We start from the raw sequence: 56303 nt of genomic DNA on the forward strand, positions 1-56303 counted from the left end.
CCGTCCGACGGGTGACACCACCGGCTACCTGGCAAACCCGAAGGAGGTGTGAGATGGGAAGTGGATGGCATGAATGGCCGCTGGTGATCTTCACCGTTTTCGGGCAGTGCGTGGCCGGCGCGTTAATCGTGATGGGCTTCGTCTGGCTTAAGGAAAATGATGACAAGGCCAGAATGCGCATCGTGCGCAGCCTGTTTTTTCTCTGGCTGGTAATGGGTATTGGGTTTATGGCTTCGGTGCTGCATCTTGGCTCCCCGCTGCGTGCCTTCAACTCGCTTAACCGCGTGGGCGCGTCAGCGCTGAGTAATGAGATCGCGGCGGGTTCGATCTTCTTTGCCGTGGGCGGTTTCTGGTGGCTGGTGTCGGTTATCGGTAAAATGCCTCCAGCTTTGGGCAAAATCTGGCTGGTTGTCAGCCAGCTTCTGGGTATCGTTTTTGTCTGGGCGATCACCCGGGTCTATCAGATAGAGACTGTCCCGACCTGGTATACGGGTTACACCACGCTGAGCTTCTTCCTGACGATGGTCCTTGCTGGTCCTCTGCTGGCCGCGCTGCTGCTACGCGTCGCAAACGTGACATTCAAAGGTACTCTTGCCGCGTCTGTCAGCGTACTGGCAATTATCGTCTGCGTGGCGGTCGTCGTGTTGCAAAGCAATACGCTGGGGACGATACAGAGTTCCATCCAGCAGGCCAGCGCCCTCCTGCCAGATTATGGCTCGCTTCAGGTGTGGCGCATCGCGTTGCTGGCGGCGGGTTTAGGCTGCTGGATCTGCCCGCTTATTCGTCGTCAGGAGCCAAAAACGCTCGGCCTGTTTGCAGGTGTCGTTCTGGTGGCGCTGGGTGAACTGATTGGCCGTGGGCTATTTTATGGTCTGCATATGACCGCAGGGTTAGCAATTGCAGGTTAACATAGGTGCGCGGGGCTACCCGCGCGCAAGTAAGGAAAGTTGTAATGAATGATGTCTCACACCGCGAATCGTTCGCGTTCAGCGCCCGGGTACTGGGCGCGCTGTTTTATTTCGCCCCAGACAGCGAGAAGACCGCGCCGCTGGTGAGTGCCCTGACCGCAGGTGACTGGGTTCAGGACTGGCCGCTGGCGGAGGAAAACCTGCTGCCTGTCGCCAGTATGTTTAAGACCCCATCGGATGAAGCATTGAAAGACGCCTGGCAGCGTCTGTTTATTGGCCCGTATGCCCTGCCCGCCCCCCCGTGGGGCTCGGTCTGGCTTGATCGCGAGTCAGTGCTGTTTGGCGATTCGACCCTCGCGTTGCGTCAGTGGATGCGTGAAAACCATATCGCCTTTGAGATGCAGCAGAATGAGCCTGAAGATCATTTCGGAACGTTGCTGATGCTGGCGGCATGGCTTGCCGAGAACGGTCGCGAAACAGAACGCGACCAGCTTCTGGCCTGGCATCTGCTGCCATGGAGCACGCGTTTCCTGACCGTATTCGTTGAAAACGCGGCTCATCCTTTCTACGCGGCGCTGGGTAAACTGGCTCAATTGACCCTGTCGGAATGGCAGTCCACTTTGCTGATCCCGATTGCCGAAAAAACGCTGTACCGATAACAGCTCCTGGCTTGTACATCCGTTGTGTAAGCCAGGTTCGGACATTTTTTCTGCAACGCAACTTCACAACTGCTATACTGTATATAATTACAGTATATGGGGGTGCGCAATGGCTGTTGAAACAAAATTTGTTGTCGTAAGAAAAGGTGAAGAGAAAATGACTTTTGCCAGTAAGAAAGAGGCTGACGCTCACGACAAACTGCTCGATATGGCAGAAGCGTTCACTGACTGGCTGTTGCAAAGCGGAATGCAGATGGATGAAACGCAGGCGGAGAACCTTGGTCTGTATCTCGCCGAGCAGAAAGAGTCCGTGCAGCATATCCTGCGTACCAGCAAGCTTCCCGAGCTCAATGCTGCAACGGATAAAACAGCATCAGATGCGGATAGCAGCAAAAAAATCCGGGCCGTCAAAGCCGCCTGATCGTCAGAACGACTCATCACCTGTCATGCCGCCGCGGGCCGGAAACGGCTCGCGGCTTCATCATGCATTATTTCGATCTTCTCGAAAACAATGCGATTGAACATTTTAATCTGTTCTGGCGTAAAATTTGGTTACAGCATTTCCTCTCGTCAGACGTATGTTAAAAACACGTGAATCACACGTTCGGCGCCTCTGAATGGTGTGGTAAATTATCACATAACTCTTGCAACTCGTTGATCATCCTGGCTACATGGAAGCCATCACAAACAGAATGATGGACCTGAACGGCGAAAGGCAACAAGACTTTTTCATCCTGGTTATAGTATTTTCCAAACGTGAACATGGGCGCAAAAAAATTCCGCATGTTAGCGACGTTGACGTTAAAACTGCTAACACTGACCCACGGAATATCAGATATGAAAAATATATTCTCCCGGGACTCTTCTTTGGGCCAGTAGGCAAGATTATCACCATAGCGAGAAACGTCTTCTGCATAAACGTTCTGAAAGTGATGAATATTCCCGTCGAAGTGACTCCATAATGATGAAAACGTCTCCGTCTCTTTATGGAAAAGGGTATAGCTGGGATGCACCTCATTCCATATTACAAGCTCATTATCCTTCATGGCCATACGGAATTCCGGATGCCGGTTTACGACGTGAGATATAAGGGAAATAATCGCAGGATAAAATTTCCAGCCAACCTCTTTGATATGCTTTAGCAGCACGGTAATGTCCAGCTGAACCGTTTGGTTAAATGTAGATTGAGCAAAGCCCTGAAATACTTCAAAGTGTTCCTTTCTTGCCCAACGTGATAAGTCAACTACCGTATATTCTGGCGTTATTTTTGTCATTTCAGAGCCTTAGTTGAGCTGCGCTATATAAAATAGTAGCGTATCACAAACGCAGGGGCTGTATAGACCGTAGCGCAGAGGCACTCTAAATTTTCAGCGTATCAATCACCGCTCTCAGCGCCGGGGATACGTTGCGGTGTGGATAATAGAGGTACAGTCCGTCCATCCGCAGGCTGTAGCGCTGAAAGACGCGTATAAGCGTGCCACGCTCCAGATCGTCAGCCACCAGCTCAACCGGGACATAGGCCAGCCCGAGTCCCAGCCGGGCCGCTTCGGCCTCCATGTAGCTGTCGGAAAAGGCCCATTGCCCCTCCGGGCGGTGAGTCACTCGCTTCCCATCCTGCACAAGCTCCCATTGATAGTGGTTACCGTCGGCGAACTGGTAGGCAATGCAGGGATGAGCATCCAGATCGGCGGGCGTCTGCGGAAAACCATAGCGCCGAAAATGCGCCGGAGCGGCAACCACAGCCATCTCCATATCGGGCGTGATGCGCACGGCAATCATCCGGCCCCAGCCGGACGCCAGCGTCGAATGAAAATATTCACCAAACTGTCCGCCGTGCTGCTATGCGCATCATTAAGTTGAGTTAAAACAATGAATTAGTAAGAAACACGAAATCCTGACGCCCGCGTTTCGATGGTGACAACCTGAGATAAGACCTTCGCCGAGAGCGATAAAGTCGACCACCGCAAGGTGACGTTCGAGAACCGATACGGGATCACCCTGGCTGGCGATCTGTACCTTCCCAGGAACAGCGGCGACCAGATGCTGGCTTCTCTTCTCGTCGTTGTGAATTACATCTATGTCTACACTGAATCAAATCCCATCCCGCTCCAGCGAGCATGCATACTGGGCCGGTATTTATGCCCGCCAGTCTGCTCGCGTCATCAGCAATAAAGCATTATATTAACAAGGTTATTTTCTTTAATTACAAAACCTCGCACTCCTCCCGTTGAAATAATAATTAAGCAATATCCTGGTCAGCCAGCGACATCGCTTTGTTAGCTTGAGCGTTCAGGCAAAGCTCAAACCGGAGGTATTCTTTGCTGATTAAATTAAAGAAAGAACGAACGCATCAGGAGGATCGTCGTCTTGCCCTCTGGCTGGCGACCTCCGCGGGACTGCTGAATGCCATTGCGCTGGGCGCGTTCGGCTTTTTTCCCTCGCATATGACGGGCAATACCTCGCAGCTATCCAGCGAAGTTTCCTCCACCGATCTCAGCGATATTCTTTTCTTCGGCGCCATTATTCTTTCGTTTGTCTCAGGCGCCATCGCTGCGCGGATTATTGTTATCTGGGGGATTATCCATAACATCAGGCTGGTATTCAGCCAGGTTCTGTTTGTTGAAGGGCTATTACTGGCAGGGGTATCCCTGTACGAAATGTATTTTCACTCCTTTGCCACGAATCAGGAGATAATTATTTTCCTGTGCGGGTTGATGGGAATTCATAATTCCACCTCCACTCAGCTATCCGGTGGACGGGTAAGATCCACACACATCACCGGCACGCTGACCGATGCGGGCATTTCGCTGGCCTCCGTTATGGTCGCCATGCTGCGCCGGGATTATTCCAAAGATACGGCCGCGCAAAAGAGTCAGCTCAAAACCCATTTAACTACCCTTTTCTCCTTTATCAGCGGAGGTATCGCGGGGCTGATCCTGTTCAGAGAGTTTGGATTCCACGCGATGCTGGCGCTGGGCCTGATGCTGGTGGTCGTCGCCGCCTTCTCTATCGTCCGCATCTCGTGGCGGGTACGAAAAGTGCGCGCCGCGCTTAGTCGACAGGTTTAATCAGCATGCCTTACGTGACATTGTCACGTAAGGCATGCTTCTTTAAGACTATTCTGCCTGCCCACTGACAGCCCTTATGCCATAAGGCTTCACCCAGGTTGTCACTAATTTCATAGGGTTACTGTTTTACCCCCTTCGCTGGAACCCTTCCGTTTCGCTTGCTATAGGTGAAGTACCCCTGCCGAAACATGGCATAACAACAGGCAACCGGTGGTTGCTATAACGCATGCGCACAGGGAGACACACCGCAATGCACCCATTACTTAAACGTTCGCTGCTTTTTGTCGGCGCGATTATCGTGGTTCTCGCTCTCCTCACCTGGGGAATTGGACTGGAGACGATTAAGGCGCGCCAGGTTGACCTGATCTACCTCGGGCAACAGCACCTGATTCTGGTCTTTTCATCAATGTTCTTTGCCCTGCTGGTGGGCATTCCAAGCGGTATTCTGCTGAGCCGTCCGGCCGCGCGTGGTATCGCCGAATATGTGATGCAAATCTTTAACGTGGGTAACACCCTGCCGCCGCTGGCCGTTCTGGCGCTGGCGATGGTGGTGATTGGCATCGGTGATAAACCGGCCATTATCGCCCTCTTTCTGGCCTCTCTGCTGCCGATTGTGCGTAACACCTATGCCGGGCTGTGCTCTGTTCCCGCGTCGTTGCTGGAAGCGGCAAACGGTATCGGCATGACCAAATGGCAGCGCCTGCGTCAGGTTGAGATCCCTAACGCGTGGCCGGTGATGCTTTCTGGTATTCGCATTGCCACTGCGATTAACGTCGGTACCGCACCGCTGGCATTCCTGATTGGCGCCAGCAGCTACGGCGAGCTGATTTTCCCTGGGATCTACCTGAATGACTTCCCGACGCTGATCCTGGGCGCGGCGGCCACCGCCCTGTTCGCCCTGATTCTGGATACGCTGCTGGCGGCACTGGGTCGACTACTGAGCCCGCATCTCGCGCGATAATTATAACAAGGAGCTTCTATGAGACTGTTTTCCGGCCTGACGGCGCTATGCGCCGCCGCGCTCTTCACCAGCCAGGCGCTCGCCGCGCCGCTGATCCTGGCAACCAAGAGCTTTACCGAGCAGCACATTCTCTCGGCCATGACCGTGCAGTATCTGCAAAAGAAAGGGTTTCAGGTGCAGCCGCAGACCAATATTGCAACGGTGATTTCCCGTAACGCGATGATCAACAGGCAGATTGATATGACCTGGGAGTACACCGGCACGTCGCTGATCATCTTCAACCACATCAACAAACGCATGTCGCCACAGGAGTCATACGAGACGGTGAAACGCCTCGACGCGAAGCACGGTCTGGTGTGGCTTAAACCTGCCGATATGAACAATACCTATGCCTTTGCCATGCAGCGCAAGCGCGCCGAGGCTGAACATATCAATACCATGTCTGAGATGGTGGCAAAGATTGAGCAGATCCGTAAAACCGATCCGGATAACAACTGGCTGCTGGGCCTTGACCTGGAATTTGCCGGACGCAGCGACGGGATGAAACCGTTGCAGGCGGCCTACAAGATGGAGCTGGACCGCCCGCAGATCCGCCAGATGGATCCGGGCCTGGTCTATAACGCGGTGCGCGACGGGTTTGTCGATGCGGGGCTGATCTACACCACCGACGGGCGCGTAAAGGGCTTCGATCTTAAAGTGCTGGAAGACGATAAAGGCTTCTTCCCGAGTTATGCCGTGACGCCAGTTGTTCGAAAAGACACGCTGGAGGCTAACCCGGGGCTGGAGGAGGCGCTGAACACCCTCTCAGCCCAGCTCAATAACGACGTTATCACCGACCTGAATAAGAAGGTGGATATCGACCATCAGTCACCGCAGCAGGTCGCCCGTGATTTCCTGCGTAGCAAACAGTTGCTGTAGGAGGCGCTATGGAGACGATTCACTATATTCTCGACAACTGGGACTATCTCTTAACCCTGACGTTGCAACACCTGTGGCTGGTGGCGCTCGCCGTCGGCCTGGCGATTGTGATTGGCGTGCCGCTGGGCATTTTAATTGTCCGCCATAAATGGCTGGCAACGCCGGTGCTGGGGATTGCCACCATTGTGCTCACCATCCCGTCAATTGCGCTTTTCGGCCTGATGATCCCGCTCTTTTCGCTGATCGGTCAGGGCATTGGCGCCCTGCCCGCGATTACGGCGGTGTTCCTCTATTCGCTGCTGCCGATTGTGCGTAACACCCATACGGCGCTCGACAGCCTGCCCCCCGGCCTGCGTGAAGCGGGACGCGGCATCGGCATGACCTTCTGGCAGCGTCTGCGCTGGGTGGAGATCCCGATGGCGCTGCCGGTGATTTTTGGCGGTATCCGCACCGCCGTGGTGATGAACATTGGCGTCATGGCGATTGCCGCCGTGATTGGCGCGGGCGGTCTGGGCCTGCTGCTGCTTAACGGTATTGGCGGGAGTGATATTCGTATGTTGATTGCGGGCGCGCTGATGATTTGTCTTTTAGCGATTGTGCTCGACTGGTTGCTGCACCGTTTGCAGGTGGTACTGACTCCGAAGGGGATTCGATAATGATAAAACTGGAAAACCTCACCAAACAATTTTCACAGAAACACGGCCAGACGTTTAAGGCCGTCGACAACGTCAACCTGAACGTGCCTGAAGGGGAAATGTGCGTGCTGCTCGGCCCGTCCGGCTGCGGGAAAACCACTACCCTGAAGATGATCAACCGTCTCATTACGCCAAGTAGCGGGACAATCCTGATTAACGGCGAAGACACCAGCGGAATGGACACCGTGACCCTGCGCCGCAACATTGGCTACGTGATCCAGCAGATTGGCCTGTTCCCGAACATGACCATCGAAGAGAACATTACCGTCGTGCCGCGCATGCTGGGCTGGGACAAGGCACGCTGTAAATCCCGTGCCGAAGAGCTGATGGATATGGTGGCAATGGATCCGCATAAATTCCTTCACCGCTATCCGCGTGAAATGTCCGGCGGCCAGCAGCAGCGCATCGGCGTCATCCGCGCGCTGGCAGCCGATCCTCCGGTCCTGCTGATGGATGAACCGTTCGGTGCAGTCGACCCGATCAACCGTGAGGTGATCCAGAACCAATTCCTTGAGATGCAGCGCAAGCTGAAAAAGACCGTGATGCTGGTGAGCCACGATATTGACGAAGCGCTGAAGCTGGGCGACCGTATTGCCGTCTTCCGTCAGGGGCGTATCGTGCAGTGCGCCAGCCCGGACGAGCTGCTGGCGAAACCCGCGAATGAGTTTGTTGGCTCGTTTGTTGGTCAGGACCGGACGTTGAAACGCCTGCTGCTGGTATCGGCGGGCGACGTCACCGACCAGCAGCCTACCATTACGGTACGCGAATCGACGCCGCTGCCGGAGGCCTTCGCCACCATGGATGACAACGATATTCGCGCCATTACCGTGGTTGATGAGCACGGCAAACCGCTCGGCTTTGTGAAGCGCCGCGAAGCGCGTAACGCCAGCGGCAGCTGCGGGGATATTCTGCATCCGTTCCGTATGACCGGTAAGGCCGAGGATAACCTGCGCGTGGTGCTTTCTCGCCTGTATGAGAGCAACACCAGCTGGATGCCGATTGTGGACGAGGACGGACGCTATAACGGCGAAATATCTCAGGATTATATTGCGGAGTATTTGAGCTCAGGGCGTACGCGCCGGGCGTTGAATATTCATAGCGAGAGTTAAGCATTCAGGCCGGGTACTGCCCGGCCTTTTTCCGCACGCATACCTTTTGCTAACCTCCCGATTTACCGCCACAATATTGTATCGTCCCCGTTAAATCACGACTTCATGCAACGTCTTCACGCTTACCCCGACATCCGCGCGATGTTTCGTCGTCTCCGGATTGCTACCGTCACCGGCGTGCTGGCGGCGCTGGCCGTTGCGGTGTTCCGCCACAGTATGTATCTGTTGGAGTGGCTATTTCTCAGCAACGAAAGCGGAAGTCTGGTGGTCGCCAGCGGCAGCGCCATCGGCCGTGAAGGCGCCATGATCCTGCTCGCCGCCCTCGCCGCCTCCTTTTTTGCACAACGTTGTACGCCAAAATCCGAATGGAAACTGTGGATCGCCTGCGGTGCCGCCGCCGGGGTGGCCAGCGCCTATCATGCGCCGCTGGCGGGCAGCCTGTTTATCGCAGAGATCCTGTTTGGCACGCTGATGCTGGCCTCCCTCGGCCCGGTGGTGATTGCCGCTGTAGTGGCCCTGCTGACCACGCGCCTGTTAAGTCCCGGCGCGAATACGCTATATGATGTCCATCTCAGCGAGATGCTTACGGCGGTGGATTATTTCCTGATCGTTGGCGTGGGTCTGCTGGCTGGCGTTTGCGGCCCGCTGCTGATGTGGCTGATGGCGGCCAGCCACAGGCTGTTTCTGCGTCTCAAACTCTCACCGCCGTGGCAGCTGGCGCTGGATGGTCTGATCGTCGGGCTGCTGTCGCTGCTGACGCCGAAAGTATGGGGGAATGGCTATAGCGTGGTTCAGGCGTTTTTGCAGTCGCCGCCGCTGCTGTCGGTGATTGCTGGCGTTTTTATCTGCAAGCTGCTGGCGGTACTGGCAAGCAGCGGATCCGGCGCACCGGGAGGCGTGTTTACGCCAACCTTGTTCGTTGGTATGGCAACGGGAATGCTGTTTGCGCAGATCTTTACGCTGTGGTTTCCTGGCTCTGAGACGGCGATCCTGCTTGGGCTGGCGGGAATGGCGACGCTGCTCGCCGCCACAACGCATGCGCCAATCATGTCGGCCTTGATGGTCTGTGAGATGACCGGGCAGTATTTTTTACTTCCCGGTTTGCTGGTTGCCTGTGTTGTGGCGTCGGTATTGTCGAGAACGCTACGCCACGACTCGATCTACGGCCAGCATACCGCCGAAAGCCGAGAGATCGATATAGTGCGCTAATTCGCGCTGCTCTGCGCGGGGCAGATAAGGCAGTTCGCCCACCAGCGGGCCAGGCAGCTTTTTGCTCAGCACGTCGATGATTTCAGCGTAGTGCGCAAGGCCCGGGTTAATACGATTCGCCACCCAACCAATCAGCGGCAGGCCGTCATTAGCGATAGCCTGCGCCGTCAGCAAGGCATGGTTGATGCACCCTTCCTGGATGCCCACGACCATAATCACCGGCAATTGCTCCTGCACCACCCATTCGGAAAGGGGACGTAAATCGTTCATCAGGCTGCGCCAGCCACCGGTCCCTTCAACGACAACGTGGTCAACCTTTTCACTCAGATTTGCCAGGCCATCAGAAAGCAGGCTGTAGTTGATAAGCCCACTGTGAGCGACGCTGCTTTCCTCTTCGCTTAACGCGATAGGATTGACGGCATCATAAGGCAGTTCCAGAGACGAGACGCTTTGCAGAACCAGGGCGTCCTTATTGCGCAGCCCTTCTGGCGTCTCTTTACTGCCTTTTGCAACCGGCTTGTATCCTGCAACGCGTTTACCGCTTGCCGCCAGGGCCTGGAGTAACGCGCGGGATACGACTGTCTTCCCGACAGACGTATCCGTACCAGTAATAAAGAAACGCTTAAGCATGACTCATTCCACCTCTTGGGTATGCTTCAAAATATAAACCAGGTAAATAATTCAGTGGGGAAAGTCTACGGGATGCGTGCGCTACCGGGCTTGAGATAGCGCAATTTTTCGTACATCTCTGGAAAAGAGTTAGCCCTGTAGCAAACGAATCAGTAACGAGCCGTTGTACATCGCATCTTTTACCAGCGCGGCGCCGGCCATCGTGCCCTGGTTGGAAAATTGCGTACTTTCGACCACGATGTTTTTACTGTACGCGGGAAGCGCCTGCTGATTGATGCAGGCGGAAATCGCCGGAAAGAGGATATCCGCCGCCTGGCTGAGCGGGGAGCCGATCAGTATTTTTTGCGGGTTAAACAGGTTCACCATAATGGCCAGAATGCGCCCGACATTATTGCCCACGCCGGTAATAATGTCCTTCGCCAGCAGATCGCCCTGCCTTGCCGCTGCGCACAGTGCCTCGACGCTCAACGGTTGACCGTGCAGCGTGGAGCTCATCGACTGGCTGAGCCGCACTTGCGCCAGCTCCAGCACGCTTTCGACGCTGGCAATCGTCTCCAGACAGCCATGGTTACCGCAGTAGCAGCGTTTTCCGTACGGATCGACCTGCGTATGGCCGATCTCCACCAGGCTACTGCTGCCAGCATGCAACAGACGCCCGTCGGTAATCACACCAGCGCCAACGTTATGATCAATCACCACCTGAATCACGTCGCGCGCGCCCCGGGAAGCGCCAAACAACGCCTCCGCCATCGTCCAGGCGCTGATATCATGCTGAATGTAGACCGGTACACCGGTGTGGTTTTCCAGCACGTCGCCCAGCGGCATCTCTTTGACGTTTTCATAAAACGGCATGCGGTGCACAATGCCATTTTCGGTATCAATAATTCCCGGCAGGGTGATCGCAATCGCCGTTAAACGTTCAAGACGCTGCTGGTGACGAATAAAGAACTGGTCGATGTGGGTCAGAATGGCATCGAGAAGTGGTTGCTCTGCATTAAGCGGGAGTTCCAGCCGGTCTTCCACCACCAGCTTGCTGCTGAGGTCGCGCAGCGCGAGGAATATTTCCCCGCGGCTAATCCGCAGCGACAGGTAGTGCCAGGCTTCCGTTTCCACCACCAGCCCCACCGCCGGACGGCCACGACTGCCCGGCTCCTGAATTTCTGTCTCCTGAACCAGATGGGCTTCCAGCATTTCGCGGACAATCTTGGTAATACTGGCGGGTGCCAGTTGTGCCAGGCGCGAAAGATCGATACGCGAAACCGGACCAAGCTGATCAATCAGGCGATAAACGGCGCCCGCGTTGGTCTGCTTGATCTGATCGATATGCCCTGGCTGACTATCAGCAACCACCTCGTACTCCCTTATTTTCGAGCTTCGAAATAAACTGAGGGCTATGGTGAAGCACTTCAATGGCTGACGTCAAATTTTTACTTAGCCATGTGATTTACTGCACATTTTCGCCCACTTTTCCCTATAAATAACGCCCGCGAGAAGCGGTAATTAATTGTTCTTTGAAACGCTGTGCCGCATGGCTCTGTTCATGATGTTTAGACCACACCAGCCACATCTCTGAGACTGCATCCTGCTCGGCTATCTTCACCCAGCGCATTTCCGGCAATTGTACCCGTTTAAACGAGGCCGGGAGAATCGACACGCCAAGCCCTGCGGCAACGAGACCAATGATCGTCATGGCTTCCCCCACCTCCTGCGCGATAGTCGGGACAAGGCCATATCGCCGCATCAAACCAAGAATATCGTCATACAACCCGGTTCCCACCTGTGGGTCAAAAAAGACAAATGGCTCTTTCGCCAGTTCAGCCAGCGTGACGCTGTGCTGCGCGGCGAGCGGATGATCCCGGGGGATCATCGCCATCAGCGGTTCGCGCAGGATCACCTGCCACGCCAGGGTATCAGGCAACTGCGTGTTACGCATCAGCCCCAGATCGAGCGATCCTTCGTTAAGCGGCGATATCTGCTCGCGAGTATTTATTTCGCGCGTCTGAATATGCACATCCGGAAAGTTACGGCGAAACGAGGATAGCGTTTGTGAAACAGCGCTGATAAAGGGGGCCGATGAGGTAAACCCGATGCGCAGCTCTCCCGTCTCCCCGAGATAAAGCCGTTCCGCTCTGGCGGCGGCGTCCTCCACCATACTCAGGATCTGTCGGCTATCGGCAAGAAACTGTTTTCCCGCCGCCGTCAGGCTCACGCTGCGGTTGGTTCGCGCCAGCAGACGCGCCCCGACCTGCTGCTCCAGGATCTGTATCTGCTGGCTTAGCGGTGGCTGAGAGATATTCAGCCTTGCCGCCGCACGACCAAAATGCAGCTCTTCGGCGACGGCGACAAAATAGCGTAGATGGCGCAGCTCGATATTCATATTTTTAAAGTATCATTTGAGATTATTAATATATTAGACAGAATATTTACATTTTCCTACCCTAATCTTGTGGTCATACCCGTCACCAGAAACCACGGGGATGTTTAAGCAAGGATTATGTGTGAGCCGTACAACGACCGTTGATATCGCGCCGGCCAGCGACATTGATGATTTACCCGCAGCACCGCAGCCGGTTCAGTTTATTAAACGTGGTACCCCCCAGTTTATGCGCGTCACGCTGGCGCTCTTCTCAGCGGGTCTCGCCACTTTCGCCCTGCTCTACTGCGTTCAGCCGATCCTGCCGGTCCTGTCGCATGAATTTGGCGTGTCGCCAGCCAGCAGCAGTATTTCGCTCTCCATTTCAACCGGGATGCTGGCGATCGGTCTGCTGTTCACCGGGCCACTTTCGGATGCCATCGGACGTAAGCAGGTCATGGTAACGGCGTTAATGCTGGCCTCCGTGTGTACCTTGCTGTCCACCATGATGACCAGCTGGCACGGCATTCTGGTCATGCGCGCGCTGATTGGGTTATCCCTGAGCGGCGTTGCGGCGGTCGGGATGACCTATCTCAGCGAGGAGATCCACCCGAGCTTCGTGGCCTTCTCCATGGGGCTGTACATTAGCGGGAACTCTATCGGCGGGATGAGCGGACGGCTGCTCAGCGGTGTGTTTACCGATTTCTTTAACTGGCGCATTGCGCTGGCCGTTATCGGCTGCTTCGCCCTCGCTTCGGCGCTGATGTTCTGGAAAATCCTGCCGGAATCGCGCCATTTCCGCCCGACCTCCCTGCGTCCGAAAACGTTATTTATCAACTTTCGTCTGCACTGGCGCGATCAAGGGCTGCCCCGTTTGTTCCTGACCGGTTTCCTGCTGATGGGCTCGTTCGTGACGCTGTTCAACTACATTGGCTATCGTCTGATGCTTTCACCGTGGCATCTTAGCCAGGCATTGGTGGGTTTGCTCTCTGTGGCGTATCTTACCGGGACATGGAGTTCGCCAAAAGCGGGCGCCATGACCGCGCGCTTCGGCCGTGGTCCGGTGATGCTGGTATCCACCGCCGTGATGCTGTTCGGACTGCTGATGACGCTTTTCTCTTCCCTGTGGCTGATTTTTGCCGGAATGCTGCTCTTCTCTGCGGGCTTCTTTGCCGCGCATTCCGTTGCCAGCAGCTGGATTGGCCCACGCGCGCGCCGCGCTAAAGGTCAGGCTTCGTCACTGTATCTGTTCAGTTACTATCTTGGTTCCAGCATAGCCGGTACGCTCGGCGGGGTGTTCTGGCATAACTACGGCTGGAACGGCGTGGGCGGATTTATCGCGCTGATGCTGTGCGCGGCACTGCTGGTGGGCGCGAGCCTGCATAAACGATTGCATTAACATTCAGCCCTCTTCGTGTTTAAATCGAGCCGATGCTAATTTTTGTCATCGGCTGATTCAGACACGAGGACTTCATGAAAAACAATAACTATCAACAACTCACCCGCACCTTCCAGCGCCTCTCCCGCTTCTCTCACCTCTCCTCCATCGCCAGCTGGGACATGTTCACCATGATGCCGCCAGGCGGCAGCGCCGCGCGCGGTGAAGCGCTGGCGGAGATGAGCGTCCTGCAACATCAGATCCTGACCGATAAAAAAGTGGGTGAATGGCTGGCGGCGGCGGCAGACGAAGATCTGAACGACGTTGAGCTGGCCAACCTGCGTGAAATGACGCGCCACTACCAGCAGGCAACTATACTGCCGGAATCGCTGGTGGAGGCCAAATCGCTGGCGGGCAGCAGGTGTGAACACGCGTGGCGCACTCAGCGTCCGGCCAACGACTGGCAGGGCTTTTCAGCCAACCTGAAAGAGGTGGTGAAACTCAGTCGTGAAGAAGCCCGCCTGCGCGCTGAAGCTAAAGGCTGCACGCCTTACGACGCGCTGCTGGATATCTTTGAACCCGACATGACCAGCGCTCGCCTGGATGTGCTGTTCGGCGATCTGAAGTCCTGGCTACCGGAGTTGCTGGCAAAGGTTGTGGAAAAACAGGCTCAACGATCGTTCGTTCCGCCACAGGGTCCCTTCCCGACCGCCACGCAGCGCGAGCTGGGCCTGGAAGCGATGAAAATGCTTGGCTTCGATTTTAACGGCGGTCGTCTGGACGTTAGCGCCCACCCGTTCTGCGGCGGCGTGCCGGAAGATGTGCGTATCACCACGCGTTACGATGAAGATGAACTGCTCAGCGCGCTTTTCGGCGTGATCCACGAAACCGGACATGCCCGCTACGAGCAAAACCTTCCGCGATCATGGGCCGGTCAGCCCGTTGCGCTGGCGCGCTCTACGGCGATCCATGAATCCCAGAGCTTGTTCTTTGAAATGCAGCTAGGCCGCAGCGACGCTTTCCTGAAGCATCTGCTTCCGGCGGTTCATGCCCGTTTCGGCAGCCAGGCGGCATTCAGCGAAGAGAATTTCATTGCCTGGAACCAGCGCGTGAAGCCGGGCTACATCCGCGTTGATGCGGATGAAGTGAGCTATCCAGCGCATGTGGTGCTGCGCTATGAGATCGAGCGCGCGCTAATCAATGGCGAAATTGAAGTCGATGATATTCCCGCGTTATGGGATGAGAAAATGCAGGCCTGGCTTGGGTTATCCACCAAAGATAACTACCGCAACGGCTGTATGCAGGATATCCACTGGACCGACGGCGGTTTTGGCTACTTCCCGTCTTACACGCTGGGAGCAATGTATGCGGCACAGCTGTTCCATGCCGCCAAAACTGCGCTGCCCGGGTTGCAGGCATGCATCGCCGGGGGCGATTTCTCGGCGCTGTTTGACTGGCTGCGTCAGAATATCTGGCAGCACGGCAGCCGTTTCAGCACATCGCAGCTCATCACCCAGGCCACGGGTGAAGATCTGAATATCCGCTACTTCCGCGAACACCTGACATCCCGCTACCTGTAACCGAATGCGCCGGGGATCTGCCCCGGCGTTGTACATATGGTTACACGCCGATACCAATCACTCACGGAAACCCCGAATTTACAGGGATATAGTTATTTCAACGGCCCCGCAGTGGGGTTAAATGAAAAACCAAATTCGAGGGTATGAAAATGAAAAAAGTATTAGCTCTGGTTGTTGCCGCTGCTATGGGTCTGTCTTCCGCTGCATTCGCGGCTGAAACTACCGCCACCGCAGCGCCTGCGGCTTCCACCGCTGCTCCGGCCAAAACGGTTCACCATAAAAAACATCACAAAGCGGCTAAACCAGCGGCAGAACAGAAAGCGCAGGCCGCTAAAAAGCACCACAAAAAAGCGGCAAAACCAGCGGTAGAGCAGAAAGCACAGGCGGCTAAAAAGCATCACAAAAAAGCAGCAAAACACGAAGCGGCTAAACCTGCTGCACAGCCAGCAGCGTAAGAGTACAAGCTTAACCGTGCCCTTCGGGGCACGTTGGTAAACCGGCGCTGAATGGGTTTGCGGTCAGCGCCGTTTTTTTATCCGGAGGGCGTATGCTGCGGCGCTATCGGTTTGAGTTCATTCTTATCCTGCTAATTTTATGCGCGCTCATCGCCAGCCACTTTTATCTTTCCTGAATGTAGCACGCTGATTTTACTCCCACTTTCTCGCCGTCGCGTCTATAGTATTTTTATAGGGATCACTTTTAATAATCATAATTACCCCCCACCAGAGTGTGATATGCGTAAATCTGTTGTGTTGTTACTGGGAACGTTTAGCCTTTTTGCTGGCTTTTCACATGCGGATGATGGCGACGATGACGCCATTAGCGCCAAAGAGGTAAAGACGCTGTTTTTTGGTCATGACGATCGTACGCGTGTCACCGATCCTACCGAATCGCCCTGGGATGCCATCGGGCAACTGGAAACCGCCAGCGGCAATTTATGTACTGCAACCCTCATTACGCCACGCCTTGCGCTGACGGCGGGTCATTGCCTGTTAATGCCGCCTGAAGGCAAACCGGATAAAGCGATCGCCCTGCGCTTTGTGTCGCAAAAAGGAATATGGCGCTACGAAATTCACGGTATTGAGGGGCGGGTGGATCCGTCGCTTGGCAAACGCCTGAAACCGGATGGTGATGGCTGGATTGTGCCGCCCGGGGCGGCCTCCTGGGATTTCGGGCTGATCGTATTACGTTATCCGCCGTCCGGGATCACCCCGCTGCCGCTCTTTGATGGCGATAAAGCCGCGCTCACCGCCGCCCTGAAAGCCGCCGATCGAAAAGTAACGCAGTCAGGCTACCCTGTTGATCACCTCGATTCGCTGTACACCCATACGGACTGCGTGGTGACGGGTTGGGCGCAAAACAGCGTGCTGTCGCATCAGTGCGATACGCTACCGGGTGATAGCGGATCGCCGCTGATGTTAAAAACCGATAACGGCTGGCAGCTGATTGGCGTTCAAAGTTCTGCGCCAGCGGCGAAAGACCGCTGGCGCGCCGATAACCGGGCGTTGTCGGTGACCGGTTTTCGCGACCGGCTGGAAGCCCTGGCGCAGCAGTAGGTCACTCAGGCCAGTTTAATCATGATCATGCCGGCGAGCAGTAATACCAGCCCTATCCAGCCTTTATTGTTTAAACGCTGCCCGAACATAATCCAGCCTGCCGCCAGGGTGGCGGCAATACCGAAGCCACCCCACAGCGCATAGGCCACGGACAGATCGATGCCTTTCACCGCCTGCGACAGGGCGCTAAACGCCCCCAGAACCGCGGCAATCGATAACAGGCCGTAGGCTTTGCGACGAAAACCGTCGGAGAACTTCAGAAAGACGTTCGCAATAATTTCCAGAACGATGGCGAAAGCCAGCCAGGCCGCGTGGATCCATTCAAACTGCTGCATGGGTCTGCTCCTTCTGCTGTTTTGCCGGTTTGCGTGTACCCGATTTAATCAGCACGATACCCGCGACCAGGGTCGTCAGCCCGGCAATTTTCATTGTCGTCAGGGTTTCATCAAATAACATGACGCTAAACAGCGTAATTAATAAAATACCAACACCTTCCCACAATGCGTATGCCACGCCCAGCGCGATTTTTTTAACCGCGAAAGAGAGGAAAATATAGGAAAGCGTAATCATGACCAGCATCAAAATAAAACCGGTGCTGCCATCACTCACGCTCGCCCATTTCATCGACAAGGTGCCGGTAATTTCAGCGACGATCGCCAGAGCTAATAAAATCCAGTAAAACATGTTTTTTCTCCTGCTTGAGAATATAATCCATCGAGGCTCACTGCGGACAGCAAACCAAAAAATTGGGAATTAAATCAGTTAGCTAAGCGCATAGCGCCAGCTCAGGCAGAAGACGTGACTATAGCGCGGAACGCCAGTGTTGCTCACCAGAAAGCAGGCAGAGGGAGGTTGAAAACAGAGCAGAGTTGTTTGAAAAATACGTCCTGAACAAATTGTCCATAAAATTACAATTATCCGCGGTGTTGCTTCTCGTCTTTGCGGATGAAAATTGTCCTCGGTAGTTGAACACGCCTGATTTGTATCATAAGCCAGGAATTTACTCAAAGCCTTTTCATTTCTTTACCCAGTCTGTTTGATTTTGGTTAGTTTTTTTAATCCGCTTTCCCCTCTATTATAAATAAAAAACTGTTCAGGAACGTCCATGGCCAAACCTATTATCACCCTCAACGGGCTTAAGATCGTCATCATGCTGGGCATGCTGGTGATCATTCTGACCGGCGTTCGTTTTGCGGCCGATATCATCGTGCCTTTTATCCTGGCGCTTTTTATCGCGGTGATCCTCAATCCACTGGTGCAGCGAATGGTGCGGCTGCGCATCCCGCGTGTGCTGGCGATAAGCCTGCTTATCAGTATTATTATCGTTGCGATGGTGCTGTTAGTCGCCTATCTGGGAACCTCCCTGAACGAGCTGGCGCGGACGCTACCGACATACCGCTCTTCCCTGGCGACCCCGCTGCTGCAAATTGAACCCTGGCTGCAACGCGCGGGTATCGAAGTCTCGGTTGAGGAACTGCTTAAATACATCGATCCGAATGCCGCCATGACGATTGTCACCAGCCTGCTGGCACAACTCTCCAACGCCATGACCTCAATTTTCCTGCTGTTCCTGACGGTTGTGTTTATGCTGCTGGAAGTTCCACAGCTGCCTGCAAAGCTCCAGCACATCATGGTGCGTCCGGTAGAGGGAATGGGCGCCATTCAGCGCGCGCTCGACAGCGTTTCACGCTATCTGGTGCTGAAAACGGCCATCAGCCTGGTGACGGGATTAGTGGTCTGGGGGATGCTCGCCGCGCTGGATGTGCGTTTTGCCTTCGTCTGGGGGCTGCTGGCCTTTGCGCTCAACTATATTCCTAACATCGGCTCCGTGCTGGCGGCGATCCCCCCTATCCTTCAGGTGCTGGTTTTCAGCGGTTTGTATGATGCCCTGATTCTGCTGGCAGGCTATCTGGTGATTAACCTTGTCTTCGGGAACATTCTTGAACCACGGATAATGGGACGCGGGCTGGGGCTTTCAACCCTTGTAGTGTTCCTGTCCCTGATTTTCTGGGGCTGGCTGCTCGGGCCTGTCGGCATGCTGCTCTCCGTTCCGCTGACAATTATTGTCAAAATTGGCCTCGAGCAGACCGCCGGTGGACAAAGTATCGCTGTACTGCTGAGCGACATGAGCCATAAGGCCGATTAATTGTCCATCGACAGCATGGGCTTGCCCGTTCTTCCCGCTTCGCGATAGTTGCCTACTGCCCGCTGCCATTCCGACAGCGGGTAGAGGGTGACATCGCTGCACTGACTGGCGCGCAGTTTAGGCCAGATGCGCCGAAACTCCGCCTGCCACGCCTCAGCGCTCAGCGCGTCCAGATAGTTACGAATGTGAAACCACGCCACGCGCGGCAACGGCCGCTGCTGCCGGAAGGTCTGCCCGGAGAGCAGCCCGTAGCAGACAAAGGTGCCGGTTTCGGGCATCACGCTCAGGATCGTCTCCGCCAGGCTGCCGCCCGTGGCGTCGTACACCACGTCTGCGCGCGCGGCGGCAGCGTTGACGGCGGCCATATCGTGTTGCGCAATCGGGACGATCCCCTTTTCAGCCAGACGTTGAGCGTGCACGGGCGAGCGATGGATCCCGTAAACCGCCTCTGCACCCGCCTGGCGTGCCCATTGCCCGAGCAGAACGGCGCAGTCAGAACCGGCAGCGGTGAGCAGCACCGTTTTCCCGACCGGAGGATAGCGGTCCAGCATCATCTGTGCGGCAAGCGGATTGATATACGCCCGCGCGGCAAGAAGCGAGTCGACGTCGTCCGGGACGGGAACCGCATACGCCGCCGGGCAGTCGACATAGCGCTGCCAGGTTCCCTGCCCCCGTAACGGCAGGACCCGCTTGCCCAGCAGCGCCGGATAAGCGGCGGGCGTTTCGGTCACTATTCCGACCCCTTCATAACCGGCTATCGCAGGCAGCGGCGTGCGATGGCGATATGCCCCGGTGATGGGGATGAGATCGGAGGCGTTCACCGGAGAAAAAAGCATGCGCACACGTATCTCTCCCGGCTGTCGCGGGGACAATGGTGTGGTTTCCGCTTGCAGTACCGATTCAGGCTCACCAAACCGGCGATACCAGAGGGCCAGATTACGCATTGCGATCGCGCCATCCCATTTCCGGTGCGACATGTTTCAGGATGGACTCGATCACATGTGCGTTGTATTCCACGCCCAGCTGATTCGGCACGGTAAGCAACAGCGTATCCGCTTCCGCGATCGCTTCATCCTTTTTCAACTGTTCAATCAGCTTGTCTGGCTCTGCGGCATAGCTGCGTCCGAAAATGGCCCGCGTTTTCTCATCCAGATAACCCACGCTGTCGCTCTCATTGCGGCTTGAACCGAAATACATCCGGTCGCGTTCGTCCATCAGGGCAAAAATACTGCGGCTGACCGAAACGCGTGGCTGACGGGTATGCCCTGCCTCAGCCCAGGCCTGTCGGTAGGCACGGATCTGTTTTGCCTGCTGAATATGGAACGGCTCGCCGGTTTCATCATCTTTCAGCGTTGAGCTTTGCAGGTTCATCCCCAGTTTTGCCGCCCATACTGCCGTTGCATTAGAGCCAGCCCCCCACCAGATACGATCGCGTAAGCCTTCTGAATGCGGCTCCAGACGCAACAATCCCGGCGGGTTTGGGAACATCGGCTGTGGGTTAGGCTTCGCAAACCCTTCACCGCGTAATACATCAAGCAGTACCTCAGTGTGGCGGCGCGCCATATCAGATTCGGTTTCCCCTTCCTGCGGCACGTAACCAAAATAACGCCAGCCATCAATCACCTGCTCCGGGGAACCCCGGCTGATACCAAGCTGTAATCGCCCGCCGGAGATGAGATCTGCCGCGCCAGCATCTTCCGCCATATACAGCGGATTTTCATACCGCATGTCGATCACGCCCGTCCCGATTTCGATACGTTTGGTTTTCGCGCCTATTGCCGCCAGCAAGGGGAATGGCGAACTGAGCTGGCGGGCAAAGTGGTGCACACGGAAATAAGCCCCGTCCGCGCCCAGCTCTTCGGCTGCGACCGCCAGATCGATGGACTGTAGCAGCGTGTCAGCCGCGGTTCGCGTGCCGGACTGGGGTGACGGCGTCCAGTGACCAAACGACAAAAATCCAATCTTTTTCATAGTGGAGTATCCTGATAAAGCATTGCGTTATCCCTACTCTACGCATTAACGGATGAGAATAAATGGTGATTATTTAACGGAATGCTTCAAATAAACTGACAGAAAGACGCAAATCGCAGGCTGCCTTCCCGCAGAGGAGGCATTCTCCTGACATCTCATAATGGGATATAGTGTGAACTATTCTCTTTTTAACAGGTAACATCAGCAATGGCTCTGATCCCCAAAAACTACGCACGGCTGGAAAGCGGCTACCGTGAAAAAGCGCTAAAAATCTACCCCTGGGTTTGTGGACGCTGCTCGCGTGAGTTTGTTTATTCAAATCTTCGTGAACTCACGGTTCACCATATCGACCACGATCACACCAATAACCCGGAAGATGGCAGTAACTGGGAGCTGTTGTGCCTGTTTTGTCACGATCACGAGCACTCAAAGTACACCGAAGCGGATCAGTATGGCACCACCGTTGTCGCGGGTGAGGATGCGCAAAAAGACGTGGGTGTCGCCACGTTTAACCCCTTTGCCGATCTCAAGGCGATGATGGACAAGAAGAAGTAATATCGACGGCTTCACTGCCCATACCTGCCGTATGGGCACTTATATTCCTTAAACATTTCATTAAATACCCTTTCCGCCAGATTTGCCTCGCCGCCATTCTGAATATAACCCTCTTCCTCCTGCACCCGTACGACGTCACTCCTCGTTCCCCCTTGATCTTTGCTATCAATATACAATACTGTATATAAATACAGTATTTATTAACGGTGATCATAATGCAGTTTTTCACCCCACCTGGCGATACCAGAGCGAGCTGACCATGTTTGCACTGTGTGATGTGAACGCTTTCTATGCTTCCTGTGAAACGGTTTTTCGCCCGGACCTGAAGGGACGACCGGTGGTCGTGTTGTCCAATAACGATGGGTGCGTCATCTCTCGCTCCGCTGAAGCCAAACCCTTTGTGAAAATGGGTGAACCGTACTTCAAACAGAAAGATCGCTTCAGGCATCATGGCGTGGTTTGTTTAAGCAGTAATTATGAACTTTACGCGGATATGTCCAACCGGGTAATGAACACGCTTGAAGAGATGTCGCCTCGTAGCGAAATATACTCCATTGATGAGATCTTTTGCGATCTTACCGGGGTACGTAATTGTCGCGATCTTTCCGATTTTGGGCATGAAATGAGAGCGACCGTACTGCAACGCACCCATCTGACCGTCGGGGTGGGCATCGCACCCACAAAGACGCTGGCGAAACTGGCAAATCACGCGGCAAAACGCTGGCAGCTCCAGACGGGAGGCGTTGTTGATTTATCCAATGTGGATCGTCAGAGAAAGCTGATGGCGGCGCTACCCGTCGAAGACGTTTGGGGTGTAGGACGTCGCATAGCGAAGAAGCTTGAGATGATGGGGATTAAGACCGTCCTGCAACTGGCAGACACCGATATCCGGTTCATAAGAAAACATTTCAATGTCGTGCTGGAGAGAACGGTGCGTGAATTACGGGGCGAACCGTGTCTTGAACTGGAAGAGTTTGCCCCGGTAAAGCAAGAAATCGTCTGTTCGCGCTCGTTTGGCGAACGCATCACCGAATATGACGATGTACGCCAGGCCATCTGTAGTTATGCCGCCCGGGCAGCAGAAAAACTTCGCAATGAGCATCAGCATTGCCGCTTTATCTCCGTATTTGTTAAAACCTCGCCCTTCGCGCTTAACGAGCCATATTATGGCAATAGCGCGTCGGTAAAACTGCTCACCCCAACCCAGGATAGCCGGGATATTATCGGCGCATCAGTTCGTTGTCTGGATGCGGTCTGGAAGAACGGCCATCGGTACCAGAAAGCCGGAGTGATGCTGGGAGATTTTTATAGCCAGGGCGTCGCGCAACTTAATCTGTTTGACGACAACGCCCCCAGGAAAAACAGCCAAAAGTTAATGGATGTATTAGACCATCTGAATGCTGAAAATGGCCGTGGCACGCTTTACTTCGCGGGACAGGGTATACAGCAGCCGTGGCAGATGAAACGGGAAATGCTTTCACCCCGCTACACCACCCGCTTTGCGGATCTCCTCACTGTTAAGTGATATTAACAATTGCTGCTAAGTTGTAATTTTCCCCTTGCCGGACCGGACAAATCGGTTATCGTGCCAGGCAACTTTCGCAGCAATAAAAGACAGTGGGATGCGCTATGGCGATTTTTGATGGTCACAATGACCTGTTGCTTAATTTATGGCTTCACCATCGCCAGGATCCGGTAACGGCCTTCTTCTCCGGCATTGAAAACGGACACCTCGATTATCCGCGCATGCAGCAAGGCGGATTTTCCGGCGGGCTGTTCGCGCTGTTCGTGCCGCCGCAGGAGTATATCGCCCGCATGGCGCCACAATACGCCTGCGAGCCGTGGCAGCCGGTCGACATTCTCTGGCAGCAGCTGACGATCCTTAAGCAGCTTGTCGCCCACTCCGACGGCCGGGCGCGATTGTGCCTGAGCGCGGCGGATATCGAACGCTGCCGTCAGGATAAGGTGCTGGCGATGGTAGCGCATATTGAGGGCGCGGGCGGTTTTGACGGCGAGGGAGGCGATCTACAGGCTTTCTATGCCGCCGGGGTGCGTAGCATTGGGCCTTTCTGGAACATTGCTAACCGTTTTGGCACCGGCGTTAACGGGGTGTTTCCCGGCAGCCCGGACAGCGGCCCAGGGCTTACCGCAGAGGGTATCGCCCTCATTAAGCACGCTAACGCCCTGAACATGCTGATTGACGTTTCGCATATGAATGAAAAGGCGTTCTGGGATACCGCTCGTCATTCCTCATCACCGCTGGTCGCCACCCACTCCAACGCCCATACGCTGTGCCCGCAACCGCGCAATCTGACCGATCGGCAGCTGCTGGCTATCCGCGACAGCGGCGGCGTGGCTGGCGTCAATTTCGGCAACGCGTTTCTGCGCGCCGACGGTAAACGCGATAGCGATACCCCGCTGAGTACGATTGTTCGCCATATCGACTATCTTATTAACATCATGGGTGACGATCATGTCGCGCTGGGCTCCGATTTTGACGGTATTACGTTGCCTGATGACTTACACGATGTGAGTGGTTTACCACGGCTAATCAGCGCGTTGCGTGACAGCGGCTATGATCAATTTGTGCTGAATAAGCTGCTGTGGGGTAACTGGCAAAAGGTATTGCAAAATGTTTGGCAACAATAGGTTACGTTGTAAACATTAAGTTAATTCCTTACATCTTTCGGGTTGAGCTTTGCCCTCCTGTGACGCATTATTTGATGACCATCACAAAACTGGCACAAACAATGGCGTTGGTGCTGCATTTTTAAAGAGGAAAAAACGATGTGGAAGAAACCTGCTTTTATTGATTTACGTCTTGGCCTGGAAGTGACCCTGTACATTTCCAACCGCTAATCGCTCTGCCCGCCATCCGTGCGGGCATTTTTGTTTGACTACCTGGCCCATCTTCATGTTTATTAAAGTCCTCGGTTCCGCCGCTGGCGGTGGTTTCCCCCAGTGGAACTGTAACTGCGCCAACTGTCAGGGTTTGCGCGACGGTACCCTTCAGGCGACCCCTCGCACCCAGTCGTCGATCATCGTCAGTGATAACGGCAAAGAGTGGGTGCTGTGTAACGCCTCCCCCGATATCAGCCAGCAGATTGCCCATACGCCAGAACTGAATAAGAAAGAGGTTCTGCGCGGCACGCATATTGGCGGCATTATTCTCACCGATAGCCAGATTGACCACACCACCGGGCTGCTCAGCCTGCGCGAAGGGTGCCCACATCAGGTATGGTGTACGCCGGAGGTGCATGAAGATCTTTCCAGCGGATTCCCGATTTTTACCATGCTCCGGCACTGGAACGGCGGCCTTATTCATCACCCGATTGCGCCGCTCACCGCCTTTAGCGTGGAAGCCTGCCCTGATTTGCAGTTTACCGCTGTCCCCATCGCCAGTAACGCACCGCCCTATTCGCCGTGGCGCGACCGCCCGCTGCCGGGGCATAACGTGGCGCTGTTTATCGAAAACCGCCGCAACGGTCAGACGCTGTTCTACGCGCCGGGTCTCGGTGAACCCGATGACGCTATCCTGCCGTGGCTCAAAAAGGCGGACTGTCTGCTGATTGACGGCACCGTCTGGCAGGACGATGAACTCCAGGCCACCGGCGTCGGGCGCAATACCGGCCGCGACATGGGCCATCTGGCGCTCGGCGATGAACACGGCATGATGGCGCTGCTGGCCTCGCTGCCGGCAAAGCGCAAGATTCTGATCCACATTAATAACACCAACCCGATCCTTAACGAGCAGTCGCCGCAGCGTCACGCCCTTGCGCAGCAGGGAATAGAAGTGAGCTGGGACGGGATGAACATCACGCTTCAGGACTAACTATGCACATTCGCGAAACGCTCTCGCCGCAAGAGTTTGAGCACGCCCTTCGGGCGAAAGGCGCCTACTATCATATTCACCATCCGTACCATATCGCGATGCATAACGGCGAGGCCAGCCGCGAGCAGATCCAGGGCTGGGTGGCGAACCGGTTTTACTACCAGACGACGATCCCACTGAAAGACGCGGCAATTATGGCGAACTGCCCGGATCCGCACACGCGTCGCAAATGGGTGCAGCGGATCCTCGATCACGACGGCAGCAACGGTCATGACGGCGGTATCGAAGCCTGGCTACAGCTGGGCGAAGCCGTGGGGCTCAGCCGCGAGGACTTAATCAGCGAACGCCACGTGCTGCCCGGCGTCCGTTTCGCCGTCGACGCTTACGTTAACTTCGCCCGCCGCGCCAACTGGCAGGAGGCTGCATGCAGTTCGCTCACCGAACTGTTCGCCCCGCAAATCCATCAGTCGCGTCTCGACAGCTGGCCACAGCACTACCCGTGGATCAAAGAGGAAGGCTATTTTTATTTCCGCAGCCGCCTCAGCCAGGCCAGCCGCGACGTTGAACATGGTCTGGAGCTGGCGAAGCGTTATTGCGATAGCGCGGAAAAGCAGAATCGGATGCTGGAGATCCTTCAGTTCAAACTCGATATCCTGTGGTCGATGCTCGACGCGATGACCATGGCCTACGCGCTACAGCGTCCGCCTTATCACACGGTCACCGACAAAGCGGCCTGGCACACAACCCGACTGGTATAAGCATGCAAAAAAACTCCATCGTCGCCTTTCGTCGCGGCTATCGCCTGCAATGGGAAGCCGCTCAGGACAGCCATGTCATCCTCTATCCGGAAGGCATGGCTAAACTCAATGAGACCGCCGCCGCGATCCTCGAACTGGTCGATGGCCAACGCGACGCGGCGGCCATCATTGCCATACTCAACGAACGGTTCCCGGAAGCCGGCGGCGTGGATTACGACGTCGTAGAATTCCTGCAAATTGCTTATCAACAGAAGTGGATTATTTTCCGTGAGCCAGAATAAACCTGCCGTCAATCCACCGCTGTGGCTGCTGGCGGAGCTGACCTATCGCTGTCCGCTACAGTGTCCTTACTGCTCTAACCCGCTGGACTTCGCCCGGCAGGATCAGGAGCTGACCACTGAACAGTGGATTGAGGTTTTCCGCCAGGCGCGGGCGATGGGCAGCGTGCAGATAGGTTTTTCCGGCGGCGAACCGTTGACGCGTAAGGATCTGCCGGAGCTGATCCGCGCCGCCCGCGATCTCGGTTTTTATACCAACCTGATCACCTCGGGAATTGGCCTGACGGAAAGCAAGCTCGACGCATTCAGCGAGGCCGGTCTGGACCATATCCAGATTAGCTTCCAGGCCAGCGATGAAGTGCTCAACGCTGCGCTGGCGGGGAATAAAAAAGCCTTCCAGCAGAAGCTGGCGATGGCCAAAGCGGTTAAAGCGCGCGATTACCCGATGGTGCTGAATTTCGTCCTGCACCGGCATAATATCGATCAGATCGATAAAATCATCGAACTGTGCATCGAGCTGGACGCCGACGACGTCGAACTTGCCACCTGCCAGTTCTACGGTTGGGCGTTCCTTAATCGTCAGGGGCTTCTGCCGACGCGGGAACAGATTGCCCGCGCGGAACGCGTGGTTGCCGAATATCGGCAAAAAATGGCCGCCAGCGGCAATCTGACCAACCTGCTGTTCGTCACCCCCGATTATTACGAAGAGCGGCCAAAAGGCTGTATGGGCGGCTGGGGGTCGATTTTCCTCAGCGTGACCCCGGAAGGCACGGCGCTGCCCTGCCACAGCGCGCGCCAGCTGCCGGTGGATTTCCCGTCGGTGCTTGAGCAGAGTCTGGAATCCATCTGGTATGACTCTTTCGGCTTCAACCGCTATCGCGGGTTTGACTGGATGCCGGAGCCGTGCCGCTCCTGCGATGAAAAAGAGAAAGACTTCGGCGGCTGCCGCTGCCAGGCCTTTATGCTCACCGGGAATGCGGATAACGCCGATCCGGTGTGCAGCAAATCGCCGCATCATCATAAAATCATCGAGGCGCGACGCGAAGCAGCCTGTAGTGATATGAAGATCGGTCAGCTTCAGTTTCGCAACCGAACCCGTTCTCAGCTTATCTATAAAACCCGGGAACTGTAACGATAATGACCATCCGCATCGTGGAACTGGCAGGCGGTTTACGCGCAACGCTGGTGCATCAGCCGCAGGCGACACGCGCGGCGGCGCTGGCGCGCGTGAGTGCCGGAAGCCATCACGAGCCACCACGCTTCGCCGGTCTTGCGCATTTGCTTGAGCACCTGCTGTTCCGCGGTAGCCAGCGCTATCGGGGCGATGATCGACTCATGGCCTGGGTCCAGCGGCAGGGCGGCAACGTCAATGCCACCACGCTGGCTCGCCACAGCGCTTTTTTCTTCGAGGTTGCCGCCGAAAACCTGTCCGACGGCGTCGCGCGACTGCGGGATATGTTGCAGGCGCCGCTGCTTTCCCGGCTGGACATCCAGCGCGAAGTGGCGGTCATTGATGCGGAAAACCGGCTTATCCAGCAGCATGATGCCGCCCGGCGCGAAGCCGCGGCGCGCCACGCGATGGAACAACCGGAGGTTTTTCGCCGTTTTCAGGTGGGTAGCCATGATTCTCTGGGGCAAGACACGGGATCGCTGCACGCCGCGTTGCGCGACTTTCATCGCCGCTATTATGTGGCCGGACACCTGCAATTGTGGCTACAGGGACCGCAAACGCTGGATGCGTTAGCCGAGCTTGCCCATACGTTTGCGACAGGTTTTGCTTCAGGTGGCGTGCCTGAAGCCGCCCCCCCGTTACGCCTTAGCGCTGAAGCAGATTATCAGCTGGCAGTGACGGAGCGACCCGCGCTGTGGCACTGTCCGTTGATCCGAAAAAGTGACAACGTCACCTTGCTTCGGGAATTTTTGCTGGACGAGGCCCCCGGAAGCCTGATTGACGGGCTGCGGGCGCGCGGGCTGGCAGAAGAGGTATCGCTGGACTGGCTTTATCAGGATGACGATTACGGCTGGCTGGCGCTAACGCTTGACGGCGAACGGCCCGAGGCCATAGACGCGCAAATCACGCGCTGGCTGCGGGCCCTACAGCAAACGACGCAAGAGCAACAGCGGCATTATTATCGGCTGGCACAGCAGCGCTTTAGCGCCCTGTCGGCCCTTGACCAGCTTCGCCAGCGGGCGTTTGGTTTTGCGCCCGGCGCGGCGCCGGTTGATTTTTCCGCCTTCTGTGCCGACTTACTGGCGGCGCCCACCTCATATCTGGCCTGCAAAAAAATGGAAGCCGCCGGGACAATTTCCAGCCAGGGATTTGCCCTGCCGCTTAGCCACTGGCGTCGCCAGCCGGTTGCGGATGAGAGCCCCATCGCGTTTTCCTTCTACCCGCAGGCTGCCCAATATTCTGCCCCAGCCCTGACGCCAGAAGCCGTTCCGCTGCTGCATTTACCGGCGCAGGTACAACCGCCGACGTTGATCCTCCGCAAGCCTTTTTATTCGCGCGTAAGCGAGTCACAGGGGGTGGCGATCGGCAAACAATTACGCCCTCTTCTGGCTGAAATGCGCCATATCGGCGGCAGCGGCGAGTGGCAAACGGTTGACGGTAGCTGGCAGCTAACCCTGCGGCTTCCTGACGCCGTGGTGATGGCGGAACCCATCATCGGGGCGATAATCGATCGCCTCTCCCGCCCCACACCGGCTATTACGCCTGCGCCAGATGGCATTGCGATCCGTCAGTTGCTTAAGCAATTGCCTGAACGACTGGCATCGGAACCGTCACGGAATGGCTGGCTGGCGGCGTTAGCTGGCGGCAGCGCCGGACACGCGCACGGGTTAGCCCGGCAGCTTGGCCTGCTCCGGGCGCCGGTTAACGCTAAGCCGTTGCCGTTAAGCGATTGTCCCGGCGGGGTCGAACACATTCCGCACGCCAGCGCGGATTCGGCGCTGCTGGTGTTTATTCCCCTGCCGCCGGGTGCGTCGCTCGCCGCGCTGCGGCTGCTGGCGTTATGCTGCGAACCGCGATTTTTCCAGCGCCTGCGCGTGGAACAGCAGATTGGCTACGTGGTCAGCTGTCGTTATCAGCGTATTGCCGATCGCGATGGCCTGCTGCTGGCGTTACAGTCGCCTGATCGTTCTCCCGTGAACCTGTTGGGTTGCTGCAAACGATTTTTGCGAGAGCTGACGCTGTGCGATGAATCCGAGTTCAGCCTATTGCGACAGCAGCTGGCGACGCAGATCCGCTCACCGATGGATGCCAGCGCCACGGCAGTGGCCGCCCTGCGCCAGCGCTATGGTTTGCCGGTGTTAACGCCGCAGGCTATTGATGCCCTGCAACCTGACGAGATAGTCGCGCTATGGCGCGAGATGACTCGCCGTCGCCGTCGCTGGCGGGTGCTTTTCACGGGCTGACCGGAACCGCAGCTTTCTTCCTGTGCGTGGTTTTTAGTCAAAAAAAAGCCCCGTACTACGACGGGGCCAGGCTGCTTATTTCGCTGTTATTTATCCAGCGCGTAGGCAATCACGTAGTCACCACGATCCGGCGACTGGCGTGCACCGCCAGCAGAGATCAGAATGTACTGTTTGCCGGTTTTCGGTGATACATAGCTGATAGGTCCGCCCTGGCTACCCACCGGGAGACGCGCTTTCCACACTTCTTCCCCCGTAGAGGAATCAAAGGCGCGCAGGTAGTAATCCTGGGTTCCCGCAATGAAGACCAGACCGCCCTGCGTGGCCAGCGTACCGCCCAGCGTCGGCATACCGACAGGCATCTGCATACGCATTTTTACCCCAAACGGACCGGTATCCTGAACGGTACCGACCGGCACCTGCCAGACGATTTTCTGTGTTTTCAGGTCAATCGCAGAGAGAGAGCCAAACGGTGGTTTCTGGCACGGAATACCCAGCGGTGACATGAAACGGTTTTTGTTGACCGAATACGGCGTTCCTTTCATCGGAACAGCGCCCATACCGGCGTTCACGGCTTCACCGCCCGTGTTTGCCACTGCGCTTTGCGGATCTTGTTTAATCAGCTGGACCCACAGACCCAGACGCATGTCGTTGACGAAGATGTACTGGTTGTTCGGATCCGTGGACAGACTACCCCAGTTCATTCCCCCCAGCGAGCCCGGGAAGCTCAGGGAAATATCGGTCCCCGGCATCGTGTACAGACCGTCATAACGCATTGATTTGAAGCTGATACGACAGGCCAGCTGGTCAAACGGCGTCGCCCCCCACATATCCGATTCTTTCAGGGTTTCCGCGCCAATCTGCGGCATCCCCACAGAGCGCGGCTGCGTTGCCGGGTACTGTTCACGTGGAATATCCGCTGGTTTTACCGGAACCTCTTTCACTTCAGTGAGCGGTTTACCCGTCAGGCGATCAAGAACATAAATTTGCCCCGCTTTGGTGCCCACCACCACCGCGGGCTTGTTGCCCTCTTTTGTCGGGAAATCAACCAGGCTCGGCTGCATCGGGATATCGAAATCCCAGAGGTCGTTATGCACGGTCTGGTATACCCACTTCTCTTTCCCGGTAGTCGCATCCAGCGCGAGGATTGAGGTGGCGTATTTATGATCTTCCGGAATACGGTCAGCGCCCCACAGGTCGACGGAGGAACTCCCCATCGGGATAAACACGGTATTCATCGACGCATCCCAGGACATAGGGGCCCAGGAGTTTGCAGAGCTACGTTTGTAGTGTTCGCCCGGCTTCAGAACATAGTTCGGATCCGGATTACGCGGGTCGAACGCCCAGCGCAGCTGGCCGGTGATCACGTCATAACCACGTATAACGCCTCCCGGCATATCGGTGCTGACGTTATCCGCAACGCGGCCACCAACGACAACCGTCGTACCCGCCAGCGTCGGGGCCGACGTCAGCACGTAGGTGGGATCTGACGCGTCGCCCATCCCTTCATGCAGGTTAACGCTGCCGTTAGTACCGAAGTCCGGGCAGAATTTGCCGTTATCGGCGTCTAACGCGATCAGCTTACCGTCAATAGTATTCATCAGGATACGGCGCTGGCATGCAGCGCCCGGTGCGACCTGCGCTGGCAGAACCGGCGTGGAGCCCGCTACCGTTGGCTGTGCCAGCGGTTTGGTGGCATCAAAGTATGCCAGGCCACGGCAGCGCATCCAGATTGCAGATTTGGCGTTGATTTCCGCTTTCCAGATCTCTTTCCCACTATCGGCATCCACGGCGATCACGTTGTTATGCGGCGTACAGAGGAAGACACGATCGCCAACCTGTAGCGGCGTTTGCTGATCTTCTGCGCCATTGCCGTCCGGACTTTCCGGTACGTCACCGGTATGGTAGGTCCAGACCGGTTTCAGGTTTTTCACGTTGTCACGGGTTATCTGGTCCAGCGCCACAAAGCGACTACCGCCGGCCGTATTACCGTAGTGATCCCAGTTCTGCTGTTTCGCATCATCTTTTACCGGTACCAGCGGACGTTTTTCACCGCTAAACGGCACGGTCGGATGGGGTTGAAACATCTGAACAAAGGTGACGCCCATGGCAATAATAAGGACCGCGCAGACCCCCAGGGCCCCTTTTGCGCAGGACGGTTTTCCTTCACGTTTACGCAATGCAGGCCAGGTGGCAGCTGCCAGCACCATCAGCCCGGCGGGTACCATTAAACGGGAAACCAGCGGCCAGAAGTCGAGCCCGGCATCGAAAAATGCCCAAATCAGGGTGCCAAGAAACACCAGGGCAAACAGCCCCACGGCAGAGGACTTGCGGCGGAAGAACTGAATCGCAGAGAGCAGAGTGATAACCCCGGCGATGAGAAAATACCAACTCCCCCCCAGGGAAACCAGTTTAAAACCGCCGATAGCAAAAAAGAGCCCCGTTACAAGAAGTATCACACCCACCAGCAGGCACCACGGGCCTAACCAGCCGGATGAGCGGGGATTATTGTCTGACATAAAAATGAATCTCCTGATTACTTTATAACAGCAGGGTTTTATTGACTGCCACGATGCTAAAACCCTGCGTAACATCAATTGTTCGTGTGCGAATCATAAATTAAAATTATAATGTAGACAAAATGTATTCTGTCGGAAGAAAAGAAAACTCACTAAAGTGCAGGAACATAACAAAATAAAAAAAATGGGATATCACTCTGTAATTCGCCAATACCAGAATATTTGACCAGCAAGTTCCGGCTTATGCGATGAATATCAGGTTTGCCGACAAGACAGCTCAGGTGACGTAAGATTTTTGCATGATGAGAATTAACTTATTGCCTATTAATTAAGCTTCACAAACACGATCAGCTCGCGGATTTCACGATATACGTCACTACACCAAAGATATCGAGCGTATCGTCGTTGCCGACAATAATCGGTGAATAGGCGCTGTTCATGGGGTTGAGTTGAATATTGGGACGCAGCTGGAGGCGCTTCACGGTAAATTCGCCCTCTACCGCCGCAATCACGATATCGCCATGCTCAGGCTTGCGGGAACTGTCCACCACCAGCAAATCACCGTTATTGATCCCCCCTTCTATCATCGAGTCACCGGCGGCTTTGACAAAGTAAGTGGAGCTGGGATGGGCCACTAATAACTCGTTTAAATCGATACGCCGCTCTACATAATCCGCTGCCGGGCTGGGGAAGCCGCACTGTACTAAGTCGCTGAAAAGTGGAATAGCAACGATTTCACGCAACTCTGCGGGTCTGAAAAAGATCATGATAAACACCTCCATACTGTTTTTATATACAGTAGTTTTAACTGAGGTATCGATCAAGCCATGTCAGCGTAAGCGGCTGGCTACGCCTTAACCGCTTCGCTTATAACCCCCTATAGCAATGAAGATTATTTGTTTTGTAAATTTTTACGCACAGACAAGCGTAACGCGTCATAAAACATCACTACGTAATGACTTTCAAATGACTATAAAAACAAAACAAAGTAACCACAAATCACCCCACATACACTATACGTTGACTTTATATTTAGACTAGCGCATATTTTACAGCACAAATTAACAAGACAATTTTTGGAGGACGTTTTCTATGCCCGCCCGCGATTATCCCGATAAGCGTGTTGCTCGCGGTGTCGCAAAGGAGGCCGAACTCAGGATGTTAAGCGCGCGCATCGATCCTGCGCTGATGGAGTACATCCGCATTACTGCGTATGAAACACGGAAAAGTAAGCAGGAAATCGTGGCAGAAGCGTTAGCGCTTCACCGCCAAAGAAGTCAGATTGGATCATAAACAGCAAAAGCCCGAAAAATCCTCCGGGCTTTTGCTGGTATCGGGATTACCCCACCAGAGAATTTAACGTCTCCAGCGCCTCAGGCGGCAATACCAGATCGGCTGCCGCCAGGTTTTCACGCAGATGCGCCACCGATGAGGTTCCCGGGATCAAGAGGATATTTGGCGAGCGTTGCAGCAGCCATGCCAGCGCCACCTGCATCGGCGTCGCGCCCAGTGAATCCGCCACCGCCTGTAGTCCGGAAGATTGCAGTGGCGTGAAACCACCCAGCGGGAAGAACGGCACCCAGGCAATCCCCTGCTGCGCCAGCGAATCAACCAGCGCATCGTCACCGCGATTCACAACGTTGTACATGTTCTGTACGCACACCACGGAAACCATCTTCTGCGCTTCAGCAACCTGCGAAGCGGTGACGTTGCTCAGCCCAATATGACGAACCAGCCCCTGCTGTTGCAGCTCCGCAAGGGTGCTCAGCGGCGCGGCAATCGAGCCTTCCGCCGGTCCGTGGGCGCTAAACATGATCCGCAGGTTAACCACGTCCAGCACATCCCGCTTCAGGTTACGCAGGTTATCATGCACCGCCTGCGTCAGCTCCTGCGCGGAAAACGCCGGCAGCCAGGAGGCATCCTCGCCGCGTCGGGCTCCGATCTTGGTCACAATCGTAAGGTCGTCCCGGTACGGATGAAGCGCCTCGCAGATAAGCTGGTTGGTCACATGAGGTCCGTAAAAATCGCTGGTATCAATGTGATTCACACCCGACGCCACCGCTTCACGCAGCACCGCCAGCGCCGCATTTTTATCTTTTGGCGGACCAAAAACGCCAGGCCCGGCAAGCTGCATCGCGCCATAGCCAAATCGTTTAACCGTACGCGTTCCGAGCGTGAACGTTCCGCTTTTATCTATGCTGCTCATGCTGACCTTCCTCATAAAAAATGATCCGGATTTACAACAGGTTCCGCAACGAAACCATTAGTTAAGCAATAGTAAAATTAAAGTTTAAATTCGCTACGACGATAGTATTGATGTAACCCTGCCTCTTCTCTTACGGATGACCGCCATGCTGAAAAATCTGCACGTGATTACCGGTATTATCTTTGCCCTCACCATATTCTGTCTGCTGCAAGTTGTCACGGGAGGGTTGTTCTACTCTGCCGTTAACAACGATCGTCACAACTTTCAGAACTCCGGGTTACTCAATGCCCAACAGGAAAGCCTGAGCGACAGCGTTAACACGCTGGTGAAAACGCGCGTTACCGTTACCCGCGTGGCGATCCGCTACCTGAAAAACCAGCGCGATCCGGCCTCTCTCGCGGCGATCAACACGCTGCTGGGCACCGCCAACGGTTCGCTGGCCAAAGCCGAAGACTATTACAAAAACTGGCAGGCTATTCCGCAGGTGAAGGGCCAGCATGCCGCGCTCACCGAAGAGATGCAGAAAGCCTGGAAGCAAATGCACGAGGTGATGCGCTTGTCCATTGAGTATCTGCGCGCAGATAACTATCAGGCCTATGGCGACCTGGACGCCCAGCAGGCGCAGGATGAGATGGAGGCGGTCTATACCCGCTGGCGCGCTGAAAACAACGTTCTGCTGAAAGCCGCCGCCGAAGAGAACCAGAGCAGCTTTACCCAGATGCAGTGGACGCTGGCGGCGATCTTCCTGACCGTGATCGCCGTGCTGGTGGTGATCTGGCAGGGTTTACAGCACCTGCTCCTGAAACCGCTCAACGCCATCATGAACCATATTCGCACCATCGCGAGCGGCGATCTGACGCAAAATGTCGCGATTACCGGGCGCAACGAGATGGGCCAGCTGGCTGCTGGTCTGCACGAGATGCAGCAGTCGCTGGTGAGCACCGTCAGCGCCGTGCGCGGCAGCACAGATTCTATCTACACGGGCGCAGGAGAAATTGCCGCCGGAAGTAACGACCTTTCCGCCCGAACCGAGCAGCAGGCAGCCTCGCTGGAAGAGACCGCCGCCAGCATGGAAGAGCTGACAGCCACGGTGAAACAGAACTCGGATAACGCCCGCCAGGCGACGCTGCTGGCGAAGAATGCGTCTGAAACCGCCGCACGCGGCGGTCAGGTGGTGGATAACGTGGTGCGTACCATGAATGACATTGCCGACAGTTCTCAGCAAATTGCGCATATCACCGGCGTTATCGATAGCATTGCCTTCCAGACTAATATTCTGGCGCTCAACGCGGCGGTTGAAGCCGCCCGTGCCGGGGAACAAGGTCGCGGCTTTGCGGTCGTGGCAGGTGAAGTACGGACGCTGGCCAGCCGCAGCGCGCAGGCGGCAAAAGAGATCAAAGGGCTTATCGAGAACTCTGTCAGCCGGGTGAATACCGGCTCGGAACAGGTGAGCGAGGCGGGTGCGACCATGAAAGAGATCGTCGCGGCCGTGACGCGCGTAACCGATATTATGGCTGAGATTTCCTCGGCGTCTGACGAGCAGAGCCGCGGTATAGAGCAGGTCAGCCTGGCGGTCTCGCAGATGGACAGCGTCACGCAGCAAAACGCCGCGCTGGTACAGGAGTCGGCAACGGCGGCGGCGGCGCTGGAAGATCAGTCTGAACAGCTGCGTCAGGCCGTGGCGGCATTCCGGCTGAACGCTCAGGCATCGCCGGCGGCTCGCCCTAAAAACGTGAAAACGCCCGTACTGCTGCGCCCGTCAGCGGCAGGCGCGAATACAGCTGACGCGAACTGGGAAACCTTCTGAGTGACAGGCGGGCATCTCGCCCGCCTTCCTGATTAGCGGCTGCGCTTGGCGTGGCGTTCCCAGTTATCTCGCTTCGCATCCTCTGATTTACGCAACGAGACATAGCATGCTCCGCTGCCGCCGTGATGCGGCTGCGCTTCGCAAAAGGCCTGTACTTCGTCAAACTCGGTCAACCAGCGCGCAAGATAGCTGCGCACTACGTTAGGGTGCGACTGCTGTTCACGCCCTTTACCATGCACGATGATCAGGTTGCGTAGCCCGTCACGTCCGGCCTGGCGAATAAAGGAATAGACCAGCTGGCGGCATTGCTCCGCAGGCTGGCGTAACAGCGTTAAGCTGGCCTGACGGGAATATTTGCCGGAACGCAGCTTATCAAATACCCCCTGCTGTCCCCCTTCACGCTGGAACATCAGCGGCTCGTCAAGGGGCAACAGTTCCAGAAACCCCAGCGTCAGAAAGTTATCGAGCTGCTCAGTATCTATTTCCTGACGCGCCCGCGTGTTGCGGCTCTGCTGCCAGTGAATATCCGCGCAGCGTTTGAGCGGCTGGACATCCTCCATGGCGTCAAGAAAAAGTGATTTGTCGTCAGGGTTCATGGAAATCCTCCGGCTACATCTGAGTGATGTACTATACCTGCGCCCGTTGCGGGTCTCAATAACCCGGGCACGGGTACAAATAATGGCTTAAGGAACAGATAATCGCAGACGCAATGAATTTAATCTAACATTAACTTAAATTTCAGCCGTAATTAATTAAATAAATTACGTTAAAAAATCGTGAAATCAATCACTCAACGTCCTTCTCTTTTAAGAAAAAGCTGTTATAACTTAATAAACCTGCCCAATGGATAATGCATGTAGGATCCGCGAAAGGATGCACGACTGTGTGTTCTGTGGAGTCTGTCTGATGTCGGGCAGACTCTATTTTTTATTGTTGTTATTTTTATTAAATTAATTTCCTGGCCTCTCTTCGAAACTGCGTGATTAATGATTCGGCAAGCGGTGTCTGGCGAGAATCACGACGCTGAATTAAATAATATGCCGCTTTAGGCAGGGTTTCGACAACCGGCAGCATTATCAGACGGTGCGCCAGAAGCGGATCGCAGCCCAACTCCTGCGGTAAAATGCTGATGAAATCGCTTTGTGCGACGAGGCTAATACAGGAGGAAAAGGTCTCACAGACAACGCCAATTCGCGGTATTTGAGAGCGGTGATTAAAAGTATCCTGCAACTGCTTATAATAACTTCCCCGGGGCGTAGGCATTGTCCAGTTATATTGCAGAAGCTCATTAATTGAGGTCGCCCCTGTCGCCGGATGTCCTGCCCGACAAAATACGGCAAAAGGCTTTTCGAACAGCTTTTCAAACGTAAATTCGTGATCGTACGGCCCCTGATAATAGGTATTGATGGTAAAGTCCAGCTCACCCTGACGTAATTCATTAATCATCGACACCAGCTGGCCTTCCATAATCCGGACGTTGACCTGAGGATGCTGCGCATGAAAACGCGTAATGACGGCTGGCATCAGGCTGCGTGAAATGCTGGCTCCCATCCCAATATTGATCTGTCCGGCAAGCTCGCCCTGTCGCTGGCGGATGTCATCCTGCGCTGCACGCAGCTCTTCCAGAATCAAATTAGCGCGGTGATAAAACCCTTCCCCGCACTCGGTCAGCGCGACGCCTTTACTCCGGCGCACAAATAGCTGGGCCGCCATACCCTCCTCCAGCTCTTTAATGGATTTGGTCAGCGCGGGCTGCGAAAGATTAAGCGTCCGGCTGGCGCCGCGAATGCTGCCCTGACGCGCCACCTCGACAAACGCCCTGATTTGATGAAATTTAATCTGAAATGACATAACGAGACCGATAACCGTTGTTTATCAGAGTAAAGAAACTGTCATCTACTTTAATGGAAACGGATGTGCGAGGGTAATTCCTGAACGGTTAAAACTGTGAAAAAACGATTAGTGATAAGTAAAAACTATCACAGCGTGAAGCAGTTCACATATTTTAATGATGACAGGAAAAGATATGAACGCACTGGCGCAGTACATCCAGACATTAGCCCCACAAATGAGCGCATGGCGTCGCGATTTCCACCATTTCGCGGAATCCGGTTGGGTGGAGTTTCGCACTGCGGCAAAAGTGGCGGAGATCCTCGCCTCACTGGGTTACGAGCTGGCGATGGGTCGCGACGTGGTCGACGCTGAAAGCCGTATGGGACTGCCCGATGACGCCACCCTTTCGCGAGAGTTTGCCCGCGCCCGGGCGCAGGGCGCGCCGGAGAAATGGCTGGCGCCGTTTGAGGGCGGGTTCACCGGCATTGTCGCGACCCTGAATACCGGCCGCCCGGGCCCAACCCTGGCGTTTCGCGTGGACATGGACGCCCTTGATTTAAGCGAAGCGCTCGACGACAGCCATCGCCCGTTCCGCGACGGGTTTGCCTCCTGCAATCCGGGAATGATGCACGCCTGTGGCCACGACGGGCATACCACCATTGGTCTGGGGCTCGCGCAGGTGCTTAAGCAGCATGAAGCGCAGCTCAACGGCACCATCAAACTGATCTTCCAGCCTGCCGAAGAGGGTACGCGCGGCGCGCGCGCTATGGTCGCCGCAGGCGCGCTGGACGGCGTAGACTACTTTACCGCCATTCATATCGGAACCGGCGTTCCGGAAGGGACGGTGATCTGCGGCAGCGATAACTTCATGGCGACCACCAAATTTGACGTGCGCTATACCGGAGTCGCCGCACACGCTGGCGGTAAACCGGAAGAGGGCCGTAACGCCCTGCTTGCTGCTGCCCAGGCCGCTATCGCGCTGCATGGCATCGCGCCACACAGCGAAGGCGCGTCCCGGGTTAACGTCGGGGTCATGCAGGCGGGCAGCGGACGCAACGTGGTTCCGGCTGATGCGTTACTTAAGGTTGAAACCCGCGGCGAAAGCGAGGCCATTAATCAGTATGTCTTTGAGCGCGCGCAGGCGGTAATTACCGGCGCGGCGGCGCTCTATGGCGTAACAGCCGGGATAAACCTGATGGGGGCGGCGACCTCCAGCGTCCCTTCCCCGGCCTGGGTCGATTATCTGCGCGAGCAGGCAAGCCAGGTGCCCGGTGTGACTCATGCCATTAATAAGGTCAAAGCGCCTGCGGGCTCCGAAGACGCCACGCTAATGATGGCCCGCGTGCAGCAGAACGGCGGCATGGCCTCGTATATGGTTTTCGGCACCCAGCTGAGCGCCGGACATCACAACGAAAAATTCGATTTTGATGAGCAGGTGATGAACGTTGCCATCGAAACGCTGGCGCGAACTGCGCTTAATTTCCCGTGGACGCGAGGTGTGTAATGCAGGAGAACTACGCTTTTATCGCTGATGCCATCGACACGCGATGTCAGACGTTTACCGATATTGCCGACGACATCTGGGATCATCCCGAAACGCGCTTTGAAGAGTTCTGGTCCGCCGAACGCCTCGCCAGCGCGCTGGAAGCCGAGGGCTTTACCCTGACGCGGGAAGCCGGAGGCATTCCCAACGCCTTTATTGCCAGCTACGGCAGCGGCAAGCCCGTTATCGCCCTTCTGGGCGAATACGATGCCCTGGCCGGGCTAAGCCAGCAGGCACACTGCGCGACGGCGCAATCCGCCACCCCGGGGGCGAACGGCCACGGCTGCGGGCATAACCTCTTAGGCACGGCTGCCTTTGCCGGGGCGGTGGCGGTGAAAAGCTGGCTGGAACAGCACGGCGGCAGCGGAACGGTGCGTTTTTACGGCTGTCCCGGCGAGGAAGGCGGCTCCGGTAAAACCTTTATGGTGCGTGAAGGATTATTTGACGACGTGGACGCTGCCGTGACATGGCACCCGGAAGCCTTTGCCGGGATGTTTAACGTCAGCACGCTGGCCAATATTCAGGCCGCCTGGCGGTTTAAGGGGATCGCCGCCCATGCCGCTAACTCCCCACATCTGGGACGCAGCGCGCTGGATGCCGTGACGTTGATGACCACCGGCACAAACTTCCTCAACGAACACATCATTGAAAAAGCGCGCGTTCATTACGCCATCACCGATACCGGCGGAATTTCGCCTAACGTGGTGCAGGCCCAGGCCGAGGTGCTGTACCTGATCCGCGCCCCGGAGATGGCCGATGCGCAGCAGATCTACGCGCGCATCGAGAAAATCGCCCAGGGCGCGGCGATGATGACCGAAACCACCGTCGAGTGCCGCTTTGATAAAGCCTGCTCCAGCTATCTGCCGAACCGAACGCTCGAAGCGGCGATGTACCGCGCATTACAGCATTACGGCACGCCGGCCTGGACGGAAGAGGAACGCGAATTTGCCCGTGAAATCCGCGCTACGCTCACGGCAAACGACCTGCAAAACAGCCTGAAAAACATTGCCGCTACGGGGGCCGAAGAGGGAAAAGCGTTTGCCCGACGCCATCAGGAGACGTTGCTGGTGGATGAAGTTGCCCCTTACGCCATCACCGATAACGTGCTGGCAGGCTCCACCGATGTGGGAGATGTCAGCTGGAAGATGCCTGTCGCACAGTGCTTTAGCCCCTGTTTTACCGTGGGCACCCCGCTGCATACCTGGCAATTAGTGGCGCAGGGGCGTACCTCTATTGCCCATAAAGGCATGTTGCTGGCCGGAAAAGTGATGGGCGCGACCGCGCTGCATCTGTTTCAGGATGCCGAACTGTTGCGAAAATGCCGGGAAGAGTTCGAACAACACATAACAGAAAAACCGTACGAGTGTCCGATCCCGCAGGGCGTGACACCGTCACCTTTAAAATAAAAAAACACAACACAACAACACAACAACAGTCCCGAGGAACGCCCATGAGTATGTCTTCCATACCTTCGCATTCCCCATCCGGTAAGCTCTATGGCTGGGTTGAAAGGATCGGCAATAAAGTGCCGCACCCTTTCCTGCTTTTTATCTATTTAATTGTCATCCTGATGGTCGCGACGGCCGTGCTGTCCGCCTTTGAGGTGAGCGTGCGCAGCCCGGCCGACGGCAGCATGGTGGCAGTGAAAAACCTGCTCAGCGTTGAAGGGTTGCACTGGTTTTTGCCGAACGTGATTAAAAACTTCAGCGGTTTTGCGCCGCTGGGCGCCATCCTGGCGCTGGTGTTAGGCGCGGGACTGGCCGAGCGCGTGGGTCTCCTGCCCGCACTGATGGTCAAAATGGCCTCGCACGTCAGCGCGCGTTATGCCAGCTATATGGTGCTGTTTATTGCCTTCTTCAGCCATATCTCGTCCGACGCGGCACTGGTGATCATGCCGCCGATGGGGGCGCTGATTTTCCTCGCCGTTGGTCGTCATCCTGTTGCGGGCCTGCTGTCGGCGATTGCGGGCGTCGGCTGTGGGTTTACCGCTAACCTGCTTATCGTGACCACCGATGTGCTGCTCTCCGGCATCAGCACAGAGGCAGCCAGCACCATCGATGTGACCATGCACGTCAGCGTGATCGACAACTGGTACTTTATGGCCAGTTCAGTGATTGTCCTGACGATTGTCGGGGGTCTGATTACCGATAAAATCATTGAGCCGCGCCTGGGTAAATGGGAAGGCCGGAGCGATGAAAAGCTGGAGACGCTGAGCAAAGAGCAGCAGTTCGGCCTGCGCGTAGCCGGGATCGTCTCGCTGGCGTTCATTGCGGTGGTGGCGCTGATGGTGGTACCGGAGAATGGCGTGCTGCGCGATCCGATCAAACACACCGTACTGCCCTCGCCGTTTATTCAGGGCATTGTGCCGCTGATAATTCTCTTCTTCTTCGTCGTTTCGCTCGCGTACGGCATCGCCACCGGCAAAATCCGCCGTCAGGGAGATCTGCCGCACCTGATGATCGAGCCGATGAAGGAGATGGCGGGTTTTATCGTGATGGTGTTCCCGCTGGCGCAGTTTGTCGCCATGTTTAACTGGAGCAACATGGGCAAGTTTATGGCCGTGAGCCTGACGGACGCGCTGGAGGCGGCGGGGTTGAGCGGTGTTCCGGCGTTTGTCGGCCTGGCGCTGCTGTCGTCCCTGCTGTGCATGTTTATTGCCAGCGGGTCGGCTATCTGGTCGATTCTGGCGCCCATCTTTGTCCCCATGTTTATGATGCTCGGCTTCCATCCGGCGTTCGCCCAGATCCTGTTCCGTGTCGCCGATTCCTCGGTGATCCCGCTGGCGCCCGTGTCACCCTTCGTTCCGCTGTTTTTAGGCTTCCTGCAACGCTACAGACCGGAGGCTAAGCTGGGTACCTACTATTCGCTGGTTCTGCCCTATCCGCTTATCTTCTTAGGGGTATGGCTGGTGATGCTGGTGGCGTGGTATCTTGTCGGCCTGCCGATTGGACCGGGTGTTTACCCGAGGCTGAACTAAGGAGTACTGATGCTGAGATTACTCGAAGATAAGATTGCGACGCCGCTAGGGCCGCTGTGGGTTATCGCGGATGAAGCGTTCAATCTGCGCGCGGTTGAATGGGAAGAGCACAGCGACCGGATGGTTGAGCTGCTCAACATCCATTATCGCGCCGAGGGATACGAGCGTGTTACTGCCCGTAATCCTGGCGGGCTGAGCGATAAACTGACGGCCTACTTCGAGGGCGATCTCAGCATTATTAATACCCTGCCAACCGCCACGGCGGGCACCCCTTTCCAGCGCGAGGTGTGGCAGGCGCTGCGTAATATTCCCTGCGGGCAGGTGATGCACTACGGTCAGCTGGCAGAACAGCTTGGTCGTGCCGGCGCGGCGCGCGCGGTCGGTGCGGCAAATGGCTCTAACCCCGTCAGCATTGTGGTGCCTTGCCATCGCGTGATTGGGCGCAACGGCACCCTCACCGGCTATGCCGGGGGCGTACAGCGCAAAGAGTGGCTGCTGCGTCACGAAGGGTATTTTCTGCTGTAATTCCCAGGCTTTTTGTGCTTAATTTTCTTCCTGTTAGGTTCATAATCCTTAATCATTCTGTGGAATTTCAAGGAGATGGCAACACGCTGCCGTCTCTTGTCTTTATTGGGGGTTTGCCAGACTTACGTCCTTACCAAAAAGATGTTAAAATTGACCAATATCAATTAAGGCTTGAGCAAACCTATGATCCCGGAAAAGCGAATTATACGACGCATTCAGTCTGGCGGTTGTGCTATCCATTGCCAGGATTGCAGCATCAGCCAGCTCTGTATCCCGTTTACTCTGAATGAGCACGAACTCGATCAGCTTGACAATATCATCGAGCGCAAAAAGCCTATTCAGAAAGGGCAGACGCTGTTTAAGGCGGGAGACGAACTGAAGTCGCTCTATGCTATCCGTTCTGGCACCATCAAAAGCTACACCATTACCGAACAGGGCGACGAGCAGATCACCGGCTTCCATCTGGCAGGCGATTTAGTCGGCTTTGACGCCATCGGCAGTGGCCATCACCCGAGCTTTGCTCAGGCGCTGGAAACCTCTATGGTCTGCGAAATTCCGTTTGAGACGCTGGACGATCTGTCCGGTAAGATGCCGAACCTGCGTCAGCAGATGATGCGTCTGATGAGCGGTGAGATCAAAGGCGATCAGGATATGATCCTGCTGCTTTCTAAGAAGAATGCCGAAGAGCGTCTGGCCGCCTTTATCTATAACCTCTCCCGCCGTTTCGCGGAACGTGGCTTCTCCCCGCGTGAATTCCGTCTGACCATGACGCGCGGTGATATTGGTAACTATCTGGGCCTGACCGTGGAAACCATCAGCCGTCTGCTGGGTCGCTTCCAGAAGAGCGGAATGCTGGCGGTTAAAGGTAAGTATATCACCATCGAAAACGGTGAAGCTCTGGCCATTCTGGCGGGTCACTCACGTAACGTGGCATAACTCTCCCGGATATCTTATGCCAGGTCGATAAATTTTCATGATTATTGATCTGGCAAAAACTTCCCCCCTGTTTCATTCAAGATATATAGGTTACTCTTTTACATACAGACTGTGGTGACAGTAGTAAGGAGACCTGTATGGCAAAGTATCAAAACATGCTGGTGGCTATCGATCCTAATCAGGACGATCAGCCGGCATTACGACGTGCTGTGTATTTACATCAACGGATTGGTGGCAAAATTAAAGCCTTTTTGCCGATTTATGACTTCTCATACGAGATGACCACCCTTCTGTCGCCTGACGAGCGCACCGCTATGCGTCAGGGAGTGATCAGCCAGCGTACCGCGTGGATCCGCGAGCAGGCGAAGTATTACCTGGAAGCGGGCGTACCGATTGATATTAAAGTAGTCTGGCACAACCGCCCCTTCGAAGCCATTATTCAGGAAGTGGTGGCCGGTGGGCATGACCTGCTGCTGAAAATGGCGCACCAGCATGACAAACTGGAATCCGTGATTTTCACTCCAACAGACTGGCACCTGCTGCGCAAATGCCCTTGTCCGGTATGGATGGTGAAAGATCAGCCGTGGCCTGAGGGCGGGAAAGCCGTCGTGGCGGTCAATCTGGCCAGCGAAGAGGATTATCACAATTCGCTGAACGAGAAACTGGTGAAGGAGACGCTTCAGCTTGCCGACCAGGTTAACCATACTGAAGTCCATCTGGTGGGCGCCTATCCGGTTACGCCAATCAATATCGCCATCGAGCTGCCTGAATTTGACCCGAGCGTGTATAACGACGCGATTCGCGGTCAGCATCTGCTGGCCATGAAAGCGCTGCGCCAGAAATTCAGTATCGATGAGAACATGACCCACGTAGAAAAAGGGTTACCGGAAGAGGTTATTCCGGATCTGGCGGAGCATTTGCAGGCCGGGATTGTGGTGCTGGGCACCATCGGCCGGACCGGTATTTCTGCCGCGTTCCTGGGAAATACCGCCGAGCAGGTGATCGACCATCTGCGCTGCGACCTTCTGGTCATCAAACCGGATCAATATCAGACGCCGGTTGAGCTGGACGATGAGGAAGACGATTGACCCCAAAATGAAAGCCCGCCGGTAACGGCGGGCTTTTTTTATTGCGCTTCGCTCAACCGTTGCGCAGATGCCTCGTCGCCGGCATTCATCCAGGGCGCGTGCAGAACCATGCTCGGTAGCGCCAGCTTGATCTCCTGCTGGTTCAGCCCCTCCAGGATACGAATATTGATCTCCTGCTGAATATCCATGTACTTGTTGTAATCCGCCGTATTAACAATATGAACCACCTCGAAGGTCAGGCGATCGCGATCGAAGCCCAGGAAATGGGCGCGGTCAAACTTCGTTTCCCCGACGTCGGTAATGATCTGTTTGACCATCTCACCCACTGAACGCAGTTTTTCCGGCGCCGTGTCGCTGGCGACCCCGAAGGTAAAAACAATCCGCCGCGTTTGCATCCGCTTGTAGTTATGCAGCGTCTGTTGCAGCAGGATGGCGTTCCCGCAGACAATCTGCTCCCCGCTCAGGCTGCGGATACGGGTGGTTTTCAGACCAATGTGCTCTACCGTCCCGGCGACATCGTTAAACACCACAAAATCGCCGATTTCGAACGGCTTATCAAAACCGATGGAGAGCGATGCAAACACGTCGCTCAGGATCGTTTGCACCGCGAGGGCGATAGCAATACCCCCTACCCCAAGGCTGGCAACCAGAGCAGTGATGTTGACGCCCGCGTTAGCAAGAATAGACAGCAGCATCACTGACCAGACAATGGCACGGAGGATAAGCCCCGTGATCACCAGCGTCACCGGGTTTTTATGGCTTCCCGGCGCCAGCATGACGTGACGAAGCCACGACACCACCCCCTGATCCATCCACAGCGCCACCTGGATAGCGAAGACCAGGAACCAGGCGTGGCTCACGGTACCAAAGAGATGATCCGGTAAGTCGACGAAACGCAGGCTGAACAACAGCGCCACGACAAAAAGCAGGACGCGGCTGGTGCGGTTAAGCATATCCGTCAGGATACAGCGCATCCGGTTGGTGCTGGGGTGCTTGTCGCCCCAGGTGGTGATCCCTTTCTTAACGAAGGCGATCAGGCGCGTCAGCAGCCAGTACACCAGCAGAGTCACAAAGACCACCGTGGCGACGCCGATCCAGAAAGACGGCGTCATCATCAGCTCGATGATGTCGAAGCGGGACAAAAATCGCATTACACCTCCTCGTATTACACAAAGGGTAAAGTATAGACAGAGGAGAAAAGCTGGCCGCAGAAATAAGAAAACCGCCCCAGGGGGCGGTTTGTCAGGATGAAGCGAAATTACAGCGCTTTCAGGATCGCATCCACGCTGGCCTTGGCGTCGCCAAACAGCATGTGGGTGTTATCTTTAAAGAACAGCGGGTTCTGCACGCCAGCATAGCCGGTGTTCATAGAGCGTTTGAAGACAATAACGTTCTGCGCCTTCCACACTTCGAGAACAGGCATACCCGCAATCGGACTACGCGGATCGTCCTGCGCCGCCGGGTTAACGGTGTCGTTGGCGCCAATCACCAGCACGGTGTCGGTGTCGGCGAAATCATCGTTGATCTCGTCCATTTCCAGCACGATGTCGTAAGGCACCTTCGCTTCCGCCAGCAGCACGTTCATGTGGCCTGGCAGACGCCCCGCCACCGGGTGAATACCAAAGCGAACCTTGATACCGCGCGCGCGGAGTTTCTCGGTGATTTCCGCCACCGGATACTGCGCCTGCGCCACCGCCATGCCATAGCCTGGGGTGATGATGACGGAATGCGAGTTTTTCAGCATCTCTGCGGTGTCTTCCGCGCTGATTTCACGGTGTTCACCCACTTCCTCATCAGAACCGGTTGATGAACCGTCAGAACCGAAGCCACCCGCGATGACGCTGATAAACGAACGGTTCATCGCCTTACACATGATGTAAGACAGGATCGCACCGGAAGAACCGACCAGCGCACCGGTGACAATCAGCAGGTCGTTGCTCAGCATAAAGCCTGCCGCCGCCGCCGCCCAACCGGAGTAGGAGTTCAGCATGGAAACGACTACCGGCATATCTGCTCCGCCGATAGACGCCACCAGATGCCAGCCGAACGCCAGCGCGATGATGGTCATCACCAGTAACGCCAGCACCTGCAAGCCTACGCTTTCGGTACGCACGAAGACCACCAGCAGCACAAATGAAACGACCAGCGCCGCCAGATTCAGCTTGTGGCGGTTAGGCAGCATCAGCGGTTTGGAAGAGATCTTCCCGCGCAGCTTGCCGAACGCCACAATCGACCCGGTGAAGGTCACCGCACCGATGAAGATGCCGAGGAACACTTCGGTCAGATGGATGTTCACCAGAATCGGCTCCAGGCCCGGTTCGTGGTACAGGTAGCTGTTGAAGCCCACCAGCACCGCCGCCAGACCCACGAAGCTGTGCAGAATAGCAACCAGCTCCGGCATCTCGGTCATTTCAACGCGTTTCGCCAGACGAATACCAATCGCGCCGCCGATGATCATCGCCACCAGGATCCACGCCACGTTGCCGGTGTCCGGCCCAAAGATGGTGGCAATCAGCGCAATCGCCATACCGGCGATACCGAAGTTATTTCCCTGCTGAGACGTTTCGTGTTTGGAAAGCCCCGCCAGACTGAAAATAAACAGGATTGCAGCAACAATGTATGCGGCTGTAACTAATCCTCCAGACATATGCTACCCCTTAGCCTTTACGAAACATTTTCAGCATGCGCTGAGTCACGGTGAAACCACCGAAAATATTGATACTGGCGATCAGCACCGCAATGAAGCTCAGGAAGCTGATCCAGCCGCCATGACCAATTTGCAGCAATGCCCCGACCACGATAATCCCGGAGATGGCATTGGTGACCGACATCAGCGGGGTATGCAGCGCATGGGAAACGTTCCACACGACGTAGTAACCCACCACGCAGGAGAGCGCGAAGACGGTGAAGTGGCCAAGGAACTCTTTTGGCGCGACGTCCGCCAGCCAGCCAAACAGGATTATGACCAGCGCCATGATGGCGTATTTGCGCCACGGCGACGCAGGTTTTGCTGGCTCCGCGGGCTCTGGGGCCGCTTTCGGCGCAGCCTGAGGTTGAGCGGAAACCTGAATCGGCGGTGCAGGCCAGGTGATTTCCCCTTCACGCACCACGGTAACGCCACGCACCACCACATCATCAAAATCAACGGTAATGTTGCCGTCTTTCTCTTTGCAGAGCAGCTTCAGCAGGTTAACGAGGTTCGTGCCGTACAGCTGAGAGGACTGGGTTGGTAGACGCCCTGGCAGGTCGGTATAACCGATCACCTTCACGCCGTTCGCGGTCGTCGTGACCTGATTTGGCACGGTATACTCACAGTTACCGCCGTTTTGCGCCGCCAGATCGACTATAACGCTGCCCGGCTGCATGGAATCCACCATCTCACGGGTGATCAGCTTCGGCGCCGGTTTACCCGGAATAAGCGCGGTGGTGACAATGATGTCTACCTCTTTTGCCTGCGCCGCAAAGAGCGCCATTTCCGCCTTAATAAAGGCTTCAGACATGACCTTCGCGTAACCATCACCGCTGCCCGCTTCTTCCTTGAAGTCCAGCTCAAGGAATTCGGCGCCCATACTCTGCACCTGCTCCTTCACTTCCGGCCGGGTATCAAACGCGCGAACAATAGCGCCCAGGCTGTTTGCGGCCCCGATAGCGGCAAGACCTGCCACACCGGCACCAATCACCATCACCTTCGCGGGTGGAACTTTACCTGCCGCCGTAATCTGACCGGTAAAGAAGCGACCAAACTCATGCGCAGCTTCGACAATGGCGCGATAGCCGGCAATGTTCGCCATGGAGCTCAGCGCATCCAGAGACTGCGCGCGCGAAATACGCGGCACGGAGTCCATCGCCATCACGGTGACACCGCGTGCCGCCAGCTTCTCCATCAACTCCGGGTTTTGGGCTGGCCAGACAAAGCTCACCAGCGTAGTGCCCGCGTTCAGCAGTCCAATTTCACTCTCTTCCGGTGCGTTTACCTTCAGAATGATGGGTGATTGCCAGACCTCAGCACCGTCCACGACGTCCGCGCCAGCCTGAGTAAAGGCCTCGTCATCGAAACTCGCCAGTGTGCCCGCGCCGCTTTCAATCGCGACGGTAAAACCCAGTTTAAGCAGTTGCTCCACCGTTTTTGGTGTTGCCGCTACGCGGGTTTCATTGGCTAACCGTTCTTTTGGTACCCCAATACGCATAGTTTTCCCTTCCATCGGTTTTTGATGATGGTTTGTCGATAATTGCCCGCGGTTTGTATCAATTTTCACCATCGAGATAACGACGGAGAATGATTAACCCCGGAAAATAAAACAGTAACAAACTTTCTATAACCTACTGAAAATAGCGCCCGTGATCTACAGCCAGAAAACACTATTTCTTACTTTATCTGTGAAAAATAAGCGATCGGGGTTACTGACAGAGATATTTACCTTAAATTCGCCTTCAGGACCGATAAATCGCGCAAGCGAAGCGGTAAAAACATGATATAGCGCCATAATAGAACAACTCATTAACATTAAATTAACTTGTAAAAGTCATATGCTTAATCAGTTTTTCTTGTGAAACGCCTGTTTTTTCCACATATCACAAAATGTTATCGAATCAGGTCCTTTGGTGAGCACAGGCTGTGAAAAATGCCGCAGACAGCGATGGGTGTTAAATGCCATAATCGGGACCGTCTCAAATTAACAACAACACCAGTACATGGTTTGCGCAAGGCGAAGGATTATTTTTATGAAGCTTAAGAACACACTCCTGGCGTCCGCACTTCTTTCCGCGACCGCCCTGTCTGCGAATGCCGCGACAGAGTTGACGCCGGAGCAAGCGGCAGCGTTAAAACCTTTTGACCATACGGTCATTGTGGGTCGCTATAACTCTATTGGCGATGCCGTCGCCGCCGCATCAAAAGCCGCCGATAAAAACGGCGCTGCCTCGTTTTACGTTGTTGACCAGTCCGATCAAGGCAACAGCGGCAACCAGCGCGTGACGATTGCGCTGTACAAAGAGAATGCCCCAAAAGCAGATGAACAGAAAAACCGCGTGATTAACGGCATTGTTGAATTGCCGAAAGATCAGGCTGTTCAGCTGGAACCGTATGACACCGTGACCGTTCAGGGCTTCTACCGCAGCCAGCCTGAAGTTAACGATGCCATCACCAAAGCCGCGAGAGAAAAAGGCGCTTACGCGTTCTATATCGTGCGTCAGGTTGATGCCAACCAGGGCGGAAACCAGCGCATCACCGCTTTCATCTATAAGCAAGATGCGAAAAAACGCGTAGTGCAAAGCCCGGATGCCATTCCAGCGGATTCAGATGCGGGACGTGCCGCGTTAGCGAAAGGCGGTGAAGAAGCGAAGAAAGTGGAAATTCCGGGCGTAGCAACGTCTGCGGCACCAAGCGCTGAAGTGGGCCGTTTCTTTGAAACCCAATCCACCAAAGGCGGTCGTTATACCGTTACGTTACCAGACGGCACGAAAATTGAAGAGCTGAACAAAGCCACTGCCGCGCAGATGGTGCCGTTCGACAGCATCAAGTTTACGGGCAACTATGGCAACATGACGGAAATCTCCTATCAGGTGGCGAAGCGTGCTGCGAAGAAAGGCGCGAAGTATTACCACATCACCCGTCAGTGGCAGGAACGTGGTAACAACCTGACCATCAGCGCCGATCTGTACAAGTAACAAAACGGTTTCATAAAGGCGGCGCAGTGCCGCCTTTTTTGTTACTTTTTTTCTGATTTCTGCCACACGTCATTGCATGCATCCTTCACACTCCGTAAAATCCCGCGCCTTAGCGTGATCCACCATTTTTATGCGCCTTAGCGAAATAATTATTCTGGATTTGGACTTTTCATAACAGGAAGCCAATGGAAAAGAAACTTGGCCTGAGTGCGTTAACTGCACTTGTATTAAGCTCAATGCTGGGCGCGGGCGTATTCAGTTTGCCGCAGAACATGGCGGCCGTCGCCAGCCCGGCCGCATTACTGATTGGCTGGGGCATTACCGGTGTTGGGATTTTGCTGCTGGCATTCGCCATGCTGCTGCTGACCCGTATCCGACCGGATCTGGACGGCGGAATATTCACTTACGCCCGGGAAGGTTTCGGCGAGCTGATCGGCTTCTGCTCCGCCTGGGGTTACTGGCTGTGCGCGGTGATCGCCAACGTCTCCTATCTGGTTATCGTCTTCTCAGCGCTCAGCTTCTTTACCGATACGCCCGAACTGCGCCTGTTTGGCGACGGTAATACCTGGCAGTCCATCGTCGGCGCCTCGGTACTGCTGTGGATTGTTCACTGGCTGATTTTGCGCGGCGTCCAGACCGCGGCCAGCATTAACCTCGTGGCAACGCTGGCCAAGCTGGTGCCGCTTGGCCTGTTCGTCGTGCTGGCCTTCCTCGCCTTCCGTCTCGATGTCTTTACGCTCGATTTCAGCGGCATTGCGCTGGGCGTTCCCGTCTGGGAACAGGTGAAAAATACCATGCTGATCACCCTGTGGGTGTTCATCGGCGTTGAAGGTGCCGTCGTGGTCTCTGCCCGCGCGCGTAACAAGCGCGACGTGGGACGCGCCACGCTGCTGGCCGTACTGGCGGCGCTGGGCGTTTATCTGCTGGTGACGCTGTTGTCGCTCGGCGTGGTGGCACGCCCTGAACTGGCGGAAATGCGTAACCCGTCCATGGCCGGGCTGATGGTGAAAATGTTGGGTCCCTGGGGAGACGTGATTATCGCGGCGGGTCTGATTGTCTCCGTTTGCGGCGCCTATCTGAGCTGGACCATTATGGCAGCGGAAGTGCCGTTCCTGGCCGCCACGCATAAAGCGTTCCCGCGCCTGTTTGCCCGTCAGAACAAAAACAGTGCGCCATCGGCCTCTTTGTGGCTCACCAACATCAGCGTGCAGGTCTGTCTGGTGCTGATCTGGCTCACAGGATCGGACTATAACACGCTGCTGACCATCGCCTCCGAGATGATTCTGGTACCCTATTTCTTAGTGGGCGCATATCTGTTAAAAATTGCGACCCGCCCGGCACACTATGCGGTAGGTGTCGGCGCCTGTATTTACGGTCTATGGTTGTTGTATGCTTCCGGACCGATGCATCTGCTGCTGTCCGTGGTGCTCTACGCGCCGGGCCTGCTGGTGTTTATCTACGCTCGCCGTACGCATCAGCTTGATAATGCCCTTAAGCGCCGCGAAATGGCATTGATAGGTTTGCTGTTAGTCGCTGCCGTACCGGCAACGTGGATGTTAATGGGATAGCGCCGCCTGTCCCATTGTTGAACTGAAAAGGAGATTACGATGGGACACACGCAGCAACGCCCAATATTGATCACTGGCGCAGGCCGTCGCATTGGCCTCGCCCTCGCCCATCACTTTCTCAACCTTCGCCATCCGGTTATCGTCAGTTACCGCACGGAATATCCCTCCATTGAAGGGCTACGAAATGCCGGAGCGGTCTGCATTCAGGCGGATTTCTCCACGGATGAAGGTATTCTCGCCTTCGCGGACAAAGTGAAGTCGACCACCCACGGGCTGCGGGCGGTTATTCACAACGCCAGTACCTGGCTTCCCGAAAAAGCAGGACATTCGCTCAGCGAAACGCTCGCCTGCATGATGCAGATCCACGTTAATGCGCCTTATCTGCTCAACCATGCCCTACAGGATCTGCTGCGCGGACACGGTCATGCCGCAGGCGACATTATCCATTTCACCGATTACGTGGTAGAGCGAGGAAGCGACAAACACATCGCCTATGCGGCCAGCAAAGCCGCCCTGGATAATATGACCCGCTCTTTCGCACGCAAGCTGGCGCCCGAGGTAAAGGTCAACGCGATTGCTCCGGCGATGATTTTATTTAACGAAGGCGATGATGCCGAGTATCGTCAGCAGGCGCTCAACAAGTCGTTAATGAAAATTGCGCCCGGTGAGAAAGAGGTGATCGACCTGATCGATTATCTGCTGACCAGCTGTTACGTCACGGGCCGAACGTTTGCCGTGGACGGTGGCCGCCCGCTGCGCTAGTGAAAGCGGCTCCAGAAGAAGATAAGCACCCAGGCGCTGAGGCTCCAGCAGACCACCGCCCCGCCCAGCGCCAGGGGCAGACGCAGAAAACCGGTGAAGTACCACAGCGACAGCAGATAGATAAAATACGGGATGATCGACCACATCCCGAACACAATGGTGGCGCGCAGCGCCTCAATACCCCGCTCAGAGGCCACAATATAGTGCGCGATTAACGCAAAGGTGGGAAACAGCGGGATCAGCCCGGCAATGTAGTAGTTCTTCGTTTTAGCCAGCCCCCCAATCAGCAGCACGACCAGCGCACCCAGCGTGGCTTTTATCACCAGCCCCATTCTTTTTCCTTAACAATCAAATAACATTCCCGTGCAGGATAACGGAAGTCCGGCTAATTTTGAAAGATTAATGGAAGGTTAAGATTGCGCGGTGTATGTTGACGTTTTTTGCGATGACAGACGTTGTATGAATAAGATTGTTTATGTTGAAGATGAACCCGAGGTGGGGCAACTGATCGCCGCTTATCTGGGTAAACATGATATGGAAGTGGTTGTCGAGCCTCGTGGCGATCGCGCTGAAGACGTCGTGACCCGCGAAAATCCGGACCTGGTGTTGCTGGACATCATGCTGCCCGGAAAAGATGGTATGACGCTATGCCGGGATCTGCGCACGAAGTGGGACGGTCCGATCGTGCTGCTGACCTCTCTCGACAGCGATATGAATCATATTCTGTCGCTTGAGATGGGCGCGAATGACTACATCCTGAAAACCACGCCGCCGGCAGTCCTGCTTGCCCGTTTGCGCCTCCATCTGCGTCAGCGTGCCAGCGGCGCGGAGCGTGAAGCGTCTGCCCCCTCTTTAACGCCGCACAAAGCGATGCGCTTCGGCACGCTTTCTATCGACCCGGTCAACCGACAGGTTATGCTTTCCGGGGAGCTGATTGCGCTCTCAACCGCAGATTTTGACCTGCTGTGGGAGCTGGCAACCCATGCCGGTCAAATTATGGACCGGGATGCATTACTGAAAAATCTGCGCGGCGTAAGTTACGACGGAATGGATCGTAGCGTTGATGTGGCGATTTCGCGTCTGCGTAAAAAACTGCTGGATAACGCCACGGAACCTTACCGCATTAAAACCGTACGCAATAAGGGCTATCTGTTTGCACCGCACGCCTGGGAAACCTGAAAAAAGGAACAAAACAGGAATATTCGAAAAATAACTCACGATGCATCGGAATTATTATCAGCACCCGTCGAAAGTTATCGATTATATGCATCGTCAGTTATAAAATACCCCTTGTTCTCATCCCTTCCTTTCGTGCTATTTCGCTGGGCATTTTTCGCCTAAACAAAAGTATTCCTAATGTATTTCAGTGCTGAAGTACAATATATATTCAGCAGTGCAGGCGCCATCATCGATCAAAAATCCGTCACTTAAAAGCACATTGGGCTAAAAATAATCTTTACAATTGCTTTAATCATTATCTTATCCTTTTGAAAACAAAGGGGATAGTGGAAAGCGTATAAATAATATTGATCTTTTTCAATGGCTTACGTGTTTGCAGATATCTAATTCTCATGCTAAACCTTATACTCTCTCAATTATTTAATGAAAGAGGTATAGCAATGTCATGGAGAGTCATTAGCTCGGTAATTTGTCCTAACACGGGAATCGTTTATTCAAGCATCTTGGGCCTCAAGTTCTTGAAACTCATTATTTGGTATGAAAGCGATGTCTATTTGTACCCCGGTGACAGAATATATCCGACAAAAAATGGCGTCTTCATTAATGGTGTGTTCAAGCCTATATCGATATATAACATATCACCTTATAACGAGATGTTGTGGAGTGAAATTAAAAACAAGATGGCATGCCCATACAACCGAAACCAGCAAGAAGAGATATGCACATACGCGGTGCATTGCAACGCGCGGAAATGCCCGCATGGGTTTACCACGAATCCACTGATTGTCAGCACAGCTAAATCCAGACATTAACGAAGATCGATAATGCTCAGGTTACAACGCTAATTATTTCTGTCGCACCGTTTGTGCCGGATCCCTCTCGCTGGTTAACGCCATTAAATAAAGCCACCCGCAGGTGGCCTTTGTCATTGTTATTACGGATCAATAATACGCAATCGTAAATAAACTCGTTTAACTGAAACGTAAACGGATTTTCCGGGCATTGATGGAATAAAGCGATGCCGCGCTGAAATACCTCTCGACAATTACCCTTTTCAACTCATCATGCCTGACTTGCGCCCATGGCGACCCTGCTGGTAAAAGACGTGTAGTGAAGCCCCTGTTTCGGTGAGATTAATGAAAAAGCTGTTTGTGCAGTTTTACCTTCTGCTGTTTGTCTGCTTTCTGGTGATGACCATGCTGGTCGGGCTGGTCTACAAATTCACCGCAGAGCGCGCGGGCAGACAATCCCTCGACGATCTGATGAAAAGCTCGCTCTACCTGATGCGTAGCGAGTTGCGAGAAATACCACCTCATGACTGGGCGCGCACGTTAAAAGAGCTGGATCTGAATCTGTCGTTTGATCTGCGTATCGAACCCATGAAGGATTTTGACTTAGCGCCGCCTGCGATGCAGCGTCTGCGCGATGGAGACATCGTCGCGCTGGACGAGAAATATACCTTCATTCAGCGTATTCCGCGCAGCCATTATGTCCTGGCCGTCGGGCCGGTGCCCTATCTCTATTACCTGCACCAGATGCGCCTGCTGGATCTCGCCCTGCTGGGCTTTATTGCCATCTCGCTCGCTTTCCCTGTATTCATCTGGATGCGACCGCACTGGCAGGACATGCTGAAACTGGAATCCGCCGCACAGCGTTTTGGGGAGGGTCATTTAACTGAACGCATACATTTCGACAGTGGTTCCAGTTTTGACCGGCTC

The 56303-nt window shown here is 55.2% G+C and carries 56 protein-coding genes and 2 pseudogenes (1 of these 58 running past the window's edge); 39 read left to right on the forward strand and 19 right to left on the reverse strand.

The window, feature by feature from the left end; all coding sequences use genetic code 11:
* The first annotated feature begins 53 nt into the window (after positions 1–53).
* The 3 genes from ACOTYB_RS07015 (at position 54) to ACOTYB_RS07025 (ending at position 1988) form a co-directional block, all read left to right on the forward strand.
* The gene (locus ACOTYB_RS07015) at positions 54–908 is read left to right on the forward strand and encodes a dimethyl sulfoxide reductase anchor subunit family protein (protein ID WP_421765787.1); all 855 of its coding nucleotides are present in this window, start codon (positions 54–56) and stop codon (positions 906–908) included.
* A gap of 44 nt (positions 909–952) precedes the next feature.
* Positions 953–1567 carry a Tat proofreading chaperone DmsD gene (gene dmsD, locus ACOTYB_RS07020; protein ID WP_220153794.1) on the forward strand — a complete coding sequence of 205 codons (615 nt, stop codon included), beginning with the start codon at positions 953–955 and terminating at the stop codon, positions 1565–1567.
* 109 nt (positions 1568–1676) lie between these two features.
* Positions 1677–1988 carry a YebG family protein gene (locus tag ACOTYB_RS07025; RefSeq protein ID WP_032634159.1) on the forward strand — a complete coding sequence of 104 codons (312 nt, stop codon included), beginning with the start codon at positions 1677–1679 and terminating at the stop codon, positions 1986–1988.
* A 175-nt stretch (positions 1989–2163) separates the two neighbouring features.
* On the opposite strand, the gene catA is transcribed toward ACOTYB_RS07025, so the two are convergent.
* Both catA and ACOTYB_RS07035 read right to left on the reverse strand, forming a co-directional pair.
* Complete coding sequence (gene catA, locus ACOTYB_RS07030) at positions 2164–2841, reverse strand: type A chloramphenicol O-acetyltransferase (protein WP_409248937.1); 678 nt, start codon at positions 2839–2841, stop codon at positions 2164–2166.
* Positions 2842–2926: 85 nt separating this feature from the next.
* Positions 2927–3374: pseudogene (locus ACOTYB_RS07035) on the reverse strand (LysR substrate-binding domain-containing protein); the annotation flags it as partial.
* 104 nt (positions 3375–3478) lie between these two features.
* Here ACOTYB_RS07035 and ACOTYB_RS07040 point away from each other — a divergent pair.
* From ACOTYB_RS07040 to clcB, 7 genes and pseudogenes are all read left to right on the forward strand, one after another.
* Positions 3479–3628 (forward strand): annotated as a pseudogene (locus tag ACOTYB_RS07040) (alpha/beta hydrolase); the annotation flags it as partial.
* 257 nt (positions 3629–3885) lie between these two features.
* Positions 3886–4635: a YoaK family protein gene (locus tag ACOTYB_RS07045; protein ID WP_003857441.1), complete on the forward strand. Its 750-nt coding sequence runs from the start codon at positions 3886–3888 to the stop codon at positions 4633–4635.
* Positions 4636–4885: 250 nt separating this feature from the next.
* Positions 4886–5596, forward strand: coding sequence for an osmoprotectant ABC transporter permease OsmY (gene osmY, locus ACOTYB_RS07050; protein ID WP_003857442.1), 711 nt, complete (start codon positions 4886–4888; stop codon positions 5594–5596).
* 18 nt (positions 5597–5614) lie between these two features.
* Positions 5615–6514 carry an osmoprotectant ABC transporter substrate-binding protein OsmX gene (osmX, locus tag ACOTYB_RS07055; protein WP_023324570.1) on the forward strand — a complete coding sequence of 300 codons (900 nt, stop codon included), beginning with the start codon at positions 5615–5617 and terminating at the stop codon, positions 6512–6514.
* Between the two features lie 8 nt (positions 6515–6522).
* Complete coding sequence (gene osmW, locus ACOTYB_RS07060) at positions 6523–7170, forward strand: osmoprotectant ABC transporter permease OsmW (RefSeq protein ID WP_022647970.1); 648 nt, start codon at positions 6523–6525, stop codon at positions 7168–7170.
* On the forward strand, positions 7170–8318 hold the full coding sequence (gene osmV, locus ACOTYB_RS07065; protein WP_003857446.1) for an osmoprotectant ABC transporter ATP-binding protein OsmV: 1149 nt from the start codon (positions 7170–7172) through the stop codon (positions 8316–8318). The genes osmW and osmV overlap by 1 nt, the downstream gene beginning before the upstream one ends.
* Positions 8319–8423: 105 nt before the next feature.
* Complete coding sequence (gene clcB, locus ACOTYB_RS07070; protein ID WP_409248936.1) at positions 8424–9527, forward strand: voltage-gated ClC-type chloride channel ClcB; 1104 nt, start codon at positions 8424–8426, stop codon at positions 9525–9527.
* On the opposite strand, the gene bioD is transcribed toward clcB, so the two are convergent.
* The 3 genes from bioD to ACOTYB_RS07085 all read right to left on the reverse strand — a co-directional run bounded on the left by bioD (position 9462) and on the right by ACOTYB_RS07085 (position 12534).
* Complete coding sequence (gene bioD, locus ACOTYB_RS07075; protein ID WP_015570628.1) at positions 9462–10157, reverse strand: dethiobiotin synthase; 696 nt, start codon at positions 10155–10157, stop codon at positions 9462–9464. The two genes, clcB and bioD, sit on opposite strands and share 66 nt — an antisense overlap.
* Before the next feature lie 129 nt (positions 10158–10286).
* Positions 10287–11507, reverse strand: coding sequence for a sugar metabolism global transcriptional regulator Mlc (gene mlc, locus ACOTYB_RS07080; protein WP_003857451.1), 1221 nt, complete (start codon positions 11505–11507; stop codon positions 10287–10289).
* A gap of 121 nt (positions 11508–11628) precedes the next feature.
* The gene (locus tag ACOTYB_RS07085; protein WP_003857454.1) at positions 11629–12534 is read right to left on the reverse strand and encodes a LysR family transcriptional regulator; all 906 of its coding nucleotides are present in this window, start codon (positions 12532–12534) and stop codon (positions 11629–11631) included.
* Positions 12535–12655: 121 nt separating this feature from the next.
* Between ACOTYB_RS07085 and ACOTYB_RS07090 the strand changes: the two genes are divergently transcribed.
* From ACOTYB_RS07090 to ACOTYB_RS07110, 5 genes are all read left to right on the forward strand, one after another.
* Entirely contained in the window at positions 12656–13909 is a 1254-nt protein-coding gene (locus ACOTYB_RS07090; protein WP_017384556.1) for an MFS transporter, read from the forward strand.
* 74 nt (positions 13910–13983) lie between these two features.
* Positions 13984–15468: a carboxypeptidase M32 gene (locus ACOTYB_RS07095; RefSeq protein WP_217202429.1), complete on the forward strand. Its 1485-nt coding sequence runs from the start codon at positions 13984–13986 to the stop codon at positions 15466–15468.
* A gap of 149 nt (positions 15469–15617) precedes the next feature.
* Positions 15618–15923: an acid resistance repetitive basic protein Asr gene (gene asr, locus ACOTYB_RS07100; RefSeq protein WP_003857459.1), complete on the forward strand. Its 306-nt coding sequence runs from the start codon at positions 15618–15620 to the stop codon at positions 15921–15923.
* Positions 15924–16015: 92 nt separating this feature from the next.
* The gene (locus ACOTYB_RS07105; RefSeq protein WP_057979992.1) at positions 16016–16099 is read left to right on the forward strand and encodes a hypothetical protein; all 84 of its coding nucleotides are present in this window, start codon (positions 16016–16018) and stop codon (positions 16097–16099) included.
* A 103-nt stretch (positions 16100–16202) separates the two neighbouring features.
* The gene (locus tag ACOTYB_RS07110) at positions 16203–17024 is read left to right on the forward strand and encodes a trypsin-like serine peptidase (RefSeq protein ID WP_003857461.1); all 822 of its coding nucleotides are present in this window, start codon (positions 16203–16205) and stop codon (positions 17022–17024) included.
* 5 nt (positions 17025–17029) lie between these two features.
* Here ACOTYB_RS07110 and mdtI read toward each other — a convergent pair whose 3' ends face one another.
* The 3 genes from mdtI to ACOTYB_RS07125 all read right to left on the reverse strand — a co-directional run bounded on the left by mdtI (position 17030) and on the right by ACOTYB_RS07125 (position 17997).
* The gene (mdtI, locus tag ACOTYB_RS07115) at positions 17030–17359 is read right to left on the reverse strand and encodes a multidrug/spermidine efflux SMR transporter subunit MdtI (protein ID WP_003857463.1); all 330 of its coding nucleotides are present in this window, start codon (positions 17357–17359) and stop codon (positions 17030–17032) included.
* On the reverse strand, positions 17346–17708 hold the full coding sequence (mdtJ, locus tag ACOTYB_RS07120) for a multidrug/spermidine efflux SMR transporter subunit MdtJ (protein ID WP_003857465.1): 363 nt from the start codon (positions 17706–17708) through the stop codon (positions 17346–17348). The genes mdtI and mdtJ overlap by 14 nt, the downstream gene beginning before the upstream one ends.
* 118 nt (positions 17709–17826) lie before the next feature.
* The gene (locus tag ACOTYB_RS07125; RefSeq protein ID WP_006808891.1) at positions 17827–17997 is read right to left on the reverse strand and encodes a hypothetical protein; all 171 of its coding nucleotides are present in this window, start codon (positions 17995–17997) and stop codon (positions 17827–17829) included.
* A 132-nt stretch (positions 17998–18129) separates the two neighbouring features.
* Here ACOTYB_RS07125 and ACOTYB_RS07130 point away from each other — a divergent pair, with 132 nt between their 5' ends.
* Complete coding sequence (locus tag ACOTYB_RS07130; protein ID WP_003857467.1) at positions 18130–19170, forward strand: AI-2E family transporter; 1041 nt, start codon at positions 18130–18132, stop codon at positions 19168–19170.
* On the opposite strand, the gene ACOTYB_RS07135 is transcribed toward ACOTYB_RS07130, so the two are convergent.
* Both ACOTYB_RS07135 and ACOTYB_RS07140 read right to left on the reverse strand, forming a co-directional pair.
* Positions 19167–20114, reverse strand: a complete 948-nt coding sequence (locus tag ACOTYB_RS07135) for a zinc-dependent alcohol dehydrogenase family protein (RefSeq protein ID WP_045337356.1) — start codon at positions 20112–20114, stop codon at positions 19167–19169. The genes ACOTYB_RS07130 and ACOTYB_RS07135 overlap by 4 nt on opposite strands.
* Positions 20107–21141, reverse strand: a complete 1035-nt coding sequence (locus ACOTYB_RS07140) for an LLM class flavin-dependent oxidoreductase (RefSeq protein WP_003857470.1) — start codon at positions 21139–21141, stop codon at positions 20107–20109. Before ACOTYB_RS07140 ends, ACOTYB_RS07135 begins: the two co-directional genes overlap by 8 nt.
* Positions 21142–21348: 207 nt before the next feature.
* On the opposite strand from ACOTYB_RS07140, the gene yajD reads away from it, so the two are divergent.
* The 9 genes from yajD to pqqF all read left to right on the forward strand — a co-directional run bounded on the left by yajD (position 21349) and on the right by pqqF (position 29978).
* Positions 21349–21696 carry an HNH nuclease YajD gene (gene yajD, locus ACOTYB_RS07145; protein ID WP_003857471.1) on the forward strand — a complete coding sequence of 116 codons (348 nt, stop codon included), beginning with the start codon at positions 21349–21351 and terminating at the stop codon, positions 21694–21696.
* Positions 21697–21955: 259 nt separating this feature from the next.
* The gene (locus tag ACOTYB_RS07150; protein ID WP_409248934.1) at positions 21956–23221 is read left to right on the forward strand and encodes a Y-family DNA polymerase; all 1266 of its coding nucleotides are present in this window, start codon (positions 21956–21958) and stop codon (positions 23219–23221) included.
* A 104-nt stretch (positions 23222–23325) separates the two neighbouring features.
* On the forward strand, positions 23326–24345 hold the full coding sequence (locus ACOTYB_RS07155; protein ID WP_048210390.1) for a dipeptidase: 1020 nt from the start codon (positions 23326–23328) through the stop codon (positions 24343–24345).
* Positions 24346–24483: 138 nt separating this feature from the next.
* Complete coding sequence (gene pqqA / locus ACOTYB_RS07160; RefSeq protein WP_002905689.1) at positions 24484–24555, forward strand: pyrroloquinoline quinone precursor peptide PqqA; 72 nt, start codon at positions 24484–24486, stop codon at positions 24553–24555.
* Between the two features lie 55 nt (positions 24556–24610).
* Positions 24611–25528, forward strand: coding sequence for a pyrroloquinoline quinone biosynthesis protein PqqB (gene pqqB, locus ACOTYB_RS07165; protein WP_003857504.1), 918 nt, complete (start codon positions 24611–24613; stop codon positions 25526–25528).
* Between the two features lie 2 nt (positions 25529–25530).
* Entirely contained in the window at positions 25531–26286 is a 756-nt protein-coding gene (gene pqqC, locus ACOTYB_RS07170) for a pyrroloquinoline-quinone synthase PqqC (protein ID WP_003857506.1), read from the forward strand.
* A gap of 2 nt (positions 26287–26288) precedes the next feature.
* A complete protein-coding gene (gene pqqD / locus ACOTYB_RS07175) occupies positions 26289–26567 on the forward strand; it encodes a pyrroloquinoline quinone biosynthesis peptide chaperone PqqD (protein WP_220153790.1) in 279 nt (92 codons plus the stop codon).
* The gene (gene pqqE / locus ACOTYB_RS07180) at positions 26554–27696 is read left to right on the forward strand and encodes a pyrroloquinoline quinone biosynthesis protein PqqE (protein WP_220153789.1); all 1143 of its coding nucleotides are present in this window, start codon (positions 26554–26556) and stop codon (positions 27694–27696) included. The genes pqqD and pqqE overlap by 14 nt, the downstream gene beginning before the upstream one ends.
* A 5-nt stretch (positions 27697–27701) precedes the next feature.
* Entirely contained in the window at positions 27702–29978 is a 2277-nt protein-coding gene (pqqF, locus tag ACOTYB_RS07185) for a pyrroloquinoline quinone biosynthesis protein PqqF (protein ID WP_220153788.1), read from the forward strand.
* An 86-nt stretch (positions 29979–30064) separates the two neighbouring features.
* Here the strand turns inward: pqqF and ACOTYB_RS07190 are convergent, their stop codons facing one another.
* Together ACOTYB_RS07190 and ACOTYB_RS07195 are read right to left on the reverse strand one after the other, a co-directional pair.
* Positions 30065–32494, reverse strand: a complete 2430-nt coding sequence (locus ACOTYB_RS07190) for a glucose/quinate/shikimate family membrane-bound PQQ-dependent dehydrogenase (protein WP_003857512.1) — start codon at positions 32492–32494, stop codon at positions 30065–30067.
* Positions 32495–32841: 347 nt separating this feature from the next.
* Positions 32842–33261, reverse strand: a complete 420-nt coding sequence (locus ACOTYB_RS07195; protein ID WP_220153787.1) for a translesion error-prone DNA polymerase V autoproteolytic subunit — start codon at positions 33259–33261, stop codon at positions 32842–32844.
* Between the two features lie 325 nt (positions 33262–33586).
* Between ACOTYB_RS07195 and ACOTYB_RS07200 the strand changes: the two genes are divergently transcribed.
* Positions 33587–33787 carry a hypothetical protein gene (locus tag ACOTYB_RS07200; RefSeq protein ID WP_003857516.1) on the forward strand — a complete coding sequence of 67 codons (201 nt, stop codon included), beginning with the start codon at positions 33587–33589 and terminating at the stop codon, positions 33785–33787.
* 46 nt (positions 33788–33833) lie between these two features.
* On the opposite strand, the gene ACOTYB_RS07205 is transcribed toward ACOTYB_RS07200, so the two are convergent.
* On the reverse strand, positions 33834–34700 hold the full coding sequence (locus ACOTYB_RS07205; RefSeq protein ID WP_045142525.1) for an aldo/keto reductase family oxidoreductase: 867 nt from the start codon (positions 34698–34700) through the stop codon (positions 33834–33836).
* 145 nt (positions 34701–34845) lie between these two features.
* Between ACOTYB_RS07205 and tcp the strand changes: the two genes are divergently transcribed.
* The gene (gene tcp, locus ACOTYB_RS07210; protein ID WP_050871154.1) at positions 34846–36507 is read left to right on the forward strand and encodes a methyl-accepting chemotaxis citrate transducer; all 1662 of its coding nucleotides are present in this window, start codon (positions 34846–34848) and stop codon (positions 36505–36507) included.
* A gap of 32 nt (positions 36508–36539) precedes the next feature.
* On the opposite strand, the gene smrA is transcribed toward tcp, so the two are convergent.
* The gene (gene smrA, locus ACOTYB_RS07215) at positions 36540–37103 is read right to left on the reverse strand and encodes a DNA endonuclease SmrA (protein WP_409248933.1); all 564 of its coding nucleotides are present in this window, start codon (positions 37101–37103) and stop codon (positions 36540–36542) included.
* A 349-nt stretch (positions 37104–37452) separates the two neighbouring features.
* Positions 37453–38358, reverse strand: a complete 906-nt coding sequence (locus ACOTYB_RS07220; RefSeq protein ID WP_003857524.1) for a LysR family transcriptional regulator — start codon at positions 38356–38358, stop codon at positions 37453–37455.
* A gap of 175 nt (positions 38359–38533) precedes the next feature.
* Between ACOTYB_RS07220 and ACOTYB_RS07225 the strand changes: the two genes are divergently transcribed.
* The 6 genes from ACOTYB_RS07225 (at position 38534) to uspE (ending at position 45409) form a co-directional block, all read left to right on the forward strand.
* Positions 38534–39844, forward strand: a complete 1311-nt coding sequence (locus ACOTYB_RS07225; protein ID WP_220153785.1) for a M20 family metallo-hydrolase — start codon at positions 38534–38536, stop codon at positions 39842–39844.
* Positions 39844–41289 (forward strand): M20 family metallopeptidase, encoded by a 1446-nt coding sequence (locus tag ACOTYB_RS07230; protein ID WP_220153784.1) that lies wholly within the window; start codon positions 39844–39846, stop codon positions 41287–41289. Before ACOTYB_RS07225 ends, ACOTYB_RS07230 begins: the two co-directional genes overlap by 1 nt.
* 44 nt (positions 41290–41333) lie before the next feature.
* On the forward strand, positions 41334–42860 hold the full coding sequence (gene abgT, locus ACOTYB_RS07235; RefSeq protein ID WP_023324558.1) for a p-aminobenzoyl-glutamate transporter: 1527 nt from the start codon (positions 41334–41336) through the stop codon (positions 42858–42860).
* A 9-nt stretch (positions 42861–42869) separates the two neighbouring features.
* Entirely contained in the window at positions 42870–43385 is a 516-nt protein-coding gene (ogt, locus tag ACOTYB_RS07240) for a methylated-DNA--[protein]-cysteine S-methyltransferase (protein WP_003857532.1), read from the forward strand.
* A 183-nt stretch (positions 43386–43568) separates the two neighbouring features.
* Positions 43569–44321, forward strand: a complete 753-nt coding sequence (fnr, locus tag ACOTYB_RS07245; RefSeq protein ID WP_000611906.1) for a fumarate/nitrate reduction transcriptional regulator Fnr — start codon at positions 43569–43571, stop codon at positions 44319–44321.
* 137 nt (positions 44322–44458) lie between these two features.
* Complete coding sequence (gene uspE / locus ACOTYB_RS07250; RefSeq protein ID WP_003857535.1) at positions 44459–45409, forward strand: universal stress protein UspE; 951 nt, start codon at positions 44459–44461, stop codon at positions 45407–45409.
* A 38-nt stretch (positions 45410–45447) separates the two neighbouring features.
* Here uspE and ACOTYB_RS07255 read toward each other — a convergent pair whose 3' ends face one another.
* The 3 genes from ACOTYB_RS07255 to pntA form a co-directional block, all read right to left on the reverse strand.
* Positions 45448–46560, reverse strand: coding sequence for a mechanosensitive ion channel family protein (locus ACOTYB_RS07255; RefSeq protein ID WP_220153783.1), 1113 nt, complete (start codon positions 46558–46560; stop codon positions 45448–45450).
* A gap of 107 nt (positions 46561–46667) precedes the next feature.
* Positions 46668–48056, reverse strand: a complete 1389-nt coding sequence (pntB, locus tag ACOTYB_RS07260) for a Re/Si-specific NAD(P)(+) transhydrogenase subunit beta (protein ID WP_003857541.1) — start codon at positions 48054–48056, stop codon at positions 46668–46670.
* A 10-nt stretch (positions 48057–48066) separates the two neighbouring features.
* Positions 48067–49596 (reverse strand): Re/Si-specific NAD(P)(+) transhydrogenase subunit alpha, encoded by a 1530-nt coding sequence (gene pntA, locus ACOTYB_RS07265; protein ID WP_045343442.1) that lies wholly within the window; start codon positions 49594–49596, stop codon positions 48067–48069.
* A 535-nt stretch (positions 49597–50131) separates the two neighbouring features.
* Between pntA and ydgH the strand changes: the two genes are divergently transcribed.
* The 3 genes from ydgH (at position 50132) to folM (ending at position 53406) form a co-directional block, all read left to right on the forward strand.
* Positions 50132–51076 carry a DUF1471 family protein YdgH gene (gene ydgH / locus ACOTYB_RS07270; protein WP_000769339.1) on the forward strand — a complete coding sequence of 315 codons (945 nt, stop codon included), beginning with the start codon at positions 50132–50134 and terminating at the stop codon, positions 51074–51076.
* A gap of 185 nt (positions 51077–51261) precedes the next feature.
* A complete protein-coding gene (locus tag ACOTYB_RS07275; protein ID WP_003857548.1) occupies positions 51262–52644 on the forward strand; it encodes an amino acid permease in 1383 nt (460 codons plus the stop codon).
* A gap of 39 nt (positions 52645–52683) precedes the next feature.
* Positions 52684–53406, forward strand: a complete 723-nt coding sequence (gene folM / locus ACOTYB_RS07280) for a dihydromonapterin reductase (protein ID WP_003857550.1) — start codon at positions 52684–52686, stop codon at positions 53404–53406.
* Here folM and ACOTYB_RS07285 read toward each other — a convergent pair.
* Entirely contained in the window at positions 53403–53738 is a 336-nt protein-coding gene (locus ACOTYB_RS07285; RefSeq protein WP_220153782.1) for a GlpM family protein, read from the reverse strand. The genes folM and ACOTYB_RS07285 overlap by 4 nt on opposite strands.
* Before the next feature lie 127 nt (positions 53739–53865).
* Between ACOTYB_RS07285 and rstA the strand changes: the two genes are divergently transcribed.
* The 3 genes from rstA to rstB form a co-directional block, all read left to right on the forward strand.
* Positions 53866–54585 carry a two-component system response regulator RstA gene (gene rstA / locus ACOTYB_RS07290; protein ID WP_003857553.1) on the forward strand — a complete coding sequence of 240 codons (720 nt, stop codon included), beginning with the start codon at positions 53866–53868 and terminating at the stop codon, positions 54583–54585.
* 440 nt (positions 54586–55025) lie between these two features.
* On the forward strand, positions 55026–55397 hold the full coding sequence (gene iraM, locus ACOTYB_RS07295) for an anti-adapter protein IraM (protein ID WP_003857554.1): 372 nt from the start codon (positions 55026–55028) through the stop codon (positions 55395–55397).
* Positions 55398–55721: 324 nt separating this feature from the next.
* Positions 55722–56303: the beginning of a two-component system sensor histidine kinase RstB gene (gene rstB, locus ACOTYB_RS07300; protein ID WP_220153781.1), read on the forward strand. It continues 717 nt past the right edge of the window; the window shows 582 of its 1299 coding nt (coding positions 1–582); the start codon lies at positions 55722–55724; the stop codon falls past the right edge of the window.

Source organism: Enterobacter cloacae complex sp. IR5450, from assembly GCF_049238665.1.
In the GTDB taxonomy this organism is placed as follows: domain Bacteria; phylum Pseudomonadota; class Gammaproteobacteria; order Enterobacterales; family Enterobacteriaceae; genus Enterobacter; species Enterobacter hormaechei_C.

Excerpts from the sequence above, each read along its gene's own strand:
- ACOTYB_RS07285 (WP_220153782.1), bottom strand. The coding sequence starts at position 53,738 with ATGGGGCTGGTGATAAAAGCCACGCTGGGTGCGCTGGTCGTGCTGCTG.
- clcB (WP_409248936.1), top strand. The coding sequence starts at position 8,424 with ATGCAACGTCTTCACGCTTACCCCGACATCCGCGCGATGTTTCGTCGT.
- ACOTYB_RS07230 (WP_220153784.1), top strand. The coding sequence starts at position 39,844 with ATGCAGGAGAACTACGCTTTTATCGCTGATGCCATCGACACGCGATGT.
- smrA (WP_409248933.1), bottom strand. The coding sequence starts at position 37,103 with ATGAACCCTGACGACAAATCACTTTTTCTTGACGCCATGGAGGATGTC.
- asr (WP_003857459.1), top strand. The coding sequence starts at position 15,618 with ATGAAAAAAGTATTAGCTCTGGTTGTTGCCGCTGCTATGGGTCTGTCT.
- pntA (WP_045343442.1), bottom strand. The coding sequence starts at position 49,596 with ATGCGTATTGGGGTACCAAAAGAACGGTTAGCCAATGAAACCCGCGTA.
- catA (WP_409248937.1), bottom strand. The coding sequence starts at position 2,841 with ATGACAAAAATAACGCCAGAATATACGGTAGTTGACTTATCACGTTGG.
- pntB (WP_003857541.1), bottom strand. The coding sequence starts at position 48,056 with ATGTCTGGAGGATTAGTTACAGCCGCATACATTGTTGCTGCAATCCTG.
- ACOTYB_RS07025 (WP_032634159.1), top strand. The coding sequence starts at position 1,677 with ATGGCTGTTGAAACAAAATTTGTTGTCGTAAGAAAAGGTGAAGAGAAA.
- ACOTYB_RS07085 (WP_003857454.1), bottom strand. The coding sequence starts at position 12,534 with ATGAATATCGAGCTGCGCCATCTACGCTATTTTGTCGCCGTCGCCGAA.
- ydgH (WP_000769339.1), top strand. The coding sequence starts at position 50,132 with ATGAAGCTTAAGAACACACTCCTGGCGTCCGCACTTCTTTCCGCGACC.
- ACOTYB_RS07200 (WP_003857516.1), top strand. The coding sequence starts at position 33,587 with ATGCCCGCCCGCGATTATCCCGATAAGCGTGTTGCTCGCGGTGTCGCA.
- ACOTYB_RS07225 (WP_220153785.1), top strand. The coding sequence starts at position 38,534 with ATGAACGCACTGGCGCAGTACATCCAGACATTAGCCCCACAAATGAGC.
- yajD (WP_003857471.1), top strand. The coding sequence starts at position 21,349 with ATGGCTCTGATCCCCAAAAACTACGCACGGCTGGAAAGCGGCTACCGT.
- osmX (WP_023324570.1), top strand. The coding sequence starts at position 5,615 with ATGAGACTGTTTTCCGGCCTGACGGCGCTATGCGCCGCCGCGCTCTTC.
- ACOTYB_RS07110 (WP_003857461.1), top strand. The coding sequence starts at position 16,203 with ATGCGTAAATCTGTTGTGTTGTTACTGGGAACGTTTAGCCTTTTTGCT.
- ACOTYB_RS07135 (WP_045337356.1), bottom strand. The coding sequence starts at position 20,114 with ATGCGTAATCTGGCCCTCTGGTATCGCCGGTTTGGTGAGCCTGAATCG.
- ogt (WP_003857532.1), top strand. The coding sequence starts at position 42,870 with ATGCTGAGATTACTCGAAGATAAGATTGCGACGCCGCTAGGGCCGCTG.
- mdtI (WP_003857463.1), bottom strand. The coding sequence starts at position 17,359 with ATGCAGCAGTTTGAATGGATCCACGCGGCCTGGCTGGCTTTCGCCATC.
- ACOTYB_RS07220 (WP_003857524.1), bottom strand. The coding sequence starts at position 38,358 with ATGTCATTTCAGATTAAATTTCATCAAATCAGGGCGTTTGTCGAGGTG.
- rstA (WP_003857553.1), top strand. The coding sequence starts at position 53,866 with ATGAATAAGATTGTTTATGTTGAAGATGAACCCGAGGTGGGGCAACTG.
- ACOTYB_RS07275 (WP_003857548.1), top strand. The coding sequence starts at position 51,262 with ATGGAAAAGAAACTTGGCCTGAGTGCGTTAACTGCACTTGTATTAAGC.
- osmV (WP_003857446.1), top strand. The coding sequence starts at position 7,170 with ATGATAAAACTGGAAAACCTCACCAAACAATTTTCACAGAAACACGGC.
- pqqB (WP_003857504.1), top strand. The coding sequence starts at position 24,611 with ATGTTTATTAAAGTCCTCGGTTCCGCCGCTGGCGGTGGTTTCCCCCAG.
- ACOTYB_RS07130 (WP_003857467.1), top strand. The coding sequence starts at position 18,130 with ATGGCCAAACCTATTATCACCCTCAACGGGCTTAAGATCGTCATCATG.
- pqqC (WP_003857506.1), top strand. The coding sequence starts at position 25,531 with ATGCACATTCGCGAAACGCTCTCGCCGCAAGAGTTTGAGCACGCCCTT.
- ACOTYB_RS07255 (WP_220153783.1), bottom strand. The coding sequence starts at position 46,560 with ATGCGATTTTTGTCCCGCTTCGACATCATCGAGCTGATGATGACGCCG.
- pqqD (WP_220153790.1), top strand. The coding sequence starts at position 26,289 with ATGCAAAAAAACTCCATCGTCGCCTTTCGTCGCGGCTATCGCCTGCAA.
- bioD (WP_015570628.1), bottom strand. The coding sequence starts at position 10,157 with ATGCTTAAGCGTTTCTTTATTACTGGTACGGATACGTCTGTCGGGAAG.
- folM (WP_003857550.1), top strand. The coding sequence starts at position 52,684 with ATGGGACACACGCAGCAACGCCCAATATTGATCACTGGCGCAGGCCGT.
- abgT (WP_023324558.1), top strand. The coding sequence starts at position 41,334 with ATGAGTATGTCTTCCATACCTTCGCATTCCCCATCCGGTAAGCTCTAT.
- dmsD (WP_220153794.1), top strand. The coding sequence starts at position 953 with ATGAATGATGTCTCACACCGCGAATCGTTCGCGTTCAGCGCCCGGGTA.
- ACOTYB_RS07095 (WP_217202429.1), top strand. The coding sequence starts at position 13,984 with ATGAAAAACAATAACTATCAACAACTCACCCGCACCTTCCAGCGCCTC.
- ACOTYB_RS07155 (WP_048210390.1), top strand. The coding sequence starts at position 23,326 with ATGGCGATTTTTGATGGTCACAATGACCTGTTGCTTAATTTATGGCTT.
- ACOTYB_RS07140 (WP_003857470.1), bottom strand. The coding sequence starts at position 21,141 with ATGAAAAAGATTGGATTTTTGTCGTTTGGTCACTGGACGCCGTCACCC.
- ACOTYB_RS07015 (WP_421765787.1), top strand. The coding sequence starts at position 54 with ATGGGAAGTGGATGGCATGAATGGCCGCTGGTGATCTTCACCGTTTTC.
- ACOTYB_RS07190 (WP_003857512.1), bottom strand. The coding sequence starts at position 32,494 with ATGTCAGACAATAATCCCCGCTCATCCGGCTGGTTAGGCCCGTGGTGC.
- osmW (WP_022647970.1), top strand. The coding sequence starts at position 6,523 with ATGGAGACGATTCACTATATTCTCGACAACTGGGACTATCTCTTAACC.
- ACOTYB_RS07150 (WP_409248934.1), top strand. The coding sequence starts at position 21,956 with ATGTTTGCACTGTGTGATGTGAACGCTTTCTATGCTTCCTGTGAAACG.
- ACOTYB_RS07105 (WP_057979992.1), top strand. The coding sequence starts at position 16,016 with ATGCTGCGGCGCTATCGGTTTGAGTTCATTCTTATCCTGCTAATTTTA.
- fnr (WP_000611906.1), top strand. The coding sequence starts at position 43,569 with ATGATCCCGGAAAAGCGAATTATACGACGCATTCAGTCTGGCGGTTGT.
- mdtJ (WP_003857465.1), bottom strand. The coding sequence starts at position 17,708 with ATGTTTTACTGGATTTTATTAGCTCTGGCGATCGTCGCTGAAATTACC.
- iraM (WP_003857554.1), top strand. The coding sequence starts at position 55,026 with ATGTCATGGAGAGTCATTAGCTCGGTAATTTGTCCTAACACGGGAATC.
- ACOTYB_RS07195 (WP_220153787.1), bottom strand. The coding sequence starts at position 33,261 with ATGATCTTTTTCAGACCCGCAGAGTTGCGTGAAATCGTTGCTATTCCA.
- tcp (WP_050871154.1), top strand. The coding sequence starts at position 34,846 with ATGCTGAAAAATCTGCACGTGATTACCGGTATTATCTTTGCCCTCACC.
- osmY (WP_003857442.1), top strand. The coding sequence starts at position 4,886 with ATGCACCCATTACTTAAACGTTCGCTGCTTTTTGTCGGCGCGATTATC.
- ACOTYB_RS07205 (WP_045142525.1), bottom strand. The coding sequence starts at position 34,700 with ATGAGCAGCATAGATAAAAGCGGAACGTTCACGCTCGGAACGCGTACG.
- pqqF (WP_220153788.1), top strand. The coding sequence starts at position 27,702 with ATGACCATCCGCATCGTGGAACTGGCAGGCGGTTTACGCGCAACGCTG.
- uspE (WP_003857535.1), top strand. The coding sequence starts at position 44,459 with ATGGCAAAGTATCAAAACATGCTGGTGGCTATCGATCCTAATCAGGAC.